Source organism: Achromobacter xylosoxidans (assembly GCF_002192695.1).
Lineage (GTDB): Bacteria > Pseudomonadota > Gammaproteobacteria > Burkholderiales > Burkholderiaceae_B > Achromobacter > Achromobacter xylosoxidans_C.
Genome location: NZ_MTLG01000054.1, coordinates 55,493 through 112,167, shown reverse-complemented (window position 1 = coordinate 112,167; position 56,675 = coordinate 55,493). Strand labels below are relative to the sequence as shown.

Below are 56,675 nucleotides of genomic sequence, written 5' to 3'. Positions count from 1 at the left end.
AATAGTAACGGCTGCAGGATGTCCGCGACGCGGAAGAATCCCTGGATATCGCGCGAGGGCAAGCGGCCCAGCACCACGCGCAGGGGCGCGGCGATGCCGCAGAGCACACGCGCCAGACGTGTCAGGCGGGCTCGGACCTCGGCATCGGGGTTGCTCTCGAAATAGACTTCGAGCGCCAGTTTACCCAGCACGCGGGCAACGTCGTCGGGCAATTTACGCAAAGACACCAGAGAGGCCAGCATCTGGAACAGGTCATAGGCCTGGGCCAGGGGGCGCGACAGGGTCGAACCGATGTTCTCTTCGAAATCGATGCGCCACAGCTCGCCTTCCTGCAAGGTGATGTTGCGGATCTGCGCGCCGCCATGCCACATGCCGCGGGCATGGAAGGCGGCCAGATCGGCCGCGGCGGCGCGCGCCAGCCACAGCCGGGAGGTCGTGTCCTCGTTGCGGATCAGGTCGGCAAGATCCTCGCCCACGTATTCCAGCACCAGCAGGCCCTGCTCCTGCCACCAGACCTCGGGCACGCGGCAGCCTGCCTTCAGCAGTTGCCCCAGGCGCTGCGACTCATGCACCAGGCCGTTGCGCAGCAACACGCCTGGACGCGGAAACTCACCCAGGAATATCTTGCACACCACTCCCAGGAACAGGGCACGCACATAGCGCAGCGCATAGCTCAGGCCCTGGCCGATACTGGGACGGCGGCGTTTGATGATGCAGCGCACGCCATCTATCGTCACATCCCGCACCGACGGTTCACGCGACGCGTCCACGCTATCCAGCCAGGCTCGCAGGCCGGGAGGGGCGTTGTGGTGAACGGGGGGCTGAGTCAAGAGGTCCTCTGAAAAATGCGGCGCAGAGCCTGGCTCGTGGAGTCCGAAGACTACACGCAATACGCGTGGGGCAAAAAGAAAAAAAGCCGGCGCGCGGGCCGGCTTCTTTTTACTGCGGGTACCGGCTTAGGACAGTTCGCCTTCGACCAGGACCGTCACGTCGACCAGCACGTCGGCGTGCAGGGCAACCTGGATCGGGAACTCGCCGATCGCCTTCAGTTGGCCGTTGGGCAGGCGGACTTGCGCCTTTTCCACGGCTTCGAAACCGGCCTTCTTCAGACCTTCGGCGATGTCGGCGTTGGTGACCGAACCGAACAGACGGCCGTCGACGCCAGCCTTCTGGGAGACCTTCAGCTGGAAGCCGGCAAGGCGCTCGCCCAGAGCCTGGGCGGCGGCCAGCTTTTCAGCCTGGGCCTTTTCCAGTTCGGCGCGGCGCGCTTCGAATTCCTTCAGGGCGGCGTCGGTTGCGCGACGGGCCTTGCGCTGGGGGATCAGGAAGTTGCGGGCGTAGCCATCACGCACGCGCACGACTTCGCCGAGGTTACCCAGGTTGACGACTTTTTCGAGCAGAATAACTTGCATTTTCAGTGCCCCGGATTAGTTGTGGTTGTCGGTGTAAGGCAACAGGGCCAGGAAGCGCGCGCGCTTGATGGCGGTGTCCAGCTGGCGCTGGTAGATTGCCTTGGTGCCGGTCAGGCGAGCCGGGATGATCTTGCCGTTTTCTTGCACGAAGTCGCGCAGGGTGTCCAGATCCTTGTAGTCGATCTCTTCCACGCCGGCAGCGGTGAAGCGGCAGAACTTACGACGCTTGAAAAGCGGGTTCTGCTGCGTGAATTTGCGTTTTTCCTTGCGTTTTCCGAAGAAAGCCATGATATGTGCCTCTTTGTTTGAGGGGGCCGGGTTCTACCCAAAACGGGCCCAAACCCCCATAACCTATCCGTATTCAGAAGGCGCTCATCGCGCCTCTTGCCCAATTCCCTTCAAGCCACCAGCGGATCGCGTCCTGCGCTACCGCTGATCCTGCGTGCCTGCTGCAAATGCAGCTTGACCTTCACCGAGTCCTTGCGGGTGGGAGCCAAAAACCCCTGCACCAGCAATTCAGACCCTAGAGCGGTGTCCTTCAGCAGCAACGCCAGATCGCCCAGTGCCACGGCCGCGATAGTCAGCTCGACGCGGCGCGGGAGGCCTGCTTCGACGACTTCGGACTCGTGCGCCAGCACCATTTCCAGTGCGGGCAAACCGGCGGGAGTGTGGCGCAAAGGCTCGCATTCGAGAACGCGGGCGCTGAGTTCCAGCTTGTTCATCCTGCCAGGCACCGAGGGGACTTCATGGGATGAGCTCTGCGTGAGCCCTGCTTACTCGGCCTGAGCCGGCGCTGCTGCTTCAGCCGAAGCCTTGCGGGCTTCTTCGCGTTCGACCGACTTCATCATGATCGAGGGCGTGGCTTGAGCCTTCTTGGTCTTGATGACCAGGTGGCGCAGAACGGCGTCGTTGTAGCGGAACGAGTGTTCCAGCTCATCCAGCGTGGCTTGGCCGCACTCGATGTTCAGGCAGACGTAGTGAGCCTTGACGAGCTTCTGGATCGGGTAGGCCAGTTGACGGCGGCCCCAGTCTTCCAGGCGGTGAACCGAGCCGCCTTGGCCCGTGACCAGCGCTTGGTAACGCTCGACCATGGCGGGCACTTGCTCGCTTTGGTCGGGGTGAACGATAAACACCACTTCGTAGTGACGCATGAGTAAAACTCCTTGAGGATGTCTCGCTGGCCGACCGTCCTGCGCCCCCGCTTTCCATCAGAGGCGGATCGCAATATGCATCTTGAACAGTGGCCCGCAAGGGGCAGCCCGCTACCCAAAAACCATGGGCGGTCGAGCAAGAAAGCTCTCGATTATCACCGATTGAGCCTATAGACGCAAGCCGGGAGGATCTCAGGAAATGAGGGACGGGCTATTTTCGCTACCCTGCCCCGCCCGCCGAGGCAAATCGGCAACATCGATTTCCTGGGGCCGGCTGACCACGCTGACCATCACGTAGCTGATGATCATCAGCAGGAACCACGATCCCAGCTTGGCGATGGACACCAGCTCCCAGCCCTGCGACTGGTTGGGATAACGCCAGGCATTGGCAAAGGTGCCGATGTTCTCGGCGAACCAGATGAACAAGGCCACCAGCACGAAGCCCAGCAGCAGCGGCATGCGCCGGTAGACCCGCCAGATCCGGAAGTACACCCAGGTCCGCGCGAACAACACCGCCGTCAGCGCGAACAACGCCCAGCGGAAATCCATGATGTAGTGGTGCGTGAAGAAATTCACGTAGATCAGCACCGACAGCGCCACGGTGGTCGCCGCCGGCGGATGCGCGCGGAAGCGGAAATCGAACAGGCGCCACACGCGGGCCAGGTAGCTGCCCACCGCGGCATACATGAAGCCCGTGAACAGCGGCACGCCGCCGATGCGCAGCACGCTGGCCTCGGGATAGATCCACGAACCCGCGGCGGTCTTGAACACTTCCATGCCCGTGCCCACCACATGGAACAGCAGGATCACGCGGGCTTCGCTCCAGGTTTCCATGCGTAGCGCCAGCAGCAGCGCCTGGATGCCCAGCGCGGCCAGGGTCAGGAAATCGTAGCGGGCCAGCGCGGCGTCCTTGGGATACCACCAGTGCGTGCCCAGCAGCAGCGCGCACATCAGGCCGCCGAACAGGCAGGCCCAGGCCTGCTTCACGCCGAAGCGGAAGAACTCGTAGAGCGCGACGCCAAAACGGCCGCGGCCGGCCAGATTGCTGGCCAGCCGCGATTCCCACTCCTGCAGCCCCGCGATGAGCGGCCAGTCATTGGCCGCCGGATGGCTCACGGCAGGCTCAGCCTTCCACGACGGCGTAGGCCGAGTGGTTGTGGATGGATTCGAAGTTCTCGGCTTCCACGCGGTAGCGGGCGATGCCGGGATGCGCGTTCAGGCGGGCAGCCACGTCGCGCACCAGGTCCTCGACGAACTTGGGATTGTCGTAGGCGCGTTCGGTGACGTACTTCTCGTCCGGGCGCTTGAGCAGGCCCCAGAGTTCGCAGGAACCTTCTTCCTCGATCAGGCGGATGACGCCGTCCATGCCGATGTCGGCGCTCAGGATGGCGGACACCGTGACGTGCGAGCGCTGGTTGTGCGCGCCGTACTCGGAGATGGCCTTGGAGCAGGGACAGAGGCTGGTGACGGGCACCTGCACGATCAGTTCGAACTCGACCTCGTCGCCCTGGGCGCGGGCGATCCACTGCACTTCGTAGTCCAGCAGGCTTTGCACGCCGGAGATCGGGGCGGACTTGTTGATGAAGTACGGGAAGGCGGCGGTGATGTCGCCGCGCTCGGCATGCAGCAGCGGCAGCATGTCGGCAGCCATGGCGCGGAACAGGGTCGGCGTCATGGGGATGCTGCGGTACTTTTCCAGCAGGGCCACGAAGCGGGACATGTGCGTCCCTTTTTCTTCGGGCGGCAGCGCCACGGTCAGCGTCCAGTTGGCCACGGTGCCCTGGGGCGAACCGTCGCCGCTTTCAATCAACATGGGGTGGCGCACGCCACGGATGCCCACGCGCTGAATCGGGATGTGCCGGGTGTCCGCCGAACTCTGGACGTCGGGCATCACGAGGGCGGGGTCGATCGGAGAATTCATTTCGGCTTACCTGTCTAGGCAGTCAGTCGTGAAAACGCACGGGCCTAGGAATCTTTGAGAGGGGGCCATTATCGCCCATAGTCCGCCAAGCGCCAGGGAAAACCCTTTTATTCGTAGGTTGGCGGGGCCGGAACAGTGTGTTTCATTCCTGCGGGCAAAACCCGCAGGAATCGCTGTGCAATCAGGCCAGCAGGTCGGCGTAGCGGGCGCGGATCGAGCTCTCGATGCCCAGCGCGTCCAGGCCGATGCCCGCCCACAGCGCCGATTGCTCGCCGTGGTCGATGAACTCGTCGGGCAGGCCCAGCTGCAGCACCGGGATTGCAACGCCGGCCGCGCTCAGCGTTTCCAGCACGGCGCTGCCCGCGCCGCCCATGATGGAAGCGTCTTCCAGCGTGACCAGCGCATCGTGGCGGCTGGCCAGGTCGAGGATCAGCTCGCGGTCGATCGGCTTGACGAAACGCATGTCGGCCACGGTGGCGTCGAGCTTTTCGGCCGCGCCCAGCGCCGCCTGGACCAGCATGCCGAAACCCAGGATGGCAATCTTGCGGCCCTCGCGGCGCACCACGCCGCGGCCGAGTTCCACCGTGTCCAGGCCGGGCGCTTCGGCGGCGCCGCAGCCCGCGCCGCGTGGATAGCGCACCGACGCCGGGCCGGGATACTGATAACAGGTCGACAGCAGCAGCCGCGTTTCGTTTTCGTCCGAAGGCGTGGCCACGACCATGTTGGGCACGCAGCGCAGGAAGGCGATGTCGTAGTTGCCGGCATGCGTGGCGCCGTCCGCGCCCACCAGGCCGGCGCGGTCCAGCGCGAAGGTCACGTCCAGGTTCTGCAGGGCGACGTCATGGATGAATTGGTCGTAGCCGCGCTGCATGAAGGTGGAGTAGATCGCCACCACGGGCTTCTGGCCCTCGCAGGCGATGCCCGCGGCGAACGTCACGGCGTGCTGCTCGGCGATGCCCACGTCGAAGTAGCGCTGGGGAAAGCGCTTTTCGAATTCCACCAGGCCGCTGCCCTCGCGCATGGCGGGCGTGATGGCGACCAGGCGCGGGTCCTGTTCAGCCATGTCGCACAACCACTGGCCGAACACCTGCGTGAAGCTGCGCTTGCCCGGCGCCTTCGATTGCTGGATGCCGACGGCCGGATCGAACTTGCCGGGGCCGTGGTACAGCACCGGGTCGGCCTCGGCCAGCTTGTAGCCCTGGCCCTTCTTGGTGACCACGTGCAGGAACTGCAGGCCTTCCAGGGCCTTGAGGTTCTGCAGGGTGGGCACCAGCGCGTCCAGGTCGTGCCCGTCTATCGGGCCGACGTAGTTGAAGCCGAATTCCTCGAACAGCGTAGCCGGCGTGACCATGCCCTTGGCGTGTTCCTCGAAGCGGCGCGCCAGTTCCAGCACCGGCGGCACGTGCTGCAGCACCGCGCGGCCGACGTTCTTGGCCGCTGCATAGAAGCGGCCCGACATCAGGCGCGCCAGGTAGCGGTTCAGCGCCCCCACCGGCGGCGAGATCGACATGTCGTTGTCGTTCAGGATCACCAGCAGGTTGATATTGGGCGTGACGCCGGCGTTGTTCATGGCTTCGAAGGCCATGCCCGCCGACATCGCGCCGTCGCCGATGACGGCGATGTGCTGGCGCTGCACGCCGGCGTTGCGCGAGGCCACCGCCATGCCCAGCGCGGCGGAGATGGACGTGGACGAATGCGCGGTGCCGAAGGCGTCGTATTCGGATTCGCTGCGTTTCGGAAAGCCCGAGATCCCGCCCTGCTGGCGCAGCTTGTCCATGCCGGCGCGGCGTCCGGTCAGGATCTTGTGCGGATAGGACTGGTGGCCCACGTCCCAGACGATGCGGTCATGCGGCGTGTCGAACACCTGGTGCAGGGCCAGCGTGAGTTCGACCGTGCCCAGATTGGACGACAGGTGCCCGCCCGTTTTGGACACCGATTCCAGCACGAAGCCGCGCAGCTCGTCGGCCAGCCTTTTCAGCTCGCGGCGATCCAGGCGCTTGAGGTCAGCCGGGGATTGAATGCGGTCCAGTAAATCTGTCGTCATGCTTTTATGTGGTTCGTTGGCCCGGCCTGCCTCCAGTCCGGGCTGGTCCCGGCTCAGCGGTCTCGTAGGACGATGAAGTCGGCCAGTTCAGCCAGGCGCGATCCGGCCTCGCCCAGCGGAGCCAGGGCAGCCAGCGCGTCCTCACGCAGCTCCTGGGCGAACGCGCGCGCGCCTTCCAGCCCCAGAAGCGAAACATAGGTGGGCTTGTTCTCGGCGGCGTCCTTGCCCGGCGTCTTGCCCAGGCTGGCGCTGTCCGCGGTGACATCCAGAACGTCGTCGACAACCTGGAAGGCCAGCCCCATGGCCTGCGCGTAGGCGTCCAGCGCCTGGCGCGAGGCCGAGCTTGCACCCGCCACGATGCCGCCCAGAGCCACGCTGCAAGCCAGCATGGCGCCTGTCTTCATGCTGTGCATGGTTTGCAGTTCGTCGCGCGACAACGCGCGGCCCACGCTGAACAGGTCGATGGCCTGGCCGCCCGCCATGCCCTGGCTGCCGGCGGCGCGCGCCAGCGACTGCGTGGCCTGCACGATCAGCGCGGGCGCGATCGGCATGGAAGCCAGCAGATCGAACGCCAGCGGCTGCAGCGCATCGCCCGCCAGCATGGCGGTGGCCTCGTCGAACTGCACGTGGGTGGTGGGACGGCCGCGGCGCAGCGTGTCGTCATCCATGCAGGGCAGATCGTCGTGCACCAGCGAATAGGCGTGGATCAGCTCCACCGCCGCGGCGGCGCGGTCCAGCGAGGCCTGCACGGCCAGCACGCTGCCGCTGACGGGGCAGGCCTGCCCCGCAGCGTAGACCAGCGCGGCGCGCACCCGCTTGCCGCCGCCAAGCACGGCGTAACGCATGGCTTCGTGCAGCCGGGAGGGCAGCGCATCCGCCGGGGGCAACAGATCGTCCAGGACGTCTTCGACGTGCTTCACGCGCCCTTGCAGCCATTCCGGGAAGGCGAGTTGAATTTGCTTCATTGGATTCTTATTCGTCATCCAGCGCCGCCGGGTCCAGCGGACGCAGCAAGTCGCCCTCCAGGACTTTGACCTGCTGTTCGGCCTGCGCCAAGCGTTCCTGGCAGACCCGCGTGAGCGCCACGCCGCGCCGGTAGGCGGCAAGCGACTGCTCCAGCGGCAACGAGCCGTCTTCCATGGCCGCTACCAGCGATTCGAGCTCGGCCAGCGCCGTTTCGAAATCCTGGGGCAAGGGACGGTCATCGATCTGCGGATCGGCTTGTGAAGATTTGGCCAAACGGGTCTCCGAGGGCGCTAGGGGTGGATCAATCCGTGAATTGTACGAGATACCCGCAAGGCCGGCGGGCCCGCCGCCACTCGCCGGCGTCTCAGGCAGGGGCGCCCGCCAGCCCCGCTATGGCGGCCCGCAGCAGGGGGGCCACCCGCGTGCGCAGGTCCGCCTCCGGCAGCAGGCTGGCGGGCCCGCCGCAGCTCATGACGAAGACGCCCTCGCCCGTAAGGGAGGAGAACGGCACCGCAACCGCATTGATCCCCGACTGCCATTCGCCAATGGCGTAACAGCAGCCCGTGTCGTGCAACTCCGCGCGGGCGCGTTCGATGGCGGCCGCGTCCGGCGCCGTCTCGTCCAGGCGGGCGAGCGCATCGGCGCAGGCCTGGGGCGGCAGGCTGGCCAGATAGGCCCGGCCCATGGCGCTGTCCAGGCTGGCGCGATAGCCCACCGGCAGGCGCAGATACAGCGCCGAAGAACCATGGATGGCCTCGACGTAGGTCATGGCATCGCCATCGAAGGCGCCCAGGGCCACGGCGCCGCCGGTGGCGCGCGCCAGTTCGGTCATGGAGGCCTTGGCCAGCTCGCGCACCTCCAGTCCGGCCAGCAGGCCGAAGCCCAGCGCCAGCACGCCGTAGCCCGGCGAGTACTTGCCGGTGTCCGGGTGATAACGCAGATAGCCCAGTTCGGTCAGGGTATAGGTGATGCGGCTGATGGTGGGTTTGGGCAGGCCGGTCAGGCGCGCCAGATCCAGGTTGCCCAAGGCCGTCACGCCGTGGCGAAAGCAACGCAGCACGTCCAGCCCGCGCGCCAGCGCCGTGATGAAGTCGGGCGAATTGGCGCCCTCGCCCGCGCCGGCGGCGCGCTTGCGGCGCGCGGGCAGGCTGAGTTCGACCTTGCCGTCCGGTTTGGCGGCGGGATGCGCGATGCGCTTGGCGTCAGAAAAAGATTGCATTTCTATTCGCTTCGTTTTTATAGTTTATTTCGAATAACAAAATTAAATTCCATTTTACGGAATTTAATGCATCCAAGGAGACCTGGCAAGCCTTGCCCCGCAACGCCAAGCCAGGCCCGACCCTCCACTCATGCACGCGATTTCAAGGGGAAAACATTGATACGCACTAGCTTCAAACTGCTGGCCACCCTGCTGCTCAGCGCCGCCGCGCTGGGGGCCCAGGCCGACACCTATCCGGCCCGGCCGATCAAGGTGGTCTCGCCCTTCCCTGCCGGCGGCGCCACCGACGTGCTGACCCGGATCCTGGCTGAACGCATGGCCAAGACGCTGGGCCAGCCCATGATCGTCGAGAACAAGGCAGGCGCCGGCACCTCCATCGGGGCCGCCTTCGTTTCACGCGAAGCGCCGGACGGCTACACCATCCTGATGGCGACCAACTCCACGCTGGTCACCAACCGCTATCTGTACAAGGAACTGCCCTACGATCCCGACGGCTTCGCCCGCATCGGCATGGTGGGCGTCGGACCGCTGGTCCTGCTGGCCAGCCCCAAGCGGCCGTTCAACAGCACCCAGGACGTGGTGGCCTACGCCAAGCAGAATCCGGGCAAGCTGACCTTCGCCACGTTCGGCCCGGGCACGTCCTCGCACCTGGCGGGCGAACTCTTCAAGGAGCGCGCCGGCATCGACATCCTGCACGTGCCCTTCAAGGGCGCGACCCAGGCCCTGCCCGCACTGGTCAGCGGCGACGTGGACCTGTTCTTCGACATGGTGGCCACCGGCATGCCGCAGGCCGATGCCGGCAAGGTCAAGGTCTTCGCCATCACCAGCCCCGGCCGCCTGGCGACGCAGCCCAAGCTGGCGACGCTGGCCGAGCAAGGCTATCCCGCGTTCGACATGACCGCCTGGTTCAGCTTCGTGGCGCCCAAGGGCACGCCCGCCCCGGTGATGGAAAAACTGCAGCAGGCCCTGGTCGAAACCCTGCAGGACGAAACCATCAAGAAGCGCATGCTGGACATGGGCATCGACCCGCGCTCGGGCACGGCCGCCGAGCTGGACAAGCAGATCAAGAACGAACAGCCCATCGTGTCGCAATTGATCAAGCAGGCCAATATCGTCCTGCAATGATGGCGCGGCCGGTTTCGTGACAAAACGTAGGCGGGCCCGCGCCCGCCCGCGCATGCGCCGCGCCGCGCGGCGTCCGCCGGCAGAGGGTTTCACCGCCCCTGCCGGTTTTTCATGCGCGTCGATATGCCCTCTAACCCCTGGATACAGAACCAGGACGCCCCCCGCTGCTATGGTGAAAAAGTAGATGCCGCCATGGGAGCCCGATGCCGTACGCCGAAGAGAAATATGCGCGCCTGGATGCCGCCCGCTGGCTGGCGGCGGTGGCCGTGGTGCTGTTGCACAGCGCGGCCATGATAGTCAGCAATCCCGCCATCTACGGCGGGGGAGCCTGGTTGGCCGCCAACCTGTATGACTCGGCGGCAAGGTGGTGCGTGCCCGTGTTCGTCATGGTCAGCGGCGCCCTGCTGCTGGACCCCGACAAGCCGCAGGACGCGCGCCAGTTCTACAGCCGGCGCATGGCGCGGATCTGCGCGCCGCTCGTGTTCTGGACGTTCTTCTATCTGGCATGGCGCACGGCGCTGGACTGGTGGGACGACGGCCGCATCGATTTTTCGTTCTGGCCACGCAAGCTGGCGCAGGGCGAGCCGTACTACCACCTGTGGTACCTGTACATGATCGTGGGCCTGTACCTGTTCGCGCCGCTGGTGCGCATCCTGTATGCGCGCAGCACGCCGCACGCCCGCGCGCTGTGGGTGGTCAGCATCCTGGGCGTGGCGATCCTGGACGCGCTGTACCGCCGCGCCCTGGGCGCGCCAGCGGGCTTCTTCCTGACCTGGTTCCTGCCCTACCTGGGCTACTTCGTGGCGGGCCGGTTGATCTTCGACGGCCAGATGCGCATTCCCCGCCCCGGCCTGATGCTGGCGGCCAGCGTGGCCGCGACCGCGCTGGGCGTGCAAGCCATGTCGAGCAACCGCGCCTTGGACACCTACTTCTACGATTACTTCAGCCTGACGGTGCCGTTCATGTCGCTGGCGGCTTTCCAGTGGATCGTCTCGTCGCCGCGCCTGCCGCGGCTGGCCTCGCTGGCGCCGCTGACCTTCGGCATCTATCTGATCCATCCGCTGTTCCTGGACGTGGCGCATCGCGCCGGCGCCCTGACGGGCGCGCGCGAGGACGCCTGGACGCTGCCCGTGCTTGCCGCCGGCGTGTTCGTGTTGTCGGCCGCCAGCAGCTGGCTGCTACGGCGGCATCCGGCCACGCGCCGATTCGTCTGAAAGGCCTGCGTCGTCAAGGGGTTATGCCCCGCGCAACGCATGTAAACCGGCTCCGGCATAACTTCACCAAGCTTCGCAGATCTTCACGGGCGCGGGGTAAGGGCTTGGGGTACAATTCACGGCTTATTTGATCGGCCAGACACCGATTTTTCTTCGCGCCAGAACGGACTTCACCCAGCGGATATCAAAGCCGCCAGGCAAAAGCTCATCCGTCCTGGCTTTTTTATCCGAGCGGGGGGAATCATGACCGACATCGGTCGGATGGCACATGTAGTGCCAGCTCGCACCCAGCTACCCGTCAGCGCGTATTTTGACGAAGCCCTCTTTGCCCGCGAGCAAGAACTCATTTTCAAGCAATCCTCACAATACGTCGGCCACCAGAAAGTGGTGCCCGAAATCGGGGATTGGCGTACGTTGGTCCAGGAAGACGGAGGACGCGTGCTGGTTCGCAACCAGCAAGGCGTCGAACTCATCTCAAATGTCTGCCGCCACCGCCAGGCTTTGATGCTGGGCGGCGAGACCGGCAATGTGGCCGGCAACTGCAATACGCATGGCAATCTGAAGGCAACCGGCGGCAATATCGTCTGCCCCTTGCATCGCTGGACGTACAACAACCAGGGCGAGTTGTTGGGCGCGCCCCAGTTCGCCACCACGCCCTGCATGAACCTGCAGAAGTTCCGCCTGCGCGACTGCCATGGCCTGCTGTTCGAAGGCCCGCGCGATCCGTCCGCCGACATGGCGCCGCTGTTCTCGCGTCCGGAATTCGACTTCGGCGACTACGTGCTGGACCACGTCGAAGTGCACCAGTGCAACTACAACTGGAAGACCTTCATCGAGGTCTACCTCGAGGATTACCACGTCGGCCCGTTCCATCCGGGCCTGGGCCGCTTCGTCACCTGCGACGACCTGAGCTGGGAGTTCAACGACTGGTACAGCCTGCAGAAGGTCGGCGTGCACAACGCCCTGGCGCAGCCGGGGTCCGACGTGTACAAGCAGTGGCACGACCGCCTGCTGGCATTCCGCGAAGGCGACGCGCCGGATTTCGGCGCGGTCTGGGTCACCTACTTCCCGACCCACATGATCGAGCTGTATCCCCACGTGCTGGTGCTCTCCACGCTGTATCCCAAGAGCCCGCAGGAAACGGTGAACGTGGTCGAGTTCTACTATCCCGAGGAAATCGCCGCCTTCGAGCGCGAATTCGTCGAGGCGCAGCGCGCCGCCTACATGGAAACGGCCATCGAGGACGACGAGATCGCCGAACGCATGGACGCGGGCCGCAAGGCTTTGATGCTGCGCGGCGTGAACGAAACCGGTCCCTACCAGTCGCCCATGGAAGACGGCATGCAGCACTTCCACGAATGGTATCGCCGCATCATGCAGGAGCGGGTCTGAAGCCTGGCTTCGGCGCCGCTCCCATGCAGAAAGGCCTCGCATATGCGAGGCCTTTCCGCTTTCCGGCTGCCGCGTTCAGCGGCCCAGCACGCCCGCCACGGTGCGCTCGCCGATGGCCAGGCCCACCGTCATGCCCACGCCCGAGTGCATCACCGCCACCGTCGTGGCCGGGTCCACCGGCATGACCGAGAACGGCGCCGGGCCATGCGCGCCGTAGACGCCCTGCCAGCGCTCCAGCACGCGCAGGCGCGCGCCCAGGGCCTGGGTCGCCAGGTCCAGCATGGCATTGTCGACCGCCTCGTCGTTGAACGGCGGCGCGTCCTGGCCATAGCGGTGCGAATCGCCGATGATCAGTTCGCCGTAAGGCGTGGGACTGATCAGCAGGTGGATGCCATTTTCCAGCAGCATGGGCGTGCGCGCCTGGATCACGTCGCGCAGCGCCAGCGCCGACGGCAGGTCCGAGAACGCGCCGTAATGCACGCAGGACAGGCCGGTCAGCAAGGGGCGGTCCAGCGCGATGGGATGGGTTTCGAATGCGGCGCGCAGCATCTGCAGGCGCGTGACCTCCAGGTTCATCGGCGCAAAGCGCTCGGGCAGCAGGGTCAGGTAATCGTGCCCGGGGCAGACGAACACGTGTCCGCCCTTGAATTCGCCAGCCGAGGTGCACACCAGCCCGCCCTCGACCGCGCGCGCCAGCGTGCCGGTGATGAACTGCACACCCAGCGATTCCGCGAGGTAGCGGGTGATGGCCGGCAGCGCCTCGCGCGAATAGATCTGCAGATCGTCATGGCCTTGCAGGCCCGCGCAGTGATGCGCCAGCTGGCCGCCGTATAGCGCGGCCACCTCGCGGCCCGACATCAGGTTGGCGCGATAGCCTTCCTGGCGCATGCGCGTGTCGGCGAATTCCTGCAGCACGTCCGCCTCTTCGGCATTGCGCGCCAGCACCAGGGCGCCGTTGGCGCGCACATGGAAGCCCGCGCGCCCGGCCAGATCCAGCCACAGCTCGCGCGCCTGCTGGGCGTGCGACAGCATCATGCCGGGGGCCTGGCCCGTCACGATGACCTGGCCGAAATTGCGGATGGTGGCGCCATGCGCCTGGCGGCTGCGCTCGATCACGGCCACCGACAGGCCGCGCTTGGCGGCGGCCCAGGCGTGGGCGATGCCCAGCATGCCGGCGCCCACCACGACTACGTCGAAATTTTTCATCTGTGGAACATTGCAAGAGGAATGCGGCGGGAGCCGCCCTGGCGGGCGCCCCCCCCGGGGTGCGGCGGCGGCCGGCGCCGCCGCGGTCAAACTGACTTACTTCTTCTTCGGCTCGGACTTGCCGTCGTAGCGCTTGGTCCACTCGGCGATGATGCGGTCGCGGTTGGTGGCGGCCCAGGTGAAGTCGTTCTTGATCATGCGCTGCATCAGGTCGGCCGGCAGGTTCGGATTGGACGTGGCGATCGACGGGATGGCGAGCACGGCGAAGTTGGCCTTGTACAGCTCGTTGGCTTCGCGGCTGGCGGAGAAGTCGGCCAGCTTGCGCGCGGCTTCCAGGTTCTTGGTGCCCTTCATGATGGCGGTGGCTTCCACTTCCCAGCCCAGGCCTTCCGAGGGGAACACGGCTTCGACCGGCGCGCCGTCGGCCTTCAGCTTGGCGGCGCGGTAGTCGAACGACACGCCGATCGGGAACTCGCCGGCGGCGGCCATGTTGCAAGGCTTGGAACCCGAGTGCGTGTACGAACCGATGTTCTTGTGCAGGGCGTCCATGTAGGCCCAGCCCTTCTCTTCGCCGAAGATCTGCAGCCAAGCGCTGACGTCCAGGAAGCCGGTGCCCGACGAGGCCGGATTCGGCATCACGATCTTGCCGGCGTACACCGGCTTGGTCAGGTCCTGCCACGAGGTGGGCTTGGGCAGCTTCTGCTTCTCGGCTTCGATGGTGTTGAAGCAGATGGCGGCGGCAAAGCCGTCCATGCCGACCCAGCTGGGCTCGGCCTTGGCGTCGCGCATGTTGGCGGCGATCTGGTCCAGGCCCTTGGGGGCGTAGGGCTGCAGCATGCCTTCCTTGTCCATCAGGCCCAGCGAGGTGCCGGCCAGGCCCCAGACGGCGTCGGCCTTGGGGTTGTTCTTTTCGGCCAGCAGCTTGGCGGTGATGATGCCGGTGGAGTCGCGCACCCACTGGATCCTGATGTCGGGATTGGCCTTCTCGAACGCGGCCTGGTAGGCCTTGATCTGGTCGGCTTCGAGCGCGGTGTAGACCGTCAGCGTGGTCTCGGCGGAGGCGGCGCCCATCACGCCCGTCAGGGCGGCGGCCAGTGCAAGCAGCTTGTAGCGATTCATGAAGTACTCCGTGGGTAGGCGGAAAAAGGCTGAGGGAGGCCCCCGGGGCTGGCGCGAACCGGCCCCGGCAAGCGGTGCAGACAGGTGAGAGGGTTAGGGGCGCTGGCCTGCCGACAAGCGGGCTTCGATATCGGAGATCACACCAGGTAGGTCGGCGACGGTATCGATCAGGTAGTGCGGAGCGGCGGGCGACAGCTCCAGGCTGGCGGCGGTGCGCGCTTTCTGGCGGCCTGCGTCATCCAGGCTCAGGTATTCCTCCAGCGTCAGGCCGGCGGCGTTGCCCGACAGCAGCAGGCCCACGGTCCACATGCCGGCGCGGCGTCCTTCTTCGATGCCGGGCGCGGTGTCGTCGACCTTGACGCAGGCAGCCACGTCGGACAAGCCGAGTTCGACCACGTTCTTCAGCGCCATCGCGGGCGCCGGCCGCGCGCGCGGCACGTCGTCGCTGGCGACGATGCAGTCGGGTTCCAGGCCTTCGGAGGCGGCGCGCTCGACCACGCGGCGCATGACGCTGCCGGGATAACCCGAGCACGAGCCGATCTTCAGGCCGTGCTGGCGCAGGGCGCGCAGCAGTTCGGCCGCGCCGGGGATCGCCGCCGAATACTGGGCGACCTTGTCCAGCTGCATCGGCAGGAAGCGCTCGTAGATGGCGGTCACGTCGTCGTCGGTGGGCAGGCGGCCGAACTGGGCCTGGTACTGGCCGGCGATCACCGGATCGTTGCAGAGCGTGCGGATGTGGTCCCACTTGCCCATGCCCATGGGGCCGCGGGCCTGCGCCAGCGACATCTCCACGCCGAACTGCGAAAACGCGTCCACGAACACCTTGGTGGGCGCGAAGGAGCCGAAGTCGACCAGCGTGCCGGCCCAGTCGAAGATCACCGCTTCCAGGCGGACGGGCAAAGGCGAAACAGTCATGAGGGTCATCCTTGAAAAATCGTTCAATGGGCCACGGGGCGGCGCCAGGCCTGGCTGCGCGCAACCAGCGCGCGGCTGGCCAGGTGCAGGACCAGGGCGGCGACGGCCGAGCTGGCCATGATCACGGTGCACATGGCGGCGGCGGGACCGATGAAGCCGGCGTCGTCCATGTTCAGCACCGCGACCGCGGCCAGCACCGTCGAAGGGCTGTACAGGAACACGACCGCGGACACCGTCGTCATGGCGGAAACAAACAGATAGCGCGCCACGTCCAGCGCCGCCGGCAGGCACATCGGCAGCGTCACGCGCAGAAAGGTCGTCAGGCGCGGCACCTTGAGCGACGCGGACGCCGCCTCGAATTCCGGGTCCAGCGCGTTGAGCGCAGTGGCGGCGGTGAGGTGCGCGCTGGTATAGAAGTGGACGATGGTGCACAGGACCAGCAGCGGCATGGTGCCGTACAGCACGTTCAGCGGGTTCGACAGGCTGTTGAAAAAGAAGATATAGCCCAGGCCCAGCACCAGGCCGGGCACGGCCATGGGCATCAGCGCCAGCATGCCGACCATGCCGCGCAGGCCTCGCGTGAGCGTACCGCGGGCAGGCACTTTTTCCATCATCCAGGCGCCGGTGAAGACCACGGCCGTGCCCGCCAGCGCGGTGCAGAACGCCAGCTGCAGGCTGTTGCGCCAGGCCAGCCAGCCGCCGCCGTCCATATTGTCGAAGTCATACGAACGCAGCGACATCGACAGGTTGTAGGGCCACATCTTCACGAAGGACGCCCACACCGCCACGCCGATGATCAGCAGCAGGAACGCCGCCAGCACGCCGGCCAGCGCCAGGAACGCGGCATCGCGGCGGCGGTTGACGCCCGCGGCGTAGGGCTGGGCCCGGCCGCTTAGCTGGGCGCCCTGGCGGGCGCGCAGCCGGCGGTCCAGCGCGAAGGTCAGGATCGCGGGCAGCAGCAGCAGGATGCCGATGGCCGCGCCCTTGGGGAAGTTCTGCTGGCCGACCACGGCCTTGTAGGCCTCCATCGCCAGCACGTTGTAGTCGCCGCCCACGACCTTGGGCACGCCGAAATCTGTCACCGTCAGCGTGAAGACCACGCAGCAGGCGGAGAACACGGCATAGCGGGTGCCCGGCAGCGTCACCGTCAGGAAGGTGCGCCAGGGGCCCGCGCCCATGGCGCGCGCGGCGTCGTAGAGGCGGCCGTCGGCCAGGGCCAGACCGGTCAGGAGGATCATGAGCGCGTGCGGAAAGGTATAGAACGCCTCGCCCACCACGATGCCCCAGAAGCCGTAGATGGTCGCGCCGCCGGTCAGGCCCTTGAGCAGGCCCTGGTTGCCCAGCAGATACACCAGCGCAATACCGGGCAGCAGCGACGGCGCCAGCAGCGGCAGCAAGGCGACGGTGCGCAGCAGGCCCTTGCCGGGCAGGCGCGTGCGCGTCAGGCCGTAGGCGAATCCATAGGCGCAGGGCACCACCAGCAGCGTGGTCACGACGCCCACCGCCAGGCTGCGCGCGACCATGGCCATGAAGCCGTCGCCGCCGATGATGCCGGCGAGCACGGACACGCCGGCCCAGGCGCCGTCGCTGTCGGTCACGGACTTGAGCAGGATGGCGGCCAGGGGCAGCGCCAGGAACAGCAGCAGGCCCAAAGCCAAGGCGCCCTGCCCGGCGGCGAGGCCCGTAGCCCCGATCCAGGCCGGCAGCGGGCGGCGGCCCAGCGCCGGCGCGGCGGTGTCCAAGGCCCCCGGCGCGGCTACGTTGGAGGAACGGCTCATGGCGGAATCAACCGTAGGCGCGTATCGCATGGCGCGGCAGCTCCACCCAGCAACGGCTGGCAGCATGAGGACCCAACAGGGCGTCTCCGATTTCGGGGGACACGATGGAATGCACCATGCTGCCGGGCACGCCTTCCAGACGCAGGGCCAGGCGGTAGCCGCGGCCGAGGAACACGCCGTCCAGCACGTCGGCCAGCATGGCGTTGGGCTGGTCCGGGCGCGCGGTACTGACCCGTACCGCTTCCGGGCGCACGAACAGCTTGCCGCTGGCGGCGTCCAGCGCCTCGTCCACGGCCAGCTCCTGGCGTCCGACGCGGGCGCGGTGCGCGTCCACGCGTTCGAACGGCAGCCAGTTCGCTTCGCCCACGAAATCGGCGATGAAGGCCGAGCCGGGCTGACGGTAGAGTTCCCGCGGCGTGCCGTACTGCTCGATGATGCCGCCATTCATGACGGCGATGCGGTCGGCCATCACCATGGCCTCTTCCTGGTCGTGCGTGACCATCAGCGTGGTGATGGACAGGCGCTTCTGCAGGGCGCGCAGTTCAATGCGCAGATGCTCGCGCACGCGGGCGTCCAGCGCCGACATGGGCTCGTCCAGCAGCAGCAGGGATGGCGACGGCGCCAGCGCGCGCGCCAGGGCCACGCGCTGCTGCTGCCCGCCCGAGATCTGTCCCGGATACTTATCCGCCGCGCCCGCCAGGCCGACCAGGGTCAGCATTTCCTCGACGCGGTTGGCGACATGGTTGCGGTGCGCACGCTTGCCGCTCAGGCCATAGGCCACGTTCTGGGCCACGGTCAGGTTGGGGAACAGCGCATACGACTGGAACAGGATGCCGTAGTCGCGCGCCTGCGGTTCGGCATGCGAGATGTCGCGGCCGGACAGCACGATGGTGCCGCTGTCCTGGCGTTCCAGGCCGGCGATAGCGCGCAGCAAGGTGGTCTTGCCGCAGCCCGAGGGGCCCAGCAGGCACACCAGCTCCCCGGCGCGGATGTCGAGCGAGACGTCCGACAGCGCGGTATGGCTGCCAAAGCGCTTCACCAGATGCCTGACAGAGAGAAATGCGGTATCGCGTTCGGCCATGGGGCCTCCGGTTTGGGAACGAAGGCAGTATGGAAGACGCGTATTGAGTGTTTATGACACTTCGCGCAAATGCAGTAATAAAAACATCAAATTATTTTGGTGTACTGGCGGTCTTGCGCATCGCGCCCCTATTCCGCCTCCTGCACCGTGCTTGTCGCCGAACTCAAATCCTTCTATGCCGTGGCCCGCTGCGGCACCGTCACCAAGGCCGCCGCCCAACTGGGCGTCAGCCAGCCCACGGTGACGGGGCAGTTGCGCCAGCTGGAGTCGCGTTACGGCGTCGAGCTGTTCCACCGCCAGGGGCGCGGCATGCGCCTGTCGGACGCCGGCCACAGCCTGATGCCCATGGTGGAAAAGCTGGTGCAGCAAGAAACCGAGATCGACTTCCGGCTGCGCGACGCCAGCGACCTGCGCGAAGGCAATCTGCGCATCGGCGCCACCGGCCCCTACTACATCATGGACACGGTGCGCGCCTACAACCAGCGCTACCCCGGCATAGACCTGACGCTGACCATCGGCAATTCGCAGACCATGCTGCACGCGCTGCATGACTATCGCATCGAGATTGCCACGTCATCCTTTCTGATGGATGACAAGCATCTGTACCGGCGCATGATCGCGGCCGACCCCATCCGCGTGGTGGCGCATCGCGACCACCCGCTGGCGCGCCTGGGCCAGGTCCGCCTGGCCGACCTGGCCGAACACGCGCTGCTGTTGCGCGAGCCCGGCTCCATGACGCGGCAGCTGACGGAGGACGCCTTGCAGGCGGCCGGCGTCACGGTGCGCCGCACGCTGGAGATCGGCAGCCGCGAATCCATCCGCCAGGCCATCCTGTGCGGGCTGGGAATCAGCCTGATCCCTTCGCGCGAGATCCCTTCCCATCCCGAACTGGCGGCGCTGGACATCGAGGGCGCCGACATCGTGATGCACGAATACCTGTACTGCCTGCGCGAGCGCCAACCGGTGCAGCTGATCGCGCGCTTTCTGGAGATGGCGCCAGCCGCGGGCTGAGCGCCGCCCTCCCCTATGCGGCCACTCAGGAGACAACCATGGCCTTGACCTTGCAAGATATCGAGCAGATCTTCCTGGAGCGCGGGCACCGCTCCTATGACGGCGAATCCGTCAGCCACCTGCGGCATGCGCTGCAGACCGCGGCGCTGGCCGAACGCAATGGCGCCGGCGCCCATCTGATCACCGCCTGCCTGCTGCACGACCTGGGCCATCTCATCGCCGACCGGCCGGGCACGCCCACGCTGCGCGGCATCGACGACAAGCACCAGTATTTCGTCCTGCCCTTCCTGCGCGGCCTGTTCAGCCCGGCGGTGCTGGACCCGATCCGGCTGCATGTGGAGGCCAAGCGTTACCTCTGCTATGTGGAACCGCAATATGAAGCGTCGCTCTCGGAGGATTCGAAACGCAGCCTGGCGCTGCAGGGGGGCAGTTTCGATGCGGGCCAGGCGGTGGATTTCGCGAGCATGCCGGGCGCGCCGGACGCGATCCGCCTGAGGCGCTGGGACGACATGGCCAAGGTTCCAGGCCTGGCCACGCCACCCCTGGACCACTTCCTGGAGATCGCCGAGAGCATCTCGGGACGGGTCAAGCTGGCTGCCATCTGGTAGGGCTGGCGGGAAAGCCATGCGTCCTGGCGGCCCAGGCGACCGCCAGGGTCGCCGCCAGCAACACCAGCAGCGCCGGCACGAACGCCGTTACGCCCAGGCGTTCGAGCAGCACGCCGCCGACGACGCCGCCCGCGGCAATCGCCGTATTCCAGGCAGTGACCAGCATGGACTGCGCAACGTCTGCGGCATCGCCCGCCGTCTTGGCCAATGCCGTCTGGAACAGCGTCGGCGAGCCGCCGAACGCCACGCCCCAGGCCGCCACCGCCAAATAGAGCATGACCGGCACGCCGCCCGCGACGCCCAGGGCCAGCGCGGCCAGGCCGAACAGGCTGATGCAGGCCAGGGTCAGCACGCGCAAATGGCGGTCGATCAGCGTCCCGACCATCCAGATGCCGACGATGGAACTCAGTCCGAACACCAGCAACACCAGCTCGGTGCTTGCGGCCATCCCCAGCGATGCCAGGAACGGCGCGATGTAGATGTAGAGGATGTTGTGCGCCAGCACGAAAGCCAGCACCGCGAATAGCACCGCACGCACGCCGGGCAGCAGGAATACGCGCCGCAGCGGCAATTGCCGGCCCCGGGCCTGTCCCGCAAAGTCCGGCACGCGCAAGCGCACCCAGACCATCAGCATCACCGCGAGCAGGCTCATGATGCCGAAGCCGATGCGCCAGCCCCACAGCGCCCCCAGGAAGGTTCCGGCCGGCACTCCCAGCGACAGCGCCAGCGGCGCGCCCAGCATCGCCACCGCGATCGCGCGGCCCTGCTGGTGCGCGGGCACCATGCGCGCGGCGTAGCCCGCCAGCAGCGCCCACAACAGCCCCGCCGACACGCCGGCCAGGAAGCGCGCGGCCAGGGTCAGCACATAGCTGGAGGACAAGGCGGTCACCGTATTGGCCAGCACGAATCCTGCGATCGCCGCCAGCAGCAGCGGACGCCGCCGCACGCCCCGGGTGGCGGCGACCAGCGGGATCGCCGCCACCAGCGAACCGATTGCATAAATCGTGACGGTTTGGCCGATGCGGGCCTGCGACACGGCCAGGCCCTGCGCCATCTGCGGCAACAGCCCCGCGGGCAGCGCCTCGGTCAGGATGGTGATGAAACCCGCCATGGCCAACGCCAGCAGCGAGCCCAGCGGCAGGCGGTCTTGGCCGGCGGTGGCGGAATGCCCGGGCGCAGTGCGCGGGCGCGGAGAATTCGTGGTTTTTTTCATGCTGGACACCTGGGTTGAAGCTTGGTGTCGAGACGATATAAGCCCCGAGATTAAAGAAAAAGTAGGCTACATTTCCTTCTTATGCGGAACTAAACGTCCGCAATCAAGGAAACGAGATGGATAGCCTTAATGGCTTTGTCGTGTTCGTGCAGGTGGCCGAAACGCGCAGCTTCGTCGCCGCCGGCCGGCTACTGGGCGTGTCAGCATCCGCCATCGGCAAAAGCGTGGCGCGGCTGGAAGAAAAACTGGGAGTGCGCCTGTTCCACCGCAGCACCCGCAGCGTCACCCTGACCGCCGAAGGCGCGCTGTTCCTGGAACGCAGCCGCCGCATCCTGGCGGAGATCGAGGCGGCCGAACTGGAGCTGTCACAGGCGGCCGGCGCGCCGCGCGGACGCTTGCGCGTCAGCCTGCCGCTGGTCAGCGGACTGGTGCTGCCGGTGCTGGGCGAGTTCATGCGCGAATATCCCGAGATCGAACTCGACCTGGATTTCACCGACCGCATGGTGGACGTGATCGAAGAAGGCTTCGACGCCGTGGTGCGCACGGGCGAACCGGCCGACTCCCGGCTGTCGGCGCGGCGCCTGGGCGCCTTCCAGATCTTGCTGGTCGCCTCGCCCGCCTATCTGGCCAGCCGGGGCACGCCCAAGGCGCCGGCCGATCTGCTCCGCCACAGTTGCCTGCACTACCGCTTTCCCAGTAGCGGCAAGCTGGAAACCTGGGCCTTGCGGCAAGCGGCGGGCGAGCCCGAACTGCAACTGCCCGTCTCGATGATCTGCAACAACATCGAGACGCGCGCCTGCTTTGCGCTGCAAGGGCTGGGTATCGCCTATCTACCGGATTTCGCCATTCGCGAACCCTTGGCGGATGGCCGCCTGGTGCAGGTCCTGAAGGGACAGGCGGAGCGGACCAATGTCTTCCACATCCTGTGGCCCGCCAGCAAGCATCCATCGCCCAAGGTGCGGGCGCTGGTGGACTTTTTGGGCTCCCGGGTATTCGCGGACGCCAGGACGTCCGGGCCCGGACGCAGCCCCCGGCCGCTAGGGTCCTAGGCGCCCTTGGCCACCGGCCGGGACGGATCGCTGCACCACTCGCTCCAGGAACCCGGATACAGGCGCGAACCCGACAGGCCGGCGATCTCCATGGACAACAGGTTGTGGCAGGCCGTGATGCCCGAGCCGCACTGATGCACGATGGCGGCCGGATCGCGGCCGTCCAGCAGGCTGGCGAACTCCTCGCGCAGCTGCGCGGCCGGCTTGAAGCGGCCGTCGGCCTGGAGGTTCTCGCCGTTGGGACGGTTCAGCGCGCCCGGAATGTGGCCGGCCACCGGATCCATGGGCTCGACCTCGCCGCGATAGCGGTTGGCGGCGCGCGCGTCGATCACGGTGAAGGCCTGACGGGGAATATTGTCCAGCACCGCCTGGGCGTCCACCGAACCGGCCAGCGAGGAGCCCAGCTCGACCGGCTGCCCGGCACGCACGGCGGCAGCGGCTTCGGTGGTGGTCGGCAGGCCGGCCGCGGTCCAGGCCTGCCAGCCGCCGTCCAGCACCGCCACCTGATCGTGGCCGAGCCAGCGCAGCATCCACCACAGGTGCGCGGCGTACATGCCGCCGCTGGCGTCGTAGGCCACCACCAGGGTTTGCGGCGTCACGCCGTGGGCGGCCATGAGCGCGCCGAACGCGGCGCGCGAGGGCAGCGGATGGCGGCCGTTCTTACCAGTGCGGGCCGCGGCCAGTTCGGTTTCGTGATCCAGGTAGCGGGCGCCGGGAATATGGCCGGCGTCGTAAGCCTGACGGCCCGCCGCGTGGTTGCTCAGGTCGTGGCGCACGTCGAACACGCGCACGTCGGGCGCATTCAAGCGCGCGGCCAGATCGGCGGCGGAAATCAGGGTCATCGTCATTCGGTGTGCTCCCGTAATGGTGCGTGGATACCGCGGGTCAGGCCGGCTTGGGATCGCGCATGGTGCGCCAGATCGACAACAGCCCCGCGAAAATGATCAGGCCCATGCCGGCCCAGGCCAGGGCGTCCAGCTGTTCGCCCCAGAAGCCCATGCCCAGCAAGGCCGCGAAGATGATGGTGCTGTACTGCAGCGCCGCCGTCAGCAGCGCCGACCCCAGGCCGAAGGCGCGGGTCATGGCCAGTTGCCCGAACAGGCCCGTCACGCCCACGCCCAGCAGCGACAGATAGCCGGTCCAGTCGGCGTGGCCCCAGCCCTCGAACAACAGTCCGGCCAGGCTGGACACGCAAACGGCCACGGAGAAGAACAGCACGGTGCGCCATTCGGGTTCACCGACCCGGCCCAACTGGCGGATCTGCATCATGGCGATGGCCGACATGGCGCCGGCGGTCATCCCCAGCAAGGCGGCCAGCCACTGGTCCTCGTTGATGCTTGGTCGCAGCACCGCGATCACGCCCAGGAACCCCAGCGCCACCGCCACGATGCGCACGGAATCCCGCTGCGCGCCGCCCCAGCCCAGCATCCAACAGGCGATGAACAGCGGCGCCGTGTAGTTCAGGCTGGTGGCCGTGGCCAGGGGCAGATGGGCGATGGCGAAGAAACCCAGCCACATCGAGGTGACGCCGGACAGGTTGCGCCACAGGTGGAGTTTCCAGCTGACGGGGATGATGGACTGGCGGCCGGCGCGGGCCCAGATCAGCAGCAGGATGACCGAGGGCAGTCCGCGAAAAAGCACGACTTGCGGCAGCGAGGCGCCGTGTTCGGTGCCGAGCTTCACGAACGAACCCATGATGGCGAACATGGCGGACGCCAGCAACATCCAGAGTGCCTGCATGGGGGTCTACGCTAAGGGAAAAGTGGGGAGGACTAAGGGAAAGCGATACTATACTCTCCGTCACCGGAAGCGGCGCCGCAAGTCGGGGAACTGGCGGGCCGCGGCAGTGTCGAATTCCGGCATATCCTGCTCGCAGAGGAACACAAAAAACATGAAACGCATTGTCCTGTTCGTCCTGACCAACCTGGCTGTCATGCTGGTGCTGTCGGCCACGCTGCGCATCCTGGGCGTGGACCGCTACATCACCGCCAACGGCCTGAACCTCAACGCCCTGCTGATCTTCTCGGTGGTGGTGGGCTTCACCGGCGCGATCATCTCGCTCTTGATCAGCAAGCCCATGGCCAAGTGGAGCACCGGCGCCCAGGTGCTGGACCCGAACTCGCCCCGCAACCAGCGCGAAGCCTGGCTGGTCGACACCGTGCACCAGCTGGCCGACCGCGCCGGCATCGGCCGCCCGGAAGTCGCCATCTATGAAGGCGCGCCCAACGCCTTCGCCACCGGCGCATTCAAGAACGACTCCCTGGTCGCGGTCTCCACCGGCCTCTTGGAAAGCATGAGCGAGGAAGAAGTCGCCGCCGTGCTGGCGCACGAAGTCGCGCACATCGCCAATGGCGACATGGTCACGCTGACCCTGATCCAGGGCGTGGTGAACACCTTCGTCGTGTTCCTGGCCCGCGTGGTCGGCTACTTCATCGACCGCGTGGTGTTCAAGAACGAACGCGGCATCGGCCCGGGCTACTACATCACCGTGCTGGTCTGTGAAATCATTTTCGGCGTGCTGGCCTCGATCATCGTGGCCTGGTTCTCGCGCCAGCGCGAATACCGCGCCGACGCCGGCTCGGCCCACCTGATGGGCGCGCGCGAACCCATGATCCGCGCCCTGGCCCGCCTGGGCGGCCTGGAACCTGGCGAACTGCCCAAGTCCTTCGAGGCCTCGGGCATCACCGGCAAGGGCGGCCTGGCCGCGATGTTCGCCTCGCACCCGCCGATCCCGGCCCGCATCGCCGCGCTGCAGAACGCACGCGTGGTCTAAGCCTCGCAGCCAGCAAAAAGCCCCTCCACGGAGGGGCTTTTTCTTGGGCGGAACCTGGAATGCCGGTCAGCACTCGACGATGTTCACCGCCAGCCCGCCACGCGCGGTTTCCTTGTACTTGGTCTTCATGTCGGCGCCGGTTTCACGCATGGTCTTGATGACGGAGTCCAGCGACACGTAATGCTGGCCGTCGCCGCGCAGCGCCATGCGGGCGGCGTTCACGGCCTTGATGGAGGCCATGGCGTTGCGCTCGATACAGGGGATCTGCACCAGGCCGCCGACCGGATCGCAGGTCAGGCCCAGGTTGTGCTCCATGCCGATCTCGGCCGCGTTCTCGACCTGTTCGACCGTGCCGCCCAGGGCCGCGGCCAGCCCGCCCGCCGCCATCGAGCAGGCCACGCCGACCTCGCCCTGGCAGCCGACCTCGGCGCCCGACAGCGAGGCGTTGTACTTGTACAGCAGGCCCACGGCCGCCGCGGTCAGCAGGAAATCGCGCACGCCCTCGCGGTTGGAGCCGGGCACGAAACGGTCGTAGTAGTGCAGCACCGCCGGGATGATGCCGGCCGCGCCGTTGGTCGGCGCCGTCACCACGCGCCCGCCCGCGGCGTTCTCTTCGTTGACGGCCATGGCGTACAGATTGACCCAGTCCATCACGGACAGGGGATCGGACAGCGTGCGCTCGGCCCGCTGGGTCAGGTTGCGGTACAGCTCGGGCGCGCGGCGGCGCACGCGCAAGGGGCCGGGCAGTTCGCCGTCGGCCTCCGGGTAATTGATGCCACAGCCGCGCGACACGCAGTCCTGCATCACCTGCCAGATGCGGTCCAGCCCGGCGTGCACCTCGGCCTCGTCGCGCCAGGTCAGCTCGTTCTTCATCATCAGCTGCGCCACCGTCAGGCCGTTCTCGCGGCACATGGACATGAGTTCGCGGCCCATGCGGAACGGGTACGGCAATTGGTCGTGCGCGGCGATGACCTGGCTGTTGGACGCGCCGGCCGTCACCACGAAGCCGCCGCCCACCGACAGGTAGCGGGCCTCGCGCAGCGACTCGCCGTTGGCGTCAAAGGCGTGAAACTTCATGCCGTTGGGATGCTCCGCCATGGCTTCGCGCCGGTAGAACATCATGTGTTCCTTTTCGATGAAAGGAACCGGATAGCGCCCCAGCAATGGCAGTTGGCGGCTGGCCCGCACCGACGCGATCATGCCGACGATGGCGGCGGGATCGACGGTGTCGGGCGCTTCGCCCATCAGGCCCAGCAGCACCCCCTTGTCGGTTCCGTGGCCCTTGCCCGTGGCCCCCAGCGAGCCGTAGAGCTCGGCGCGCACCGAGGCCACGCTGGGCATGAGCCCATCGCGTTCCAGGCCTTGCGCGAACAACAGGGCGGCCCGCATGGGCCCCACCGTATGGGAGCTAGACGGGCCTATGCCTATCTTGAACAGGTCGAATACGGAAACGGCCACGCAACACTCCAATGCATCTGCAAATGATGAAGCAATGATACGCGTAGGCCAGCCCGCGCGCAGCAGGCCCGGCAAGCGTATGCTGTATTGCGGGGACAGGTTCCCCCGCCAGCGCCGCGCATGCGATCATTACAGAATTATTACTTGTCATAAAAGAATGGAAACACGCCAGGATGTCCGGACTCATTACCCTGCTTGACTTCGCCGGCTACGTCGCCCTCCTGCTGTGGGGCGTGCACATGGTCCAAACAGGCGTGCAGCGCGCCTTCGGGGCCGCGCTGGGCGCGGCATTGGGCAAGGCGCTCGGCACCCGGCTGCGGGCCTTCGCCGCCGGGCTGGGCATCACCGCCGCATTGCAGAGCAGCACGGCCACCGGCCTGATGATCACCGGCTTCGCGGCCGGCGGGGTCGTCGGCCTGGCGCCGGCCCTGGCCGCCATGCTGGGCGCCAACGTCGGCACCACGCTGATCGTGCAGCTGCTGTCCTTCGACCTGACTTCGCTCGCCCCCATCCTGATCCTCGCGGGCGTATGGATGTTCCGCCGCTATCCGCCGGGGCGCACGCGCGACCTGGGCCGCGTCTTCATCGGCCTGGGGCTGCTGCTGCTGTCGCTGCACCAACTGGTCCAACTGTTCCAGCCGTTCCAGACCGCCCCCATGCTGGGCATGATCCTGGACGCGCTGTCGACCCAGCCCGTGGCGACCGTGCTGCTGGCGGCCGCCTTCACCTGGGCGGCGCATTCCAGCGTGGCCGTGGTGGTGCTGGTCATGTCCCTGGCCAGCCATCACATGGTGGCGCCGCACGTCGCCTTTGCGCTGGTGCTGGGGGCCAACCTGGGTACCGCCATCAACCCCATGATCGAGGGCGTGACCGGCGACGACCCCGCCGCCCGCCGCCTGCCGCTGGGCAACCTGCTGACGCGGGTGGTGGGCGTGCTGGCCGGCCTGATGCTGCTGCCCTATTTGCAGCCGATGATGAGCGACCTGGCATCCGACCCGGCCCGCGCCGTGGCCAACTTCCACACCCTGTTCAACGCCGTCATCGCCCTGGTGTTCCTGCCGCTGCTGACGCCCTACGCCGCCCTGCTGACCCGCTGGCTGCCCAAGCGCGCGGATCCGAACGACCCGTCGCGCCCCCAGTACCTGGATGAATGGGCCCATGACGTGCCGGCCGTGGCCCTGGGCAACGCGGCGCGCGAAGCGCTGCGCATGGCCGACATGCTGCAGACGCTGCTGCTCTACGCCCGCGCCGGCTTCAAGCGCGACAACCGCCACCGCATGGTGCAGGCGCGCCAGCTGGACGCGGCGCTGGACAAGCTGGAAAACGCCATCACCACCTACCTGGCCACCCTGGACCAGGAGAACATGACGCGCGACGACATCCAGCGCCTGGACGACATCCTGGCCTTCACCAGCAATATCGGCCATGCCGGCGACATCGCCAACCACGGCCTGCTCAGCCACATCGCCAAGCTGCGCAAGCAAGGCTGGGTCTTTTCGCCCGAGCAGCGCGCCAGCCTCGACGACACGCTGGGCCAGCTCATTTCCAACCAGCGCACCGCCGCCGCCCTGTTCGTCAACGACGACCTGCGCCAGGCCCGTGCGCTGGCTGGCGAAAAGGCGCGCTTCCGCTCGATCGAGACCAACGCGGCGGACACGCACCTGCAGAAAATCAAAGGAGGCGAGGTCGACGCCGCCGAGGTGGGCGCGCTGTACCTGGATATCCTGCGCGACATGAAGGGGATCAATTCCCATCTGGTCGGCGCGGCCGCCTACCCCCTGCTGGCGCGCCACGGCGAGCTGCTGCCCAGCCGCCTGCGCGAAGCGGGGAACTGAGCAGAATGAAAAAGCCGGCCTTCCGGCCGGCTTTTTCAACTGGGCTCCCGGCAGTTTTCACTGCCCGGCGGTCCTACAAATAGCGCTTGAACCACTCCAGCATGCGCTTCCAGCCGTCCTGCGCGGCCTCGGCCTTGTAGCTAGCGCGATAGTCCGCCAGGAAGGCGTGGTCGGCCTCGGGGTACACCACGAATTCCGAGCGCCGGGCGTTGTCGTTGCCGGCGGCCAGTTTGGATTTCATGGTTTCGACATCGGCCAGCGGAATGCTGGCGTCCTTGCCGCCGTACAGGCCCAGCACCGGCGCGTGCAGCTCGTTGACCACGTCGAAGGCAAAGCGCTTGATCAGCGGGCCATGGCCCACGCTGAGCTTGCCGTACCAAGCCACGGCCGCCTTCACGTCGGGATTGTGCGCGGCGTACATCCAGGTCAGGCGGCCGCCCCAGCAAAAGCCCGTCACCGCCACGCGCTTGGGATCGCCGCCGTGCGCGGCCGCCCAGGCCACGCTGGCGTCCAGGTCGGCAAAAACCTGTTCGTCCGGCACCTTGCTGACCAGTTCGGCGATGAGTTTGGGGATGTCAGTGTAGACCGATGCATCGCCCTGGCGTTCGTAAAGATTGGCGGCGACAGCGAGGTAGCCGGCCTTGGCGACCCGTCGGCACAGGTCCTTGATGTGCTCATGCACGCCAAAGATTTCCTGCACCACCAGCACGATGGGCAGGTCGCGCTTGCCTTCGGGCGCGGCGTAATAGGCGGCGATCGTGCCGTCGGCCACGGGCAGCTTGAAATCCCCGTGGACCAGACCCTGGGTGTCCGTATGGATCACGGTGGGCGCGACATTGCCGGCTGCGGCGGAAAAACTCATGAAGAACTCCTGTGTAGGGATGATCAACCAAGCCGGATATCCCGCCAGCGCCTGCATGGCCCCGCGCCGATCCTAGTGCCGGTGGACATGCTCCACTTGCGGCGCGCCCTGGCCGGTGTCGGCCTCATGGTCGTGCCCGTGGTGCATCACCGTGGTGACGCTGTAGATCAGCGCCACGCCCACGCCGACCAGCAGTAATTGCGGGACGGCATCGGCCAGGGATACCCGTTCATGCATTTGCGGCATCAGGTCGGCCACCGAGATGTAAAGGAAGCTGCTGGCTGCAACCACCAGGACATACGGCACCCATTGCTGCGCCTGCTGCAGCACGAAGTACCCTATTATGCCGCCCACGGCTGAACACAAGCTGGTGAAGAGGATCAGGGAGAAGGCGCGGCGGCGCGCCAGGCCCGCGTTGAGCAGCACCACGAAGTCGCCCAGCTTGTGCGGCACTTCATGGACGATGATGGACGCCGCGGTCAGCACGCCCAGCAGCGGATCGGTCAGGAACGCCGCGGCCACCAGAACCCCGTCGCACAGATTGTGCAGCGAGCTGCCGATCAGGATCAGCACGCCGCCGCGGCCCGCCTCGTGGCGGTCGTGGCCCTTGTGATGGTGATGGCCGTCGCCCTCGTGGTGATGGCTATGCCGCAGCAGCGCAATCTTCTCCAACACGAAGAAGCCGATCAAGGACGCCAGCATCAGGCCGAACAGCACGTGGGCATCGCCCACCCCGGTCTCGAAGGCCTCGGGCAGCAGATGCAGCAGGGCCACCGACAGCAGCACCCCCACCGACAGGCTGACCATGTGGTGCAGGTACTGCGCGAAAACCTTGTAGGCCAGCCAACTGGCGACCAGGACGGCGATAAGCCCGCCGGTGACGGTGGCGAGCAGAATCCAGAGCAGCAACATTTTTGGGGGGAACGCTTTAGAGGCGAGGGAAGCGCAACATTATATTGTTTCAATACCAAAAACGGAAATGGGCCGCCCGGAAGCGGCCCATGTGTCCTGGGACCGGGTGCTTCCGGCCTTAGTGGGCCTGCTCCCAGTTCTTGCCCATGCCGACTTCCGCCACCAGCGGCACGCGCAGTTCCGCAACGTTGCACATCAGGCGCGGCAGCGCTTCCTTGACCAGTTCCAGCTCGGCGTCCGGCGCTTCCAGCACCAGTTCGTCGTGCACCTGCATGATCATGCGCGTCTGCAGCTTTTCGGCTTCCAGCCAGTCCTGCACCGCGATCATGGCCATCTTGATCAGGTCGGCCGCCGTGCCCTGCATGGGCGCGTTGATGGCGGCACGCTCGGCCGCCTGGCGGCGCGGGCCGGAAGCGCCGCGGATTTCCGGCAGTTGCAGGCGGCGTCCGAAGACGGTTTCCACGTAGCCCTGCTCGCGCGCGCGGCGGCGCGTGTCGTCCATGTACATCGCCACGCCGGGATAGCGGGCGAAATAGCGGTCGATGTAGGCCTGCGCGGCGTCGCGCGTGATGCCCAGGTTGGACGCCAGGCCAAACACCCCCATGCCGTAGATCAGGCCGAAGTTGATGGCCTTGGCCGCGCGGCGTTGATCGGTGGAGACATCGGCCAGCGATACGCCGAACACTTCCGAAGCCGTGGCGCGGTGGATGTCCTCGCCCGCCGCGAAGGCGCGCTGGAGATTGGCGTCATCCGAGACGTGCGCCATGATGCGCAGCTCGATCTGGGAATAGTCCGCCGACAGCAGCATGCCCTGCTCGGCGATGAACGCCTCGCGCACGCGCCGGCCGGCTTCGGTGCGCACCGGAATGTTCTGCAGGTTGGGATCGGACGAAGCCAGGCGGCCGGTGATCACCGCAGCCTGCGAGTAATGCGTGTGCACCCGCCCGGTGTCCGGGTTGATCATGCGCGGCAGCTTGTCCGTGTAGGTGGACTTCAGCTTGGACAAGCCGCGGTACTCCAGCAGCACCTGCGGCAGCGGATAGTCCTGCGCCAGCTTGCTCAGCACCTCTTCGTCGGTGGACGGCGCGCCGCTGGCGGTCTTGCGCACCACCGGCAGCTGCATCCGGCCGAACAGGATCTCGCCCAGCTGCTTGGGGGAATTCAGGTTGAAGGGCTGGCCGGCCAATTCATAGGCCTTCTGTTCCAGCTGCAGCATTTCCTGGCCCAGCTTGTGGCTCTGGCGGCCCAGTTCCGCGGCGTCTACCTTGACGCCGTTGCGCTCGACCGTGGTCAGCACCGAGGACACCTGCATTTCCAGCAGGTAGATACGGTTCAGCCCTGTGTCGGCCGCCACCATCGGGCGCAGCACCTGGTGCAATTGCAAGGTGAAGTCCGAGTCCTCGGCGGCATAGTGGCCGGCCTTGTCCACCGCCACTTCGTCAAAGCCGATCTGCTTGGCGCCCTTGCCGCAGAGGTCCTCGTAGGACACGCCGCTGCGGCCCAGGTAGCGCTGCGCCAGGTCGTTCAGGCCCACGCCGCGGTGCGACTCCAGCACGTAGGCCTGCAGCATCGTGTCTTCGGTGATGCCGGACAGCTTGATGCCTTCGTTGGCGAACACGTGCGCGTCGTACTTGGCGTGGTGCAGCAGCTTGGCGCGCGACGCATCCTCCAGCCAGGGCTTCAGGCGCGCCAGCACCTCGGCCTTGGGCAGCTGCGGCGCGTTGTCCGGGCCGCGGTGCGCGACCGGGATATAGCAGGCCACGCCAGGCGCCACCGCCAGCGACATGCCCACCATCCTGGCCTGCATTTCATCCAGCGAGGTGGTCTCGGTGTCCAGCGCGACCAGGGGCGCGTCCTTCAGCTTTTCCATCCAGGCGTCGAACGCGGCCCAATCGGAAATGATCTGATAATCCAGCTCCACGGGCGCGGCGGGCGCCTCGTGCGCGACGCGGGCGTCGCCCGCCGGCACGCGTTCGGCGTCGCCGGTCAGGTCGCGCAGCCAGGTGCGGAAACCGTAGCGTTCATAGAGTTCGGTCAGCGTCGCATCGTCGCGCGGGCGCGGCGTCAGGTCGTCCACGGCATCCACATGGCCGGCCAGGTCGCAGTCGTACTTCACGGTCAGCAATTGGCGCGTCAGCGGGAAGTTGGGAATGGCTTCGCGCAGGTTGCTGCCGGCCACGCCCTTGATGTCTTGCGCGCCGTCCACCAGCTTGTCTATCGAGCCGAATTCCGTAAGCCATTTGACCGCCGTCTTCGGGCCCACCTTGGTCACGCCGGGGACATTGTCCACCGCGTCCCCCACCAGCATCAGGTAGTCCACGATGCGGTCGGGCGGCACGCCGAACTTGTTGACCACGCCGGCCTCGTCCAGCACTTCGCCGGTCATGGTGTTGACCAGGGTGACGTGGCTGTTGACCAGCTGCGCCAGGTCCTTGTCGCCGGTGGACACGATGGTGTGCACGTCGTGCTCGGCGGCGCGCTTGGCCAGGGTGCCGATCACATCGTCGGCCTCGACCCCTTCGATGGCCAGCACCGGCCAGCCCAGCGCGCGCACGGCACGGTGGATGGGCTCGATCTGCGCGGCCAGGTCTTCCGGCATGGGCGGGCGGTGCGACTTGTATTCCGGGTAGAGATCGTCCCGGAAGGTCTTGCCGCGGGCATCGAAAATACATGCGGCATACTCTGCCTTATGATCAGAGACAAGTTTGCGCAGCATATTCACCACGCCGTAGAGCGCCCCCGTGGGTTCGCCTTGCGCGTTGCGCAAATCAGGCATAGCGTGGAAAGCGCGGTACAAGTAACTTGAACCGTCGACCAGTAATAAGGTTTTTTTCATGGTTACAAAGGCAGATATGGCAATAGCTGCGGAAACACCCGCCAACAAACAAATTCCGCTGATTATGTCAGAGATACGGACGGCGGCAGACAAGCTCGCGAACATCGGGCCTGCTGTCAGCGTCTTCGGCAGTGCGCGAGTCAGCCGCAATTCCCCCCACTATGAAACCACCGTCGCAATTTCCGCCGCCTTGGCGGATGCGGGTTTCGCGGTGATCGCCGGCGGCGGTCCCGGCATCATGGAGGCAGCCAACAAGGGCGCGTTCGAAGCAGGCGGCACCAGCATCGGTCTGAACATTAGCCTGCCCCACGAAGCGCACAACAACGAATACCAAACCATCAGCCTGTCATTCGAGTATTTTTTCTCGCGCAAGGCAACCTTCTTCATGCACAGCTTCGCCTATGTGGCGATGCCTGGCGGTTTCGGCACCCTGGATGAACTCTTCGAAGCGCTGACGCTCATCCAGACGGGCAAGGTCCCGCCCGCGCCCATCGTGCTGGTGGGCAGCGAGTACTGGTCCGGCCTGGTCGAATGGCTGGGCGGCCAGGTGCTGGCCAACGGCATGATAGGCGCGCACGACCTGGATCTCTTCATCATCGAAGACGATCCCGTCAAGGTGGTGCGCAAGGTGGTGGAGTTCCACGCCAAGGTCAATTCGGACGCGCAATACGCGCCGTCCCTGCCGGCCTGAAACCGCATGTAGCTTGAGGCCCGCGCCGCCGCCAGGCCGCCCTAAGGCGGCGCTGCCCCCCCTCGGGGGCAGCAAGCGCGCAAAGCCCGCGCGGCGTGGGGGCCCGCGCCGCCGCCAGGCCGCCCTAAGGCGGCGCCGCCCCCTCGGGGGGCAGCAAGCGCGCAAAGCGCGCGCGGCGTGGGGGCCCTTTCTACTTTCGCATAAAGGATGGCAAGACGTCCGCCGGTATCGGGCAGACGTAAGGCTGCCCGCGGCGCGTCTCCATCAATTCTTCCTTGGCCCGCGCCAGCGCCTCGGGCTGCGTGTACAGATCGGCGGCGGTCGCCGCGATGATCTTGGCCGCGTGCACCATGCCCTTGTGCGCCATGGACATCTTGCCCTGCGCCACCATCTGCCAGGAATGGAACGGCGTGCCGTAGGCGTAGCAGGCGCCCCAGCATTGCGCGGTGGGCGCGACCCAGCTCACGTCGCCGACGTCGGTGGAGCCATACGTAATCTCGGCCTTGCCGGGTTCATAGGGCGCCACGCCAGTGAACAGCGGCGTGGGATTGCGCAGCACCGCGCCCAGGTTCTTGCCGGCATTGTCAATGTCGTCCGCGGAAATCGCGTCCCACATGCGGCGCGCGGCCTGCTGTTCGCCCGCGCTGTAATCCGGCCCCTGCAGCGCCAGCATGTTGGCGTACATGATCTGGTTCAACACGCCGTTGGGGATGTAGTTCGAGCAGGCCTTGTCGAACACGATTTCCAGTTCGCAGCCCGTCATCAGGGCCGCGCCGCGCGCCACGTTCTGCACGCGTTCGTACAGTTCGGACGCCTGCGAATTGATGGGCGCGCGCACCAGGTAGAGCACTTCGGCGCGGGCTTGCACCACGTTCGGCGAAATGCCGCCGCTGTTGGTCACGGCGTAATGCACGCGCGCATCCGGCACCATGTGTTCGCGCAGGTAGTTCACGCCCACGTTCATCAGCTCGACCGCGTCCAGCGCGCTGCGGCCCAGGTGCGGCGAATTGGCCGCGTGCGCCGCGACGCCGCGGAAGCGGAAGTAAGCCTGGATGTTGGCCAGCGACGACTGGTGGAAGATCCCCGTGTGCGATGCGGGATGCCAGGTCAGCGCGGCGTCCACGTCGTCGAACAGGCCGGCGCGCGCCATGAAGGTCTTGCCCGAGCCGCCCTCTTCCGCCGGACAGCCATAGAAGCGGATGGTGCCGGGCAGGCCATTGGCCTCCAGGAATTCCTTGACCGCCACCGCGGCGAAATGCGCGGCCGTGCCCAACAAATGGTGGCCGCAGCCGTGGCCGTTGCCGTTCGGCGTTTCCGGCGAAGGCTGGCAGGCGTAGGCGCCGCTTTCCTGGCTCAGGCCGGACAGCGCGTCGTACTCGCCCAGGATGCCGATCACCGGGCCGCCGCTGCCGGCCTCGGCCACGAAGGCGGTGGGAATGCCGGCGGCGTCGCGCGTGACGCGAAAGCCGGCTTCCTCCAGCATGGCGATGTGCAGCTCGGCGGACTTATGCTCGTCGTAGCGCAGTTCGGCCAGGCTCCAGATGCGGTCGCTCAGTTCCGCGTAGCGCTCGCTGCGCGCGTCGATGAACGGCGCAAGTTTGTCGATGGCACCCATTGTCTCTCCTGTGGCTTTAATGGCGGGGGAAAAAACCGGTCAGGTCACTCGTCGAGCTTGATGCCGGCAGTTTCAATGATTTTGCGATTGGCGGCCAGCGTCTGCGCGATGCGCTCGGCGAAGGCCTGCGGCGTGCCTGCGTCGGGCTGCGCGCCCATGCCTGCCAGGCGCTGCACCAGCGCCGGATCGGCCAGCGCACGCACGGCGGCCTGATTCAGGCGCTGCACCACGGCATCGGGCGTGCCGGCGGGCACGACCAGGCCGAACCAGGTCTGGCCCAGCGCGTTCAACTGCGGATACCCCAGTTCCGCCATGGTCGGCAGGTCCGGCATGTCGGGCATCCGGGCGGGTGCGGACACGGCGATGGCGCGCAGCTTGCCGGCCTTGACCAGCGATTGCGCGGACGCGTACTGGTCCTGCTGCACCTGCACTTCGCCGCCTACCGCGGCGGTCAGCGCCGGCCCCATGCCGCGGTACGGCACGTGCAGCACATCGACCTTCAGATCCGCGTTCATGGCCGCCAGGTTCAGGTGCCCGAGCGAACCCACGCCGGGCGAGCCAAACGAATACTTGCCCGGATGGGCCCGCAGCTCGGCCAGGAACTGCGCAAAGTCCTGTGCCGGAAACGCCGGATTCACCATCCACACGACCGGCACCGTCGCCACCGAGGCCACCGGTTTCAGCTGCGTCTCGGGGTTGACGCGCTTGGTGCCGTACAGCAGGGGATTGACCGCCATGGTGCTGACCGTGGCCATGCCCAGGGTGTAGCCGTCGGGTTCGGCCCGGGCCACCGCCTCGGTGCCGAGCAGGCCGCCCGCGCCGGCGCGGTTCTCCACCACCACGCTCTGGCCCAGTTCCTTGCGCAAGCCCTCGGCCACCGCGCGGGCCAGCGCGTCCGTGGACCCGCCGGGCGCGAACGGCACGATCAGCCGCAAGGGCTGGGAGGGATAGGCGCCCTGGGCGGCGGCCAGGGACGAAACACTGAAAGTTACGGCGCAAACCAGCGCGTGCAGCAGACGGGACTTCATGGACCAGCCACTCCTGGGGAACGGAAGCGATGTAAGGGATCGCTGCATTGTGTCCAGGGCATATCCTTATTTCAAATACATTAATGCGTGGATATATTCATATTTTGAATAGCTTGCCCGCCTGCGCCATGGACATCGCTCCCGCCACCCTGCTCTCCCGCCTGCTCGCCCGAGGCCGCTTGCGCCACCTGCAATTGCTGGCCAGCATCGCCGATCTGGGCAGCATCCAGCAGGCGGCCAACCATATCGGCCTGAGCCAGCCGGCGGCCACCCATGCGCTGGCCGACATCGAGGATCTGCTGGGCGTAAAGCTGTTCGAGCGCCATGCCCGCGGCATGCGCACCACGCGCAGCGGCCTGCTCATGGCGGAGTGCGCCCGCAGCATGTTGACGACGCTGCGCGCCTCCACGGATTCGGTGGCGGCCCTGCGCCAGGGCGCCACCGGCCATCTGCGCCTGGGCGCCATACCGGCCGCCAGCGGCGGCCTGCTGGCCGAGCGCCTGCCCGCCTACATGAAGGCGCACCCGGGACTGCAGGTGGAAGTCGTGGAAGGCAGCCGCGAACAACTGCTGCCGCAGGCGGCCAGCGGCAGCCTGGACATGCTGCTGTGCCGGCGTCCGGAAGCCGTGCCCGCCGGTCTGGAATTCGTGCCGCTGCAGGACGACGCGGCGGTGATCGTGGCCGCCGCCGGCCATCCGCTGCTGGCTCCGGACGCCGCGCCCACGCTGGCGCAGGTGGCCTCCCAGCTATGGATAGAGCCCCGCCCCGAACTGGCCATCCATGCGGTGTTCAAGGCCTTCTTCGAACGCGCCGGCGTGGTGCCGCGGCTGTGCAGGCTGAGCAGCGCCGCCCCGCCCATGCCGCTGCTCATCGCCGTCATGCAGGCCCAGGAAGCCCTGGCGATGGTGCCGCAGACCCTGGGCAACTGGTACATGCAGCACGGGCATTTCCAGCGCGTGCGCATCGAATCGCCGGGTTCGTTCCAGCCCATAGGCGCGATCGCGCGCGACCAGGGGCCGGGCCGCGATTTCCTGGACTGGCTGGCGGCCGGGCGCAAGGCCCGCTGAGCCAGCCCGATCCTCAGCCTATGTCGCCGCCGGCCACGTACATGATCTGCCCGGTGATGTAGGACGCCTCGGGCGCGGCCATGAAGCAGATCGCCGCGGCAACCTCCTCGGCCTGGCCCAGGCGGTCCTGCGGGGTGTCGCGCAGGCAGGAGGCATACATCTCGCCGACCCAGGCGGTCTCCTGCGCGGACGGCGCTTCCTGGTTGCGCGGAATCGCGCGCACGCCGTTGTCCAGCGCGCCCGGCGACACGCAATTGACGCGCACGCCGGACTTCGCCAGCTCCAGCGCCATGCAGACGGTGGCGGCGTGCACGCCGCCCTTGGAGGCCGAATACGGCACCCGGTAGATGCCGCGCGTGGCATTCGAGCCGACGTTGACGATGGCGCCCGCGCCCTGCGCCCGCATCACCGGTATGACTTCGCGGCAGGACCACAGCGTGGGCCACAGCGAGCGATTGACCTCGCGCTGCATCTGCTCCGGCGTGTATTCCCAGAACGGCCGGGTCCAGATCGTGCCGCCCACGTTGTGCACCGACACGTCGATGCGGCCGTTGACTTCCAGCGCGGCGCGCACCATGGATTGCGCGCCCTCATGGGTTTCCAGATCGGCCTGGGCGAAGCTGGCGCGCCCGCCCGCGGCCCGGATTTCCTCGGCCACGGCGGCGCCCTGCGCTTCTGCCCGGTCCACCACGACGACGTGCGCGCCTTCGGCCGCCAGGCGCCGGGCCGTTGCCCGGCCCACGCCCTGGGCGGCGCCGGTGACCAGGGCCACCAGGCCCTCGAAACGTTGATGTGTGCTCATGTTTGATTCGTCCTTGCTGCTCAATGCGCCGCCGAAAGCGCGCCGTCCGGCCGCGCGTGCTTGAGCTTGAGGCTCAGCACCGCCAGCGCCGCGACCGCCAGGGGTATGGCCAGCGCGATGAAGAATCCCGAAGGCCCGCCCCAGGCCAGGAAGCTGCCTCCTATGGCCGAACCCGCGATCGCGCCCGCGCGGCCCATGCCGATGGCCCAGCCGGTGGCGGTGGCGCGCAAGGCGGTCGGATAAGCGCCCACGACCAGGTAGTTCAGCGCGATCTGCTGGCCGCCTATGCCGAAGCCGGCCGCACCAACCAGGATGAAGACCAGCGTCCAGTTGTCGCCGGCCTGGCTCAGGCCGACTGCCACCGCGATGCCCAGCGCGAACATGCCGCCCAGAAGCCTGCGGGTGTTGACGCGCGGCAGCATGAAGGACAGCGGAATCGCGCAGATGATAAAAACCGCATTGACGATGACGGTGCCCATGGGCGCCTGCTCGGCGGGCAGGCCCGCAGCCTTCAGCACCGTGGGCAGCCACGACAGCAGCATGAACCACGCCACCCAGTTCAGCAGGTACACCGCCCAGATCGCCACGGTCTTGGCGCCATGGCCGTCCGCGAACAGCGCGCCCACGCCGGCTCGCGCGACGGATTCCTCCGGCACGGTGAACTGCGTGTCCGCGCCCAGCTTGCGGCTGGATATCGCCGACAGGACGCGCGCGATGTAGCGCTGGCTTTCCGGATCGCGGCGCGTGGCCTTGAAGTGCAGCGACTCGGGCAGCATCACAAAGGCGACGGCCAGCAGGGCCAGCGGCGCCAGGCCGCCGACGATGAAGATGCCTTCCCAGCCGATGACGGGCAGCATGCGGGCGGCCAGCAAACCGCCCATCATGGCGCCCGCCGGCAGGCCCAGCAGCACGCCGGTCATGATGGCGCCACGCAAACGGGCCGGCCCGTACTCGGCGGCCAGCGCCAGCAGCACCGGCGTGCAGCCGCCCATGCCCAGGCCGGCAATGAAGCGCAGCACCAGGATGTGGGTGGTGTCGGTAGCCCAGGCCGTCGCCAGCGTGGACAGCCCGAACAGGGCCAGGCCCAGCATGATGGCCGGACGGCGGCCGATGCGGTCGCCAATCAGGCCCAGGGTCATGGCGCCCACCGTCATGCCGACGATGCCGGCGGTCAGGATGGGCGCCAGCGCGCCCGCCTTCAGATCGAAGGCGGCCAGGATCGCGGGCCCGGTGAAGGCGATCGCCTGGGTGTCGAAGCCGTCGAACAGCGCGATCAGAAAGCACAGGATCAGCACGCGCCATTGAAAGGCGCCCAGTCGCTCCTGGTCGATCAGCGTCGGAATCGACCAGCTGGAAGTCGCGGTCATGATGGTTGTCTCCATGGCGCGGCCGAACCCGGCCTCGCGCCTGCGGGTTGTTCTAGGTGGTTTTCAAGGGGAAATGGCGGCGCCGCTCGCGGGCGCCGCCCAGGGCATCGGTCAGGCGGTGGCGCGGTCCATGCGGGCTTGCGGGCGGGCCTCGTCGGCGTCCAGCGCCGGCTGCATCACGAAGTCGAAACAGACGCGCGTGAACGGCGCGTTCACGCCCAGGCTCTCGTAGCCGGCGGCCGGCGTATTGGGCTGCAGTTCGACCACCAGGCCGTCGCGCGTGGCGAAGGCGAAGTCGTCGTCGAGGAAAGTGTCGCCCGGGATGTTGACCTGCGTGGTCAGCGTGCGCCGGCCTTCGGCAGCCACCAGGAAGTGGATGTGGGCCGGCCGGTTGCCATGGCGGCCCAGCGCCACGAACAGTTCGGACGTGGGGCTGTTCGGCGGAATCGCATAACCCGGCGGAATGAAGCTGCGGAAGCGGTAGCGGCCTTGCGCGTCGGTCTTGATCTTGCGGCGCAGGTGGTAGTCCGCCTGGTCGGAATCGAAGTGCGAATAGCGCCCCAGCTCGTTGGCGTGCCAGACGTCCACCAGCGCGCCGGCGACGGGATTGCCGTCCACGTCGCGCACCTGCCCTTCCATCACCAGCACCGTGCCGGCCGCGGGATCCTCGTCCAGGCGGGCCTCGCCGTCGGACAGCGGCGCGCCCGCGATGTAGAGCGGTCCCTCGATCGCGCGCGGCGTGCCCGCGGCGCGGCCGGCGGCCTCGTCGGCCTCTTCCTCGCGGATGTCGATCAGGCGGTCAAAGCCCAGGCCGGCCGTGATCAATCCCATCTGGCCGCTGGCGCCCAGGCGCGCGAGCCAATCCACGCCTGCCCAGAATTCGTCGGGCTTGATGTCGAGATCGTCGATCGCGCGGAACAGGTCCGACACGACGCGCTGCGTGATCTGCCGGACGCGGTCGTTGCCCGGATTGACCTGGGAACTGTTGACCAGGTCCAGTAGTTGTTGCTGGGTATATTCAGCCATGATGCGTCTCCTGCTTTTTGGAATGATCGGGGAAAGTGGTGGGTCAGGTCGCGGCTGCCTCGCCGCGGCGGCCGAAGTCGACCGTGACGGGCGTCAGGCCTGCCCTTGCGCGGTCAAAGCGTTCCAGCCGTTTTTCGTCGACGGCGACGCCAAAGCCAGGGCCGTCGGGAAGATGGAGTTCGAAGTCGCGCACGGCCATGGGCTGCTCGACGATGTCGTCGACCAGCAGCTGCGGACCGAACAGCTCGCAACCATGGTGCTGGTCCGACAGCGTGGAAAACACATGCGCGGACGCCGCGCTTCCCAGCGAGGTCTCCAGCATGGTGCCGCCGTACCAGCCTATGCCCGCGGCTTGCGCCACCGCCGCGACTTCGCGCGTGCGCAGCAGCCCGCCATGCTTGGCGACCTTCAAGGAAAACACGTGGCAGGCGCGCTGCGAGGCCAGCATGTAGGCGTCCTGCGCGGAGCACACGGTTTCGTCCGCCATGATCAGCGCGGCCGAGCCCAGCGACTGCGTCGCCTCGCGCAAGGCCTGCACGTCCCACTTGGCCACGGGCTGTTCGATCAGCGTCACGCCGGCCTCCACCAGCTGCGGCAGATAGCGGCGAGCCGTGTTGCCGTCCCAGGCCTGGTTGACGTCCACCGTCATGTCGGCGCGGCCGTCCAGGCCGCGCGCGATACGGGTCACGTGCGCCACGTCATCCGCCGGGCTGCGCGCGCCGATCTTGAGCTTGAACAGGCGATGGCGGCGCGCCTGCATCATTTGCTCGGCCTCCTCCAGATCGCGCTGCGAATCGCCGCTGGCAAGCGTCCAGGCCAGCGGCAGGCGTTCGATGCGCTTGCCGCCCAGCAACTGCCAGGCCGGCACGCCCAGGCTGCGCGCCACCGCATCGATCAGCGCCATTTCCACCGCGCTCTTGGCAAACGCATTGCCCTTGCAGACGGCATCGAAGCGATTGATGTGTTCGGCGAACCTGCGCGCATCGGCGCCCGTCACGGCGGGAGCCAGGTAATTCTGGATCGCATGCAGGATGGTTTCCGGCGACTCCTCGTTCCAGGACGGTCCGCCTATCGTGGCCGCCTCGCCAAACCCGCAGGCGCCATTGGCCAGCCACAGCTGCACGATGACCGGGCTTTGCCGGTTGATGGCGCCGAACGAGAACTTGTGCGGCCGGATCGTCGGGATGTCGACGATTCTTGCGTGGATGCGCTCGATGCGCCAGGAGGCGTCGTCTGGCGTGATCGGTGCCTGGATCGAAACGGATGTCATAAAGCCTATAGCCCTGCCATGAGTGATACAGGCAAGATTAGGGCCCGGCCGGTTTTGCATCCAATGATTTATATTGCATTTATTGTTCGATACTATCGAATGATAAATCCACCCATCATTGACCGTCCGTTCCGGCTTTGCGCCAGGAGTCCCGCCGATGGAATTGCGCCAGCTACGCTACTTTCTCAGCGTCGCGGAAACCGAGCACCTGACCCGTTCGGCCGACGCCCTGCACGTCACCCAATCCACCCTGTCGCACGGCCTGCGCCAGCTGGAAGAAGAGCTGGGCATGCCCTTGTTCGACCGTATCGGCAGGGGCTTGCGCCTGTCGCAGGCAGGCCGGGTGCTGCGCGACCACGCCAGCCGGGCCTTGCAGGAGGTCGAAGCCGGGAAAATGGCCCTGGCGGATCTGGCGGGCTTGCAGGCCGGATCCCTGACCATAGGCGTCATCCCCACCTTCCTGACCCATTTCGTGCCGGACGCCGTGGCCAGCTTCAGCCTCGCCTTTCCCAAGGTCCAGATCCAGGTGCGCGACCTACGGGCCGGCCCCATCGAAGACCTGCTGGTCAGCGGCCAGCTGGACCTGGGCATCTCCTTCCATCCGGCGCTGCGCGAGGAAATCGAGGCGCAACCGCTGTTCGACGAACGCCTGCAGGTGGTGGTCGGCAAGAACCACCCGCTGGCCGCGCGGCGCAGCCTGCGCATGCGCGATCTCGCGGGCGTGCCGCTGGCGCTGCTGCCGCGCAGCTTCGCCACGCGCCGCATGATAGACGCGGCCTGCGCCCAGGCCGGCTTGATACCCGAGGTGCGGGTAGAGATGGAATCGGTCGACGCCCTGATCCACCTGTGCCGGCAGGGCGAGCTGGCGACCATCGCCGCCGAGCATGCGGCGGGTGCAGCCGGCTCGGGGTTGACGAGCATCGCCCTGACCGACCCGACCACCATCCGCCGCGCTGCCATCCTGTGGCGCAAGGAAGCGTCGCGCAGCCGCGCGGCGCAGGAGTTTGCCGCCCGGCTGCTGGACGCGGTGCAGCGCCTGCCGGGCTCGGCGGGCGCAAGCCGCCGCTGAAACACGCTCCCATGCCGGGCGGACCTAGCCCAACGCCTTGACGATGGCCTCCCGAGCCAACCCGACGAATTCGCTTTCCCCCGCCCTTGCAGGCAACAGGCGGAATTCCGCCATCGGCAGGGCCGGCAGGCCAGGCGCGTGCAGGCGAGCCATGCCGGCCCCCAATGCGGATTCATTCAGGCAAGCCACGCCCAGCCCGGCAGCGACGGCCAGTTGCAGGCCGGCCACCCCGGACGCGACGTGCGCCACCGAATAAGGAACGTCGCGCCGCGATAGCAGGCGCTCGACATACTGCCGCAGCGCGCAGGTCTCCGGCAGCACCAGCAAGGGCAAGGCGTCCCGCGCCGGCGCGGCGGCGCCTTCCGCCGCCATCCACAGCAGCGGCTCGCGCCGCAGCAGCGCCCCTTGCGCCCGGCCGCGGGCGGCGCCGCGCTCCTGGATGCGCATGGAAATGCCCACGTCGATCTCGCCCCGCTCGTAGGCGTCCTCGATGGCGCCGCTCTTCATGATGGTGACGTGCAGGCGCACCTGGGGATATTGCTCGTTCAGCCGGCGCAGCATGCGCGCCACGTCGCCGGGGCGGAAATAGTCGGTGATGCACAGGCGCAATTGGCCACGCAAGGCCACGCCGCGCAGGTCGCGGTAGGCCTCGTCGCTCAGCGCCAGGATGGCGCGCGCATGCGTCAACAGCCGCTCGCCCGCGGCCGTGGCCACGACGCCGGCCTTGCCGCGCACCAGCAGCGGCTGCCCTGCCCGCTCTTCCAGCTTGCGCATCTGTTCGCTGACCGACGACTGCGACAGGAAGACCTTGGGCGCGGCCGCCGTCAGACTGCCGGCATCCAGCACGGCGACCAGGGTGCGCAGTTGATCAAGGTCGAATCCGGACATGGCCTATCCAACGGGATTATCGATGGATGAAATCGTAATTTCCCGCTTTTCCGATGTCAATCCGGATCCTAGACTGGCTGCACGCCTTCAAACCAACGGAGTTCAGCCATGCCTCACATCGTCGTCCATCTGTCCGGCCAGTCCGATCCCGCCGTCAACCGCCGCGTGGTGCAAGCCGTGGCCGGCCTGACCCAGTCCGTGCTGGGCAAGCAGCTGCCCGTCATCGCGATCACGCTGCAGCACATTCCCCACGATCTCTGGTTCATCGGCGGCCAGCCCCTGTCCGAACTGGGTAAGAATGCCTTCCACCTGGACATCAGCGTCACCGACGAAACCAATACCAAGGCCGAGAAGGCGCGCTACATCAAGGAGATCCACGCGGCATTCCAGGACATCCTGGGCAAGCTGCATGAATGCTCCTACGTGCACGTGATCGACGCGCGCGCGGCCGCCTATGGCTATGGCGGGGTGACGCAAGAGTACCGGCACCAGCACGCATGACGCCGCAGGACGAAAAAAAACGCAGCCCGCAGGCTGCGTTTTTCTGATGCCACGCGCAGCACAAGGCTGCGCGCAGTTCCATCAGACGGCGGATTCGCGCGCGGCGCGCTTGCGCTCGTTTTCCAGCAGGAAGCGCTTGCGCAGGCGGATCGACTTGGGCGTGATTTCCACGAGTTCGTCGTCGTCGATGAATTCCACGGCGTATTCCAGCGACATCTGGATCGGCGGAACCAGGCGCACGGCTTCGTCGGTGCCCGAGGCGCGCACGTTGGTCAGCTGCTTGCCCTTGATGGGGTTCACGACCAGGTCGTTGTCGCGGCTATGGATGCCGATGATCATGCCTTCGTACAGCGCATCGCCCGGGCTCACGAACATGCGGCCGCGATCCTGCAGCTTCCACAGGGCGTAGGCCACGGCGTCGCCGTGATCCTGGCTGATCAGCACGCCGTTGCGGCGCTCGCCGATCGAGCCTTCCTTGATGGGCGCGTATTCGTGGAAGATGTGGCTCATCAGGCCGGTGCCGCGCGTCAGCGTCAGGAATTCGTTCTGGAAGCCGATCAGGCCGCGGGCCGGGATCAGGTATTCCAAGCGGGTACGGCCGCGGCCGTCCGGCTGCATGTCCTGCAGGTCGCCTTTGCGGCGGCCCAGCTCTTCCATCACGCCGCCTTGGTGGGCGTCTTCGACGTCGACGGTCAGCGATTCGAACGGCTCGCACTTCACGCCGTCGATATCCTTGAACACCACGCGCGGGCGCGACACGGCCAGCTCGTAGCCTTCGCGGCGCATCGTTTCCAGCAGAATGGTCAGGTGCAGTTCACCGCGGCCCGACACTTCAAACACCGTGTCGTCGCCCGTGTCGCGCACGCGCAGCGCCACGTTGGACTTCAGTTCGCGGTCCAGGCGGTCGCGCAGCTGGCGGCTGGTCACGAACTTGCCTTCGCGGCCGGCCAAAGGCGAGGTGTTCACCATGAAGTTCATGGTCAGGGTGGGCTCGTCGATGCGCAGCATCGGGAACACGTCCTGGGTGGCGGTGTCGGTCACCGTGCAGCCGATGCCCAGTTCTTCGATGCCGTTGATCAGCACGATATCGCCGGCTTCGGCTTCGTCCACGACGATGCGCTCCAGGCCGTGGAACTTCAGCACCTGGTTGATGCGGCCGCGGCCGCCCTGGCCTTCAGGACCGAACTTGTAGGCGACTTCCATGCCGGGACGCATGCGGCCGCGGTTGATGCGGCCCACGCCGATCTTGCCGACGTAGCTGTTGTAGTCCAGCGAGATGATCTGCATCTGCAGCGGACCGTTGGGATCGTCTTCGCGCTGCGGCACGTGTTCGAGAATGGCTTCGAACAGCGGGCGCATATTGCCTTCGCGCACATCGGGGTTCAGGCCGGCATAGCCCGACAGGCCCGAGGCGTAGATCACCGGGAAGTCGAGTTGCTCGTCGGTGGCGCCCAGCTTGTCGAACAGGTCGAACGTGGCGTTGATGACGAAGTCGGTGCGGGCGCCCGGACGGTCGACCTTGTTGACCACGACGATGGGCTTCAGGCCCAGGGCCAGCGCCTTGCGGGTCACGAAGATGGTCTGGGGCATGGGGCCTTCAACCGCATCCACCAGCAGCAGCACGCCGTCGACCATGGACAGCACGCGCTCGACTTCGCCGCCGAAGTCCGCGTGTCCCGGGGTGTCGATGATGTTGATGTGCGTGCCTTCGTATTCAACGGCACAGTTCTTGGCCAGAATCGTAATGCCGCGTTCTTTTTCCAGATCGTTCGAGTCCATGACCCGTTCGGTCAGCGCCTGGTTTTCGCGGAAGGTGCCGGATTGGCGCAGCAGCTGGTCGACCAGGGTGGTTTTACCGTGGTCCACGTGGGCGATGATGGCGACGTTGCGCAAGGCGCGAGTCATAGCGAGTCCTTTAAGGTCAGGGTGGAGGGCAGCAAGCCCTCCGGCAATTCGTTCAGTGCAAGCAATGCCTGCTTGGGGTCTGGCATGGCCTGCAAGGCATCCAGCGCAACGGCGCGATCCAGGGAAAACGGCCCGACGTGCGTGCGCCGCAGCGCCGTCAGGTGGGCGTAACAGCCCAGCACGCGCCCGATGTCCTGGGCCAGCGTCCGGATGTATGTGCCTTTACTGCAAGCCACATCGATCTCTGCCTCGGTCCCGTTCAGGGACAGCAGTTCGATGCGGTAAATCGTGATCTGGCGCGGCGGCCGTTCCAGCTCGATGCCGGCGCGCGCGTACTCGTACAAGGGCTTGCCGTCGCGCTTGAGCGCGGAATACATGGGCGGAATCTGCTCGATCGTGCCCGAGAAACGTGACAGCGCATCGCGCAGCGCCTGCTCATCCACCGTAAAGCCAGGCTCGGCGGTCGACACGACATTGCCGGTCAGGTCGCCAGAATCGGTTTCAGAGCCAAATTGCAGCGTAGCGCGATATGCCTTGTCGGCGTTGAGCATCGCGCCGGAAATCTTGGTCGCGCGGCCCATGCAGCACACCAGCAGGCCGGTGGCAAAGGGATCAAGCGTGCCGGTGTGGCCGGCTTTCGCCGCATCCATGGCGCGTTTGGCGCGTTGCAGGGCGTGGTTGCTCGACAAACCCACGGGTTTGTCGAGCAACAGCACACCGTCGAGCGTAAGCCCGCGTCGTTTAGCCATCGTCGGAATCCGGTTTAAAGCAGTGACGACAGCCCGATCAGGACTGGTCTTCAGGTTCGTCGGGCACGCCCGAGTGCGGGCCGGGCCGGTTTGCGCGGTCGATGAGGATCGACATTTCGATGCCACGGGCGATCTGCTCGTCGTGGAAGAAGCGCAAAGTGGGGACAGTGTGTATGTGCAGCAGCTTGTACAGCTGGGAATGCAGCCAACCGGCTTTTTCGTTCAGCAAGGCGGTCGCGGCTTCGGGCTCGGCGCCCAGAACCGTGAAATACACCTTGGCATGCGCGTAGTCGGTCGACAGTTCCACACCAGAGAGCGTGATCAGTCCAGCGCGGGTCATGTCGATCTCGCGCTGGATGATCCCGGCCAGATCCTTCTGGATCTGGTCGGCCAGCCGCAGATTGCGGCCGGGGATGGCTTTGGACTTGTGACGGCTCATTAGAAAGTGCCTCGCGGACGCCTTACAGCGTACGCGCGATTTCCTTGATTTCAAAGACTTCCAGCTGGTCGCCCACCTGGATGTCGTTGTTGCCGCGCAGCGTAAGGCCGCAGTCGAAGCCCGACTTGACTTCCTTGACGTCGTCCTTGAAGCGGCGCAGCGAATCGAGCTGGCCGGTCCAATGCACCACGTTGTTGCGCAGCAGGCGGACTTGCGAATCGCGACGCACCAGGCCGTCCAGCACCATACAACCGGCAATGTTGCCGATGCGGGAAATGCTGTAGACCTCGCGGATCTCGACCAAGCCGATGACTTCTTCCTTCTTCTCGGGCGCCAACATGCCCGACATGGCTGCCTTCACTTCATCCACGGCGTCGTAGATGATGTTGTAGTAGCGCACGTCGATGCCGTTGTTCTCGGCCAGCTTCTTGGCGCTGGCTTCGGCGCGGACGTTGAAGCCGATGACGACGGCGTTCGAGGCGATGGCCAGGTTGATGTCGCTTTCCGAGATGCCGCCCACGGCGGCGTGCACGACCTGCACGCGCACTTCGTCGGTCGACAGCTTGGTCAGGGACTGCACCAGCGCTTCCTGCGAAACCTGGACGTCGGTCTTCACGATCAGGGCCAGGGTCTGCGTGCCCTCGCCCAGGTTGTCGAACATGGACTCGAGCTTGGCGGCCTGTTGGCGGGCCAGCTTGACGTCGCGGAACTTGCCCTGGCGGAACAGCGCGATTTCGCGCGCCTTGCGCTCGTCGGACAGCACCATCAGCTCGTCGCCAGCGGCCGGCACTTCGGTCAGGCCCTGGATTTCCACGGGGATCGACGGGCCGGCTTCCTGGATCGGCTTGCCGTTTTCGTCGAGCATGGCGCGCACGCGGCCGAAGCTTGCGCCGGCCAGCACCACATCGCCGCGTTTGAGCGTGCCGCTCTGTACCAGGATGGTCGCGACCGGGCCACGGCCCTTGTCGAGACGGGCTTCGATCACCAGGCCCTTGGCGGGCGCGTCGACGGGAGCCTTCAATTCCAGCACTTCGGCTTGCAGCAGCAGGTTTTCGAGCAGATCGTCGATGCCCTCGCCAGTCTTGGCCGACACGGACACGAACGGCACGTCGCCACCGTATTCTTCCGGCACCACTTCCTCGGCGACCAGTTCCTGCTTGACGCGGTCGGGGTTGGCGCTGGGCTTGTCGATCTTGGTCATGGCCACGACCATCGGAACGCCTGCGGCCTTCGCGTGGTGGATGGCTTCGCGGGTCTGCGGCATCACGCCGTCGTCGGCCGCGCAGACCAGGATGACGATGTCGGTCGCCTTGGCGCCGCGGGCGCGCATGGCGGTGAACGCCTCGTGGCCCGGGGTGTCAAGGAAGGTCACCATGCCGCGTTCGGTCTGAACGTGGTAGGCGCCGATGTGCTGCGTAATGCCACCGGCTTCGCCCGCGGCAACCTTGGCGCGGCGGATGTAGTCCAGCAGCGAGGTCTTGCCGTGGTCGACGTGGCCCATGACGGTCACGACCGGCGCGCGCGGCAGCTGCTCGGTTTCCGACACGCTGGCGGTTTCGTCCAGGAAAGCTTCCGGGTCGTCCAGCTTGGCGGCGATTGCCACGTGGCCCAGTTCCTCGACCACGATCATGGCGGTTTCCTGGTCCAGCACCTGGTTGATGGTGACCATCTGGCCCAGCTTCATCAATTGCTTGATGACTTCGGCGGCCTTGACGGACATCTTGTGGGCCAGGTCGGCCACGCTGATGGTTTCCGGCACGTGGACTTCACGCGCGATGAATTCCTGCGGCGCCGGCTCGTTGCGGCGATCGTTCTGCTGGTTGCGGCCACCACGGCCGCCCTTGCCGCCACCCTTGCCGCCGGCACGCCAGCCGTCACGGCTGGCCGGAGCTGCCGGCTTGTCGGCGGGCTTCTTGCGCGAGGCGTCATCGGACCAGGTCGAAGCGACTTCGGCGGTCTTGATGGTCTTCTTCGCGCCGGGAGCGGCGGGCTTGGCGTCCTTCTTGGCGCCAGGAGCGGCGCCCGGCTTGCCGGCAGGCTTGTGCAGCGTGCCCGAGATCGGCGCCGCAGCAGCGGGCGCTTCCGGTTCGGGAGCGCGCAGCACCTTGCGCGGACGGTTCAGCATCTCGCGCAGAGCGGCGGCTTCGGCCTCGGCCTTGCGGCGGGCCTCATCGCGGGCTGCCGGCGCGGCGGAAGCCGCGAGGGGCGGGCCGGCGCGGCGGTTGTCCGCGCGGTTGCCTACCTTGACGGCGGGCGCGGCGGGCTCGGGCTTCGCGGCGGTTTTGACGGGTTCGGACTTCGCGGCAGGCTGAGCCTGGGCGACAGGCGCGGCGGCCTGGGAGGATGTTGGTTCGGACTTATTGGCTAGCACAACGGGTTCCGGCTTGGCTTCTTCAGCCTTGGGCTCGGTGGATTCAGTCTTGACTTCGGGCTTGGCCTCTTCGGCCACGGGCTCGGCAGGAGCAGGCGCCGGCGTCGGTTCGGGTTCAGGCTGGGCCTGGACTTCGGCGGCTTGCGCCTCGACGGGAGCGGGCGCTTCGGCCGCGACGGATTCAACAGGCGCGGGCGCTTCAACCGGCGCGGGCGCTTCTGCAGCAACGGGCTCTTCCGCCTTGACGGGGGCAGCAGCCTCCGCCTGGACGGGAGCGGCCTCGCGAGGAGCGGCCGCAGCGGGAGCCTCGGGTGCGACGGGCGCCGACACCTGCGGCTCCGCGTCGACGGCGGCTTCCTCTTCGGCGCGCGCGGACGCGGCCTGTTCCAGGGCGATTTCGGAGGGATCACGCTTGACGAACACGCGCTTCTTGCGTACTTCGACCTGGATCGTGCGCGAGCGGCCGGTGGCATCCGCCTGGCGGATCTCGGACGTCTGGCGACGCGTCAAGGTGATCTTCTTGCCTTCGGTCGCACCATGGGCGCGACGCAGCGATTCGAGCAATTTCGCCTTGTCGCTGTCGGTGACGGAATCGTCGACCGATTTGAGGTCAACGCCAGCCGAGCGCAGCTGATCCAGCAGCACATTGGCAGGCATTTTCAGCTCGGTAGCGAACTGCGCGACGGTATTACTCGACATTAGGCTCTCTCTTCCCTATATGCAGCTATTACAAACAACGTGAACTCGCGGCGGCGGATATCCCGCCCGCCGCGGACCCGTGTCCTTTTGGTTATTCCTCGTCGAACCAATGGGCGCGGGCACGCATGATGAGGTCGCTGGCTTCCTGTTCGGTCAGGCCGGCGATTTCCGCCAGCTCGTCCGTCGCCAGTTCGGCCAGATCATCACGCGTATGCACTTGGCGCTCGGCCAGCTTGGCAGCCAGCTCGGACGTCATGCCTTCGAGTTCGAGCAAATCCTGCGCGGTCTCAAGGCGCTCTTCCTGGGCAATCGCCTCGGTCAGCAGCGCATTGCGGGCACGGGCGCGCAACTCATTAATGGTGTCTTCGTCAAAGGCCTCGATTTCCAGCAGTTCCTGCATGGGCACGTAGGCGATTTCCTCGATACCGGTAAAACCTTCGTCGATCAGGATGTCAGCGACTTCCTCGTCGACGTCCAGCTTGCTCATGAACGTGGCGCGCAGGCCCGAACGCTCGACTTCCTGGCGGTTCAGGCTTTCTTCCGGCGTCATGATGTTGATCTGCCAGCCGGTCAGCTCGGAAGCCAGGCGCACGTTCTGACCCTTGGCGCCGATGGCCTTGGGCAGGTTTTCCTCGTCCACCACGACGTCCATCGCGTGCTTGTCTTCATCAACGACGATGGACTCGACGTTGGCCGGCGCCAGGGCGCCGATGACAAACTGCGCGGGGTCTTCCGACCACAGCACGATATCGACCTGCTCGCCGCCCAGCTCGTTGCGCACGGCGGTCACGCGCGAACCGCGCATGCCCACGCAGGTGCCGATCGGATCGATGCGCTTATCGTATGCCACCACGGCGATCTTCGCACGCACGCCGGCGTCGCGGGCCGCGGCCTTGATCTCCAGCAGGCCCTGCTCGATTTCGGGGACTTCGTTCTCGAACAGCTGGCGGATGAATTCCGGCGCGGTGCGCGACAGGATCACCTGCTGGCCGCGCGCGGCGTGGTCTACGCGCAACACAAAAGCGCGGACGCGGTCGGCCACCCGGAGGTTTTCCTTCGGGATCATTTCGGAGCGCGGCAGGCGCGCTTCGATCTTGCCGGTTTCGACGATGGCGTCGCCCTTGTCCATGCGCTTGATCGTGCCGGACACGATGGTCTCGCCACGGTCCAGGAAGTCATTGAGCACCTGCTCGCGCTCGGCGTCGCGGATCTTCTGCAGAATGGCCTGCTTGGCGGCCTGCGCGCCGATGCGGCCGAACTCGATGGGTTCGAGCGGCTCTTCGATGTACTCGCCTTCCTTGATGCCGGGAACGATTTCCAGCGCGTCCGACAGCATTTCCTGCTTGTCGGGCTCTTGCAGGCCAGCCTCATCGGGCACGACCAGCCAGCGGCGGAAGCCTTCGTGATCGCCCGTGTCCCTATCGATGGCGACACGGATGTCCGCATCGTCCTTGAAGCGCTTTTTCATCGCCGAGGCCAGCGCGCTTTCCAGCGCTCCGAACACGACGTCGCGCGTGACGTTCTTTTCACGCGCCAAGGCATCGACCAACAGAAGAATTTCGCGACTCATCGCTTTTTGCCCTTGAAATCCAGAACGGGATCCAGTTTTGCACGTTCGATATCGTCGATCGTGAAATTCAATACCTGGACTTCGTTCTTTTTTGCCTCAAATTCGAGACCGAACACGGTCTGTTGCACCCCAGCAGCCGCATCGGAGGCTGCGGCGTCGTCTTCGGGCAAAGTCAATATGCCGGCAAAGACCTTACGGCCGTCCAATGCCTCGCGCAGCTTGATTTCGATGCGCTCGCCTGCGAAACGGCGGAATTCAGCCTCGTTGCGCAGCGGGCGGTCCACGCCCGGCGAACCGACTTCCATCCGCTTGTAGTCGACATTTTCGACTTCGAACACCCGCGACAACTGGCGGGACACCTGCTCACAGTCTTCGATGCGCACACCGCCGACCCGATCGATCGTGACGCGCAAAAGGCCCAGGGCGGCACGCTCGACGTCCACGAGTTCGACGTCCATGCCGGCCAGAGCCTCTTTGGTCAATGCGAATAAATCAGCCATATACTCAAAAAAAATGGGCTGTACGCCCAGCCCACCGTATTGCACAGAGCCCAGCCGCCACCCTACTGCACGTAAGGAGCAATGCTGGGCAGTGCCCTATATTGCGACCTAAATTTGGCTTGCGCCGCCCTGGCCATTCTTGACCCGCCGCTCCAACCCGCAATCCGGGCCAGGCGGCACCAGGCGCAAAGTCCGATGCAAACTGCCAAGGCTGCCGCCGTCATTCCCTGCTGTATTTGCCCGCATTTTGCTTGCGGGCACGCAAAAGGCAACGACACGAAGCCATGAAAACCATTGATTTTACCAGATAAACTGGAAAAACGCCTGATTCGTCACGGGCTTACGTTTATGCGGGACATATCCCACGCGGCGGCGCGGCCAGCGCGCCGCCCAGAGACCCTCAGCGACCCTGACGGCCACGCCCGCCCATCACGCCCAGGCGGGATTCATGCGCCGATGCGCCGCGCGGCTGCCAGTCATCACCACGAGGACCCGACGAGGCATTGCGGGGCGCACGCGGCTTGCCGCCAGCGCCTGGTCCCTTATTGCCAGAACCGCCCGATTTATTGCCGCCACGGCCGCCGCCAGTACCCGCACCAGCACCAGCACCCGCCGGCTTGCCGCCGCGGCCGCTGTTGCCGCGCGCACCGGCAGGCTTGCCGCCGGCCGGCCGACGGCCGCCAGCCGGCGCCTCCGCCGTGTTGCCGGTGCCGGCCTCGGCCGACACGACATTGCCCGGCTGGCCACCCGCAGCCGCCGCGCGCGGACCGCGCGGCTTGCCGCCGGTTTTTCCGCCGGGCTTGCCGCCCTGCTTGTTGCCAGGCTTGGCGCCGCCCGCCGCGGCACGGCCGCCGCCGGACTTGCCGCCCTTGCGGTTGCCGCCGGCGCTCTCTCCCGACAGCGGATGGCCATTGGCATAACCGCCGGCAATCATCAAGCCCGTGCCGAAAGGATCCGAGGGACACGCAGCCGCCTGGCCCGCGCTGCCCAGGCGACCACCCTGCAACTTGCCGCGGCGACCGATGCGGGCGCCATTCATGCCGTTGCGGTCCATGGTGCCGAAGCCCGGGGGCAGCGCACTGTCATGCGACTGCGGCTGCTTGGAGCGGCGGCGGTTGCCGCCGGATTCGTCATCGTCGCGCACCAGCCCCAGCTGGACCATCAGGGCCGTAACCAGGGAGGAATCTAGCTCCTCCCAGCGGCCGCGGCGCAGCGTGCGCGGCAGGACCACATCGCCGAAACGGGTACGGATCAGCCGGCTGACCGTGACGCCCACGGCCTCGAACATGCGGCGGACTTCGCGGTTGCGGCCTTCCTGCAGGGTGACCCGGTACCAGCGATTGCTGCCGTCGCCACCCAGATAGTCCAGCGCGCCGAATGCGGCCATGCCGTCATCCAGCTGGATGCCGTCGACCAGCGACTGGCGCTGGGCCTCGTCCATCTCGCCCAGCACGCGGACGGCGTACTCGCGCTCCGTGCCGTAGCGCGGATGCATGATGCGGTTGGCCATGTCGCCGGATGTCGTGAAGATCAGCAGACCTTCGGTGTTCAGGTCCAGACGGCCCACCGACAACCACTTGCCCGTGCGCAGCTTGGGCAGGCGGGCGAAGACGCTTGCGCGGCCGCCCGGATCGTCGTGGCTGACGATTTCGCCGGCGGGCTTGTGATACAGGATCACGCGCGGCGGCTTCTTCGTATTCACGCGCATGATGGGCTTGCCATTGACGCGCACCTGGTCATTGGGCGCCACGCGCTGGCCGATATGGGCCGGCTCGCCATTGACGGACACCCGGCCCGCGACGATCAGCTCTTCCATTTCGCGGCGCGAACCGATGCCGGCATCCGCCAGCACCTTGTGCAGCTTGGGCATGACCGAATCGCTGTTCAGGTACTTGCCCAGGCGCTGCTCCATGCGGTCAGCGGTTTCCAGGTAGGACAGCGCCTGCTCGGCTTCCTGCTCGGTGCCGCGCGATTCCTGCGGTTCGGCCTGGACCGCGGCGGCAGCGGCCGCTGCCGGCTGGGCCTCGCCCGCCGGCGCCTGCTCGGCGGCGGCATCGCCGCGGCGGCGGCGGAACGGCGTTCTCAGCTTGCGGCCCCGGCCGCGGGCGCCCGCCTCGCCTTCAGCCGCCGGCTCGCGCGCGGTGGATTCCGGCTGGCCATTGGAAACGGCATCATCCGAACGGGGGTTGTCGTCCTGCATTGCTGTATTCGTTGTCACTGGGACAGCTCCGAATTTCAAACTTGGGTGGGCCTGCCTGCGGCAGGCTCGTCATCATCTGGGGACGCCGGCTCTCGATCAGCCTCGGGCCGCTCGAAGCCTGCCTCGTCCGATTCCGGGGAGGCGGCATCCGGGCCAGGCCGAACAGGATCGGCAAGACCGGAAGCGGGCTCATGCCCGGCGGCGTCTGGCGCCGCGGTATCGGTCTGGTCAATCGGGTCGGTCGGTTCCGCGTGTTTTGCGTTCTCGACGCTTTCCTTTGCAGCGCCGGCTTCTGGGGCATCGGCGGCCATATCGGAAATGTCGTTGCCAGCCGCATCGTCGGGAAAACCGGACATGGCTGACGTATTGGACAAGCCTTCGGCTTGCTCCCGGACGGTGGATTCGTCGGCGGGATCCGCGCCTTCTTCTGTGCGCGAAAGCACGGATTCTACGCTATCGACGGGAGCTATGGGTACATCCTGTTCCGAAACAGACAATTCCGCAACCGGAATACTGGTTTCAGACGCCACGTCCTCGCCCGCCGCGCCGGCGGGTTCGACTTCGAGACGGGTCTCGGCTTCGCCCTCGGCAGCCAGTTCGCCTGCCGCAACCTCAGGCTGCTGATCGGCCGGCTCGCCACCATCGGCGGACGCATCGCCCTCGGCGGCGGACTCTTCCCCACCCATCACCTGCTGCACTTCGCCCAGATCCAGCCCGGCCAGCGCCGCAGCCGCCTGCGCGGATTCCAGCGCTGGCAGCTCGTCCAGCGCCCGCAGGCCCAGATCGTCCAGAAACTGGCGCGTGGTGCCAAACAGTGCCGGGCGGCCCGGCGCGTCGCGGTGGCCGATGACCTCGATCCAGCCGCGGTCCTCGAGCGCCTTCACGATCTGGGAAGACACGGTAACGCCGCGAATGTCCTCGATGTCGCCACGCGTCACCGGCTGGCGCCAGGCCACGATGGCCAGCGTCTCCATCACGGCGCGCGAATATTTGGGCGGCTTTTCCGGATTCAGGCGCTCAAGGTAACGCTGCATGCGCGGGCGGCTCTGAAAGCGCCACCCGGTGGCCAGCTGCACCAGCTCCAGGCCGCCATCGGCCCAATTGGCCTGCAGCGTTTCCAGAAGCGCGCGCAACGCGCTGTTGTCGAATTGTTCATCGTCCCCGAACAGCTTGCGCATATCGGACAGTTGCATCGGCTGCGCCGCGCAAAGCAGCGCGGTTTCCAACACGAGTATTGCCTCGCTATCGTTCATCGACATTCAAATTCAAAAAGGGCTAACTTGCGCTAGGTTGAAAATAAGGCTACTATTCATTTCTCAGACGCGGGGTGGAGCAGTCTGGCAGCTCGTCGGGCTCATAACCCGAAGGTCGTAGGTTCAAATCCTGCCCCCGCAACCAAATTGATTCAGGCCTGGCGTACGCGCCGGGCCTTTTTCATTTGCGGCGCCGGAAAAAGTCCGCAAGCACGGCAGCGCGCGCAAACCCGGCACGCCGGCGCGCGCACCCGCCGCCGCACCGGCAGCCTCGGCGGCTCGCCAGCAACAGACAGCATGGGTTTGCGAAGTTCTCACTGGATTCCTGTGTTTACCGCCATGCGCCCGGATATGCGTATCCCGGACATGCGCCGAAACGACCGCGCCAATCGGAATTGGGCGGAATGCCTGCCGCGACCCGCACGGCAAACACTCAAGCAAATTCTGGAAAAGCCGGCAGAAATCGCCGGCCAGCCCGCAGAGCACGCCGGCAACCCGGCGCCGTCTTGCTGCGGCAATCGATATCAAGGACCTGATCATCGAGGCTTGGACAGCGCGAACAGAC

General features: G+C 66.6%; 50 protein-coding genes and 1 tRNA gene (1 of these 51 cut by a window edge). 13 read left to right on the top strand and 38 right to left on the bottom strand.

The window, feature by feature from the left end; translation table 11 throughout:
- The 11 genes from BRO63_RS08480 to BRO63_RS08430 all read right to left on the bottom strand — a co-directional run.
- On the bottom strand, positions 1–830 hold the 5' portion of the coding sequence (locus BRO63_RS08480) for a hypothetical protein (RefSeq protein ID WP_088139294.1). Its footprint begins 10 nt before the window's first position; only the first 830 of its 840 coding nucleotides appear in the window; the start codon lies at positions 828–830; the stop codon falls past the left edge of the window.
- Between the two features lie 126 nt (positions 831–956).
- Entirely contained in the window at positions 957–1,412 is a 456-nt protein-coding gene (rplI, locus tag BRO63_RS08475) for a 50S ribosomal protein L9 (RefSeq protein ID WP_088139293.1), read from the bottom strand.
- A 15-nt stretch (positions 1,413–1,427) separates the two neighbouring features.
- Positions 1,428–1,700: a 30S ribosomal protein S18 gene (rpsR, locus tag BRO63_RS08470; protein ID WP_006218308.1), complete on the bottom strand. Its 273-nt coding sequence runs from the start codon at positions 1,698–1,700 to the stop codon at positions 1,428–1,430.
- A 110-nt stretch (positions 1,701–1,810) separates the two neighbouring features.
- Complete coding sequence (gene priB / locus BRO63_RS08465; RefSeq protein ID WP_088139292.1) at positions 1,811–2,134, bottom strand: primosomal replication protein N; 324 nt, start codon at positions 2,132–2,134, stop codon at positions 1,811–1,813.
- Between the two features lie 51 nt (positions 2,135–2,185).
- Entirely contained in the window at positions 2,186–2,563 is a 378-nt protein-coding gene (rpsF, locus tag BRO63_RS08460) for a 30S ribosomal protein S6 (protein ID WP_013392507.1), read from the bottom strand.
- 192 nt (positions 2,564–2,755) lie between these two features.
- A complete protein-coding gene (locus BRO63_RS08455; protein WP_088139291.1) occupies positions 2,756–3,679 on the bottom strand; it encodes a DUF817 domain-containing protein in 924 nt (307 codons plus the stop codon).
- A gap of 7 nt (positions 3,680–3,686) precedes the next feature.
- On the bottom strand, positions 3,687–4,484 hold the full coding sequence (gene folE2 / locus BRO63_RS08450) for a GTP cyclohydrolase FolE2 (protein ID WP_088139290.1): 798 nt from the start codon (positions 4,482–4,484) through the stop codon (positions 3,687–3,689).
- Between the two features lie 181 nt (positions 4,485–4,665).
- Positions 4,666–6,528, bottom strand: a complete 1,863-nt coding sequence (dxs, locus tag BRO63_RS08445) for a 1-deoxy-D-xylulose-5-phosphate synthase (RefSeq protein WP_088139289.1) — start codon at positions 6,526–6,528, stop codon at positions 4,666–4,668.
- A 53-nt stretch (positions 6,529–6,581) separates the two neighbouring features.
- The gene (locus BRO63_RS08440; RefSeq protein WP_088139288.1) at positions 6,582–7,493 is read right to left on the bottom strand and encodes a polyprenyl synthetase family protein; all 912 of its coding nucleotides are present in this window, start codon (positions 7,491–7,493) and stop codon (positions 6,582–6,584) included.
- Positions 7,494–7,500: 7 nt separating this feature from the next.
- A complete protein-coding gene (locus tag BRO63_RS08435) occupies positions 7,501–7,767 on the bottom strand; it encodes an exodeoxyribonuclease VII small subunit (protein ID WP_054451022.1) in 267 nt (88 codons plus the stop codon).
- 91 nt (positions 7,768–7,858) lie between these two features.
- Entirely contained in the window at positions 7,859–8,713 is an 855-nt protein-coding gene (locus tag BRO63_RS08430; protein WP_088139287.1) for an IclR family transcriptional regulator, read from the bottom strand.
- Positions 8,714–8,869: 156 nt separating this feature from the next.
- Here BRO63_RS08430 and BRO63_RS08425 point away from each other — a divergent pair, with 156 nt between their 5' ends.
- From BRO63_RS08425 to BRO63_RS08415, 3 genes are all read left to right on the top strand, one after another.
- Positions 8,870–9,838, top strand: a complete 969-nt coding sequence (locus tag BRO63_RS08425) for a Bug family tripartite tricarboxylate transporter substrate binding protein (protein ID WP_088139286.1) — start codon at positions 8,870–8,872, stop codon at positions 9,836–9,838.
- A 203-nt stretch (positions 9,839–10,041) separates the two neighbouring features.
- Positions 10,042–11,052 (top strand): acyltransferase, encoded by a 1,011-nt coding sequence (locus tag BRO63_RS08420; protein WP_088139285.1) that lies wholly within the window; start codon positions 10,042–10,044, stop codon positions 11,050–11,052.
- Positions 11,053–11,295: 243 nt separating this feature from the next.
- Positions 11,296–12,444 carry an aromatic ring-hydroxylating oxygenase subunit alpha gene (locus BRO63_RS08415; RefSeq protein WP_088139284.1) on the top strand — a complete coding sequence of 383 codons (1,149 nt, stop codon included), beginning with the start codon at positions 11,296–11,298 and terminating at the stop codon, positions 12,442–12,444.
- A gap of 75 nt (positions 12,445–12,519) precedes the next feature.
- Here BRO63_RS08415 and BRO63_RS08410 read toward each other — a convergent pair whose 3' ends face one another.
- From BRO63_RS08410 to BRO63_RS08390, 5 genes are all read right to left on the bottom strand, one after another.
- Entirely contained in the window at positions 12,520–13,650 is a 1,131-nt protein-coding gene (locus tag BRO63_RS08410; protein ID WP_088139283.1) for a TIGR03364 family FAD-dependent oxidoreductase, read from the bottom strand.
- 96 nt (positions 13,651–13,746) lie between these two features.
- On the bottom strand, positions 13,747–14,769 hold the full coding sequence (locus tag BRO63_RS08405) for a putative 2-aminoethylphosphonate ABC transporter substrate-binding protein (protein WP_088139282.1): 1,023 nt from the start codon (positions 14,767–14,769) through the stop codon (positions 13,747–13,749).
- Between the two features lie 93 nt (positions 14,770–14,862).
- Positions 14,863–15,684, bottom strand: a complete 822-nt coding sequence (phnX, locus tag BRO63_RS08400; protein ID WP_373557769.1) for a phosphonoacetaldehyde hydrolase — start codon at positions 15,682–15,684, stop codon at positions 14,863–14,865.
- A 23-nt stretch (positions 15,685–15,707) separates the two neighbouring features.
- Complete coding sequence (locus tag BRO63_RS08395) at positions 15,708–17,462, bottom strand: putative 2-aminoethylphosphonate ABC transporter permease subunit (protein ID WP_088139280.1); 1,755 nt, start codon at positions 17,460–17,462, stop codon at positions 15,708–15,710.
- 7 nt (positions 17,463–17,469) lie between these two features.
- Positions 17,470–18,543, bottom strand: coding sequence for a putative 2-aminoethylphosphonate ABC transporter ATP-binding protein (locus tag BRO63_RS08390; RefSeq protein ID WP_088139279.1), 1,074 nt, complete (start codon positions 18,541–18,543; stop codon positions 17,470–17,472).
- A gap of 147 nt (positions 18,544–18,690) precedes the next feature.
- Here BRO63_RS08390 and BRO63_RS08385 point away from each other — a divergent pair, with 147 nt between their 5' ends.
- Entirely contained in the window at positions 18,691–19,554 is an 864-nt protein-coding gene (locus BRO63_RS08385; RefSeq protein ID WP_088139345.1) for a LysR family transcriptional regulator, read from the top strand.
- A gap of 38 nt (positions 19,555–19,592) precedes the next feature.
- A complete protein-coding gene (locus BRO63_RS08380; protein ID WP_088139278.1) occupies positions 19,593–20,162 on the top strand; it encodes a phosphonate degradation HD-domain oxygenase in 570 nt (189 codons plus the stop codon).
- Here the strand turns inward: BRO63_RS08380 and BRO63_RS08375 are convergent.
- Positions 20,140–21,375 carry an MFS transporter gene (locus BRO63_RS08375; RefSeq protein ID WP_373557768.1) on the bottom strand — a complete coding sequence of 412 codons (1,236 nt, stop codon included), beginning with the start codon at positions 21,373–21,375 and terminating at the stop codon, positions 20,140–20,142. The genes BRO63_RS08380 and BRO63_RS08375 overlap by 23 nt on opposite strands.
- Before the next feature lie 116 nt (positions 21,376–21,491).
- On the opposite strand from BRO63_RS08375, the gene BRO63_RS08370 reads away from it, so the two are divergent.
- Positions 21,492–22,424 (top strand): LysR family transcriptional regulator, encoded by a 933-nt coding sequence (locus tag BRO63_RS08370; RefSeq protein ID WP_088139277.1) that lies wholly within the window; start codon positions 21,492–21,494, stop codon positions 22,422–22,424.
- Here the strand turns inward: BRO63_RS08370 and BRO63_RS08365 are convergent.
- Positions 22,421–23,272 (bottom strand): sulfurtransferase, encoded by an 852-nt coding sequence (locus BRO63_RS08365; protein ID WP_088139276.1) that lies wholly within the window; start codon positions 23,270–23,272, stop codon positions 22,421–22,423. The two genes, BRO63_RS08370 and BRO63_RS08365, sit on opposite strands and share 4 nt — an antisense overlap.
- Before the next feature lie 37 nt (positions 23,273–23,309).
- Positions 23,310–24,164 carry a DMT family transporter gene (locus tag BRO63_RS08360; protein WP_088139275.1) on the bottom strand — a complete coding sequence of 285 codons (855 nt, stop codon included), beginning with the start codon at positions 24,162–24,164 and terminating at the stop codon, positions 23,310–23,312.
- Between the two features lie 151 nt (positions 24,165–24,315).
- Between BRO63_RS08360 and htpX the strand changes: the two genes are divergently transcribed.
- Positions 24,316–25,197 carry a protease HtpX gene (htpX, locus tag BRO63_RS08355; RefSeq protein WP_088139274.1) on the top strand — a complete coding sequence of 294 codons (882 nt, stop codon included), beginning with the start codon at positions 24,316–24,318 and terminating at the stop codon, positions 25,195–25,197.
- 66 nt (positions 25,198–25,263) lie between these two features.
- On the opposite strand, the gene BRO63_RS08350 is transcribed toward htpX, so the two are convergent.
- Positions 25,264–26,655 carry an L-serine ammonia-lyase gene (locus BRO63_RS08350; protein WP_088139273.1) on the bottom strand — a complete coding sequence of 464 codons (1,392 nt, stop codon included), beginning with the start codon at positions 26,653–26,655 and terminating at the stop codon, positions 25,264–25,266.
- Positions 26,656–26,828: 173 nt separating this feature from the next.
- Between BRO63_RS08350 and BRO63_RS08345 the strand changes: the two genes are divergently transcribed.
- Positions 26,829–28,490 (top strand): Na/Pi cotransporter family protein, encoded by a 1,662-nt coding sequence (locus BRO63_RS08345; RefSeq protein WP_088139272.1) that lies wholly within the window; start codon positions 26,829–26,831, stop codon positions 28,488–28,490.
- Positions 28,491–28,563: 73 nt separating this feature from the next.
- Here BRO63_RS08345 and BRO63_RS08340 read toward each other — a convergent pair whose 3' ends face one another.
- The 3 genes from BRO63_RS08340 to polA all read right to left on the bottom strand — a co-directional run bounded on the left by BRO63_RS08340 (position 28,564) and on the right by polA (position 33,100).
- Positions 28,564–29,352, bottom strand: coding sequence for a dienelactone hydrolase family protein (locus BRO63_RS08340; protein WP_088139343.1), 789 nt, complete (start codon positions 29,350–29,352; stop codon positions 28,564–28,566).
- A gap of 72 nt (positions 29,353–29,424) precedes the next feature.
- Entirely contained in the window at positions 29,425–30,264 is an 840-nt protein-coding gene (locus BRO63_RS08335; RefSeq protein ID WP_088139271.1) for a ZIP family metal transporter, read from the bottom strand.
- Positions 30,265–30,382: 118 nt separating this feature from the next.
- On the bottom strand, positions 30,383–33,100 hold the full coding sequence (polA, locus tag BRO63_RS08330; protein ID WP_088139270.1) for a DNA polymerase I: 2,718 nt from the start codon (positions 33,098–33,100) through the stop codon (positions 30,383–30,385).
- Between polA and BRO63_RS08325 the strand changes: the two genes are divergently transcribed.
- Positions 33,099–33,791, top strand: a complete 693-nt coding sequence (locus BRO63_RS08325) for an LOG family protein (RefSeq protein WP_444978601.1) — start codon at positions 33,099–33,101, stop codon at positions 33,789–33,791. The genes polA and BRO63_RS08325 overlap by 2 nt on opposite strands.
- Positions 33,792–33,981: 190 nt before the next feature.
- On the opposite strand, the gene BRO63_RS08320 is transcribed toward BRO63_RS08325, so the two are convergent.
- Both BRO63_RS08320 and BRO63_RS08315 read right to left on the bottom strand, forming a co-directional pair.
- Positions 33,982–35,406, bottom strand: a complete 1,425-nt coding sequence (locus BRO63_RS08320; protein WP_088139269.1) for a M20 family metallopeptidase — start codon at positions 35,404–35,406, stop codon at positions 33,982–33,984.
- A gap of 44 nt (positions 35,407–35,450) precedes the next feature.
- Complete coding sequence (locus tag BRO63_RS08315; protein WP_088139268.1) at positions 35,451–36,434, bottom strand: Bug family tripartite tricarboxylate transporter substrate binding protein; 984 nt, start codon at positions 36,432–36,434, stop codon at positions 35,451–35,453.
- Between the two features lie 104 nt (positions 36,435–36,538).
- Between BRO63_RS08315 and BRO63_RS08310 the strand changes: the two genes are divergently transcribed.
- On the top strand, positions 36,539–37,501 hold the full coding sequence (locus BRO63_RS08310; protein WP_256942904.1) for a LysR family transcriptional regulator: 963 nt from the start codon (positions 36,539–36,541) through the stop codon (positions 37,499–37,501).
- A gap of 13 nt (positions 37,502–37,514) precedes the next feature.
- Here BRO63_RS08310 and BRO63_RS08305 read toward each other — a convergent pair whose 3' ends face one another.
- The 4 genes from BRO63_RS08305 to BRO63_RS08290 all read right to left on the bottom strand — a co-directional run bounded on the left by BRO63_RS08305 (position 37,515) and on the right by BRO63_RS08290 (position 41,966).
- Complete coding sequence (locus tag BRO63_RS08305; RefSeq protein ID WP_088139266.1) at positions 37,515–38,303, bottom strand: 1,6-dihydroxycyclohexa-2,4-diene-1-carboxylate dehydrogenase; 789 nt, start codon at positions 38,301–38,303, stop codon at positions 37,515–37,517.
- Between the two features lie 20 nt (positions 38,304–38,323).
- Positions 38,324–39,670, bottom strand: coding sequence for an MFS transporter (locus BRO63_RS08300; protein WP_088139265.1), 1,347 nt, complete (start codon positions 39,668–39,670; stop codon positions 38,324–38,326).
- A 111-nt stretch (positions 39,671–39,781) separates the two neighbouring features.
- Positions 39,782–40,696: a dioxygenase family protein gene (locus BRO63_RS08295; RefSeq protein ID WP_088139264.1), complete on the bottom strand. Its 915-nt coding sequence runs from the start codon at positions 40,694–40,696 to the stop codon at positions 39,782–39,784.
- A 43-nt stretch (positions 40,697–40,739) separates the two neighbouring features.
- Entirely contained in the window at positions 40,740–41,966 is a 1,227-nt protein-coding gene (locus BRO63_RS08290) for a muconate cycloisomerase family protein (RefSeq protein WP_088139263.1), read from the bottom strand.
- A 157-nt stretch (positions 41,967–42,123) separates the two neighbouring features.
- On the opposite strand from BRO63_RS08290, the gene cynR reads away from it, so the two are divergent.
- A complete protein-coding gene (gene cynR, locus BRO63_RS08285) occupies positions 42,124–43,035 on the top strand; it encodes a transcriptional regulator CynR (RefSeq protein ID WP_088139262.1) in 912 nt (303 codons plus the stop codon).
- Positions 43,036–43,059: 24 nt separating this feature from the next.
- Here the strand turns inward: cynR and BRO63_RS08280 are convergent, their stop codons facing one another.
- A complete protein-coding gene (locus BRO63_RS08280; protein ID WP_088139261.1) occupies positions 43,060–43,923 on the bottom strand; it encodes a LysR family transcriptional regulator in 864 nt (287 codons plus the stop codon).
- A 108-nt stretch (positions 43,924–44,031) separates the two neighbouring features.
- Here BRO63_RS08280 and BRO63_RS08275 point away from each other — a divergent pair, with 108 nt between their 5' ends.
- Complete coding sequence (locus BRO63_RS08275; RefSeq protein WP_088139260.1) at positions 44,032–44,424, top strand: tautomerase family protein; 393 nt, start codon at positions 44,032–44,034, stop codon at positions 44,422–44,424.
- A gap of 81 nt (positions 44,425–44,505) precedes the next feature.
- Here BRO63_RS08275 and typA read toward each other — a convergent pair whose 3' ends face one another.
- From typA to scpB, 8 genes are all read right to left on the bottom strand, one after another.
- Positions 44,506–46,329, bottom strand: coding sequence for a translational GTPase TypA (gene typA / locus BRO63_RS08270; protein WP_088139259.1), 1,824 nt, complete (start codon positions 46,327–46,329; stop codon positions 44,506–44,508).
- Entirely contained in the window at positions 46,326–47,078 is a 753-nt protein-coding gene (gene truB, locus BRO63_RS08265; protein WP_088139258.1) for a tRNA pseudouridine(55) synthase TruB, read from the bottom strand. Before truB ends, typA begins: the two co-directional genes overlap by 4 nt.
- A 37-nt stretch (positions 47,079–47,115) precedes the next feature.
- Positions 47,116–47,517 carry a 30S ribosome-binding factor RbfA gene (gene rbfA, locus BRO63_RS08260; RefSeq protein ID WP_088139257.1) on the bottom strand — a complete coding sequence of 134 codons (402 nt, stop codon included), beginning with the start codon at positions 47,515–47,517 and terminating at the stop codon, positions 47,116–47,118.
- Between the two features lie 22 nt (positions 47,518–47,539).
- A complete protein-coding gene (infB, locus tag BRO63_RS08255; RefSeq protein WP_088139256.1) occupies positions 47,540–50,587 on the bottom strand; it encodes a translation initiation factor IF-2 in 3,048 nt (1,015 codons plus the stop codon).
- A gap of 91 nt (positions 50,588–50,678) precedes the next feature.
- Positions 50,679–52,157, bottom strand: a complete 1,479-nt coding sequence (gene nusA, locus BRO63_RS08250) for a transcription termination factor NusA (protein ID WP_088139255.1) — start codon at positions 52,155–52,157, stop codon at positions 50,679–50,681.
- A complete protein-coding gene (gene rimP / locus BRO63_RS08245; RefSeq protein ID WP_088139254.1) occupies positions 52,154–52,657 on the bottom strand; it encodes a ribosome maturation factor RimP in 504 nt (167 codons plus the stop codon). Before rimP ends, nusA begins: the two co-directional genes overlap by 4 nt.
- A gap of 400 nt (positions 52,658–53,057) precedes the next feature.
- Complete coding sequence (gene rluB / locus BRO63_RS08240; protein ID WP_179215056.1) at positions 53,058–54,857, bottom strand: 23S rRNA pseudouridine(2605) synthase RluB; 1,800 nt, start codon at positions 54,855–54,857, stop codon at positions 53,058–53,060.
- A gap of 35 nt (positions 54,858–54,892) precedes the next feature.
- Positions 54,893–56,116: an SMC-Scp complex subunit ScpB gene (gene scpB, locus BRO63_RS08235; protein ID WP_088139252.1), complete on the bottom strand. Its 1,224-nt coding sequence runs from the start codon at positions 56,114–56,116 to the stop codon at positions 54,893–54,895.
- A 62-nt stretch (positions 56,117–56,178) separates the two neighbouring features.
- Here scpB and BRO63_RS08230 point away from each other — a divergent pair.
- Positions 56,179–56,255, top strand: a tRNA-Met gene (locus BRO63_RS08230).
- Positions 56,256–56,675 lie beyond the last annotated feature (420 nt).

Excerpts from the sequence above, each read along its gene's own strand:
- rplI (WP_088139293.1), bottom strand. The coding sequence starts at position 1,412 with ATGCAAGTTATTCTGCTCGAAAAAGTCGTCAACCTGGGTAACCTCGGC.
- rpsR (WP_006218308.1), bottom strand. The coding sequence starts at position 1,700 with ATGGCTTTCTTCGGAAAACGCAAGGAAAAACGCAAATTCACGCAGCAG.
- priB (WP_088139292.1), bottom strand. The coding sequence starts at position 2,134 with ATGAACAAGCTGGAACTCAGCGCCCGCGTTCTCGAATGCGAGCCTTTG.
- rpsF (WP_013392507.1), bottom strand. The coding sequence starts at position 2,563 with ATGCGTCACTACGAAGTGGTGTTTATCGTTCACCCCGACCAAAGCGAG.
- folE2 (WP_088139290.1), bottom strand. The coding sequence starts at position 4,484 with ATGAATTCTCCGATCGACCCCGCCCTCGTGATGCCCGACGTCCAGAGT.
- dxs (WP_088139289.1), bottom strand. The coding sequence starts at position 6,528 with ATGACGACAGATTTACTGGACCGCATTCAATCCCCGGCTGACCTCAAG.
- BRO63_RS08440 (WP_088139288.1), bottom strand. The coding sequence starts at position 7,493 with ATGAAGCAAATTCAACTCGCCTTCCCGGAATGGCTGCAAGGGCGCGTG.
- BRO63_RS08430 (WP_088139287.1), bottom strand. The coding sequence starts at position 8,713 with ATGCAATCTTTTTCTGACGCCAAGCGCATCGCGCATCCCGCCGCCAAA.
- BRO63_RS08420 (WP_088139285.1), top strand. The coding sequence starts at position 10,042 with ATGCCGTACGCCGAAGAGAAATATGCGCGCCTGGATGCCGCCCGCTGG.
- BRO63_RS08415 (WP_088139284.1), top strand. The coding sequence starts at position 11,296 with ATGACCGACATCGGTCGGATGGCACATGTAGTGCCAGCTCGCACCCAG.
- BRO63_RS08410 (WP_088139283.1), bottom strand. The coding sequence starts at position 13,650 with ATGAAAAATTTCGACGTAGTCGTGGTGGGCGCCGGCATGCTGGGCATC.
- BRO63_RS08405 (WP_088139282.1), bottom strand. The coding sequence starts at position 14,769 with ATGAATCGCTACAAGCTGCTTGCACTGGCCGCCGCCCTGACGGGCGTG.
- phnX (WP_373557769.1), bottom strand. The coding sequence starts at position 15,684 with ATGACTGTTTCGCCTTTGCCCGTCCGCCTGGAAGCGGTGATCTTCGAC.
- BRO63_RS08395 (WP_088139280.1), bottom strand. The coding sequence starts at position 17,462 with ATGAGCCGTTCCTCCAACGTAGCCGCGCCGGGGGCCTTGGACACCGCC.
- BRO63_RS08390 (WP_088139279.1), bottom strand. The coding sequence starts at position 18,543 with ATGGCCGAACGCGATACCGCATTTCTCTCTGTCAGGCATCTGGTGAAG.
- BRO63_RS08380 (WP_088139278.1), top strand. The coding sequence starts at position 19,593 with ATGGCCTTGACCTTGCAAGATATCGAGCAGATCTTCCTGGAGCGCGGG.
- BRO63_RS08375 (WP_373557768.1), bottom strand. The coding sequence starts at position 21,375 with ATGAAAAAAACCACGAATTCTCCGCGCCCGCGCACTGCGCCCGGGCAT.
- BRO63_RS08370 (WP_088139277.1), top strand. The coding sequence starts at position 21,492 with ATGGATAGCCTTAATGGCTTTGTCGTGTTCGTGCAGGTGGCCGAAACG.
- BRO63_RS08365 (WP_088139276.1), bottom strand. The coding sequence starts at position 23,272 with ATGACGATGACCCTGATTTCCGCCGCCGATCTGGCCGCGCGCTTGAAT.
- BRO63_RS08360 (WP_088139275.1), bottom strand. The coding sequence starts at position 24,164 with ATGCAGGCACTCTGGATGTTGCTGGCGTCCGCCATGTTCGCCATCATG.
- htpX (WP_088139274.1), top strand. The coding sequence starts at position 24,316 with ATGAAACGCATTGTCCTGTTCGTCCTGACCAACCTGGCTGTCATGCTG.
- BRO63_RS08345 (WP_088139272.1), top strand. The coding sequence starts at position 26,829 with ATGTCCGGACTCATTACCCTGCTTGACTTCGCCGGCTACGTCGCCCTC.
- BRO63_RS08340 (WP_088139343.1), bottom strand. The coding sequence starts at position 29,352 with ATGAGTTTTTCCGCCGCAGCCGGCAATGTCGCGCCCACCGTGATCCAT.
- BRO63_RS08335 (WP_088139271.1), bottom strand. The coding sequence starts at position 30,264 with ATGTTGCTGCTCTGGATTCTGCTCGCCACCGTCACCGGCGGGCTTATC.
- BRO63_RS08325 (WP_444978601.1), top strand. The coding sequence starts at position 33,099 with ATGGTTACAAAGGCAGATATGGCAATAGCTGCGGAAACACCCGCCAAC.
- polA (WP_088139270.1), bottom strand. The coding sequence starts at position 33,100 with ATGAAAAAAACCTTATTACTGGTCGACGGTTCAAGTTACTTGTACCGC.
- BRO63_RS08320 (WP_088139269.1), bottom strand. The coding sequence starts at position 35,406 with ATGGGTGCCATCGACAAACTTGCGCCGTTCATCGACGCGCGCAGCGAG.
- BRO63_RS08315 (WP_088139268.1), bottom strand. The coding sequence starts at position 36,434 with ATGAAGTCCCGTCTGCTGCACGCGCTGGTTTGCGCCGTAACTTTCAGT.
- BRO63_RS08305 (WP_088139266.1), bottom strand. The coding sequence starts at position 38,303 with ATGAGCACACATCAACGTTTCGAGGGCCTGGTGGCCCTGGTCACCGGC.
- BRO63_RS08300 (WP_088139265.1), bottom strand. The coding sequence starts at position 39,670 with ATGACCGCGACTTCCAGCTGGTCGATTCCGACGCTGATCGACCAGGAG.
- BRO63_RS08295 (WP_088139264.1), bottom strand. The coding sequence starts at position 40,696 with ATGGCTGAATATACCCAGCAACAACTACTGGACCTGGTCAACAGTTCC.
- BRO63_RS08290 (WP_088139263.1), bottom strand. The coding sequence starts at position 41,966 with ATGACATCCGTTTCGATCCAGGCACCGATCACGCCAGACGACGCCTCC.
- cynR (WP_088139262.1), top strand. The coding sequence starts at position 42,124 with ATGGAATTGCGCCAGCTACGCTACTTTCTCAGCGTCGCGGAAACCGAG.
- BRO63_RS08280 (WP_088139261.1), bottom strand. The coding sequence starts at position 43,923 with ATGTCCGGATTCGACCTTGATCAACTGCGCACCCTGGTCGCCGTGCTG.
- BRO63_RS08275 (WP_088139260.1), top strand. The coding sequence starts at position 44,032 with ATGCCTCACATCGTCGTCCATCTGTCCGGCCAGTCCGATCCCGCCGTC.
- typA (WP_088139259.1), bottom strand. The coding sequence starts at position 46,329 with ATGACTCGCGCCTTGCGCAACGTCGCCATCATCGCCCACGTGGACCAC.
- truB (WP_088139258.1), bottom strand. The coding sequence starts at position 47,078 with ATGGCTAAACGACGCGGGCTTACGCTCGACGGTGTGCTGTTGCTCGAC.
- rbfA (WP_088139257.1), bottom strand. The coding sequence starts at position 47,517 with ATGAGCCGTCACAAGTCCAAAGCCATCCCCGGCCGCAATCTGCGGCTG.
- infB (WP_088139256.1), bottom strand. The coding sequence starts at position 50,587 with ATGTCGAGTAATACCGTCGCGCAGTTCGCTACCGAGCTGAAAATGCCT.
- nusA (WP_088139255.1), bottom strand. The coding sequence starts at position 52,157 with ATGAGTCGCGAAATTCTTCTGTTGGTCGATGCCTTGGCGCGTGAAAAG.
- rimP (WP_088139254.1), bottom strand. The coding sequence starts at position 52,657 with ATGGCTGATTTATTCGCATTGACCAAAGAGGCTCTGGCCGGCATGGAC.
- rluB (WP_179215056.1), bottom strand. The coding sequence starts at position 54,857 with ATGCAGGACGACAACCCCCGTTCGGATGATGCCGTTTCCAATGGCCAG.
- scpB (WP_088139252.1), bottom strand. The coding sequence starts at position 56,116 with ATGTCGATGAACGATAGCGAGGCAATACTCGTGTTGGAAACCGCGCTG.